Source organism: Streptomyces sp. CB02056, assembly GCF_001905545.1.
Classification (GTDB): domain Bacteria; phylum Actinomycetota; class Actinomycetes; order Streptomycetales; family Streptomycetaceae; genus Kitasatospora.
In genome coordinates this window covers 1-56,503 of record NZ_LIPD01000012.1, presented here as the reverse complement: position 1 = coordinate 56,503, position 56,503 = coordinate 1, and the positions used below count along the sequence as shown (strand labels likewise).

The following is a 56,503-nucleotide window of genomic DNA, read 5'->3' as shown; positions in this document are numbered from 1 at the left end:
ACCTGGTGCTGGCGGCCGGTGAGGCCGCCGAGTTCGACACCCGCACCCCGCACGCCTTCGGCAACGCGGGCCCGCAGCCGGTGGAGTTCCTCAGCCTGTTCGGTCCGCAGGGCGAGCGCATCCACGTCAGGGCGCGCCCGGGAACCTCTGTTCGGTAGGTTCGTTCCTGACAGGGGGTCTTCCTACCGGCTCCCGCCAGGCCGTCGGAGGGGCCGAGGAAATGACTGTGCAGCAGAGCGCGGAGTCCGGCGAGAGCGGTGGAGCCGCGGAGCGCGAGGGGGCCGGGGACGGCCGGGCGGGGGCGGAGGCGGGTACGGGCACCGCGGTGGCGGAGGGGGCGGACGCGGTGAACGCGGGCGCCGACGCTCCCGGGAAGGCCGACGAGGAGGCCGAGCGCCCCCGGAAGAAGCGCCCGTTCTGGCAGGAGCTGCCGATCCTGCTGGTGATCGCGCTGCTGCTCTCGCTCGGCATCAAGACCTTCTTCGTGCAGGCCTTCTCCATCCCCTCCGGCTCGATGGAGCAGACCCTCGCGATCGGCGACCGGGTGCTGGTCGACAAGTTCACCCCGTGGTTCGGCGCCAAGCCCGAGCGCGGCGAGGTGGTGGTGTTCCGCGATCCGGGCGGCTGGCTGGAGGGCACGCCGGCGAGCTCCGGCGACTCCGTCATGGGCAGTGTCCAGAAGGTGCTCAGCACCGTCGGCCTGATGCCCTCGGCGGACGAGAAGGACCTGATCAAGCGGGTGATCGCGGTCGGTGGGGACACCGTCGACTGCGAGGCGGGCGCGCCGCTGAAGGTGAACGGCGTCGCGCTGGACGAGCCGTACCTGTTCCCCGGTGCGACGCCCTGCGACAACGACCCGGTGGGCACCGTCACCGTGCCCAAGGGCAAGCTCTGGGTGATGGGCGACCACCGCAACAACTCGCGGGACTCCCGCTGGCACCACAACGAGACCGGCGACGGCTTCGTGCCGGTGGACAACGTGGTCGGCCGGGCCTTCGTGGTCGCCTGGCCGCTGTCCGACTGGTCCACCCTGCCGGTCCCGGACACCTTCGACAAGGTGCCGGCCGGGGCGGCGGGCGCGGCCGGCGCGCCGTTCGAGGCGCCGCCGGCGCCGGAGGCCGCCGCGCTGGCCGGGATCGTGCCGCTGGCCCTGTGGCAGCGGCGGCGGTCGGCGCGCAGGTCGTCGGCGCGCACGCCGTCGGTGCAGGAGCCCTCGATGCGGAAGGACCGCTGAGGCCGGCTCGCCCCGGTACCCCGACCCGGCCGGTCCTCCGGCCGGGTCGATCGTCTTCGACGGAACTCCTCCCGCTGACCTCTACACGCCTGTAGAGTTCAGGAGGTGAGCTGCACCCCGGCCGTCGGCCGCCCCCGAGCGGGGCGTCCGGCGGCCGGGTCCGGGTCGGGAGACGGAGCCGTGATGGAGAGTCAGTGCAGTCCCGTGGGCGCCGGAGGTCCGGTGGGAACGGAACCGGCGGACCGGGACGTCCAGTGGGTCTACCAGCCGGTCGAGGTGGACCTCGGGGGCGGCGCCTGGGCGCTCGGCCGGATCAGCGGGTGGTGGCAGGACGCGGCCGGGCAGCGCTGGTGCCGGCTGCGGATCGGCCGTAGCGGGCAGCCCGCGCGCTGGCAGCCGTTCGATCCGGCACGGGTGCTGCTGCTGCCGGTCACCGGGCTCTGATCGGGGACGGTCGAACGTTGTTGGCGGAACCGTTCGATGGGCCCTATCGTCCCTGGGAGCGACCGCTGACAGGCCATTGAGCGACCGGGGACGACGTGAGTTCGGAGATCTACTTCAGCAGCAACTACCGCGACATGTGCGAGCAGCACGGCACCGGCGCGGGCTTCCAGTTCGAGTTCTACTGCTATCGCTGCTCGGACACCTGGCGTTCGACGTTCGAACCGTTCCGGACCGGCCAGATGGCCGGCTGGATAGGCAAGGGCGTCAGTGCGGCCTGGAACCTGATCGGCGGCAACGCCAACACCATCAGCAACGCCGCCGACGGGCTGGCCGGGCAGACCTGGGGCACCTCGCGGGACGCCGCGTTCCAGCGGGCCATCACCAACGCCCAGTCCCACTTCAACCGTTGCGCCCGGTGCACCCAATACACCTGCGGGCGCTGCTTCGACCCGGCCCAGGGCCTGTGCCACAACTGCGCCCCGGACACCGCGGCCGAGGCGGTGGCGGCGCAGCACCGCGGTCTCAACGACGCGGTCACCGAGCGCGCGTTCAAGGCCGGGCAGCAGTCCGGGGCCGGGTACGACGTCAGCACGCCGCGGCAGCTGGTCTGCCCGCAGTGCCACACCGAGACCCACGGCACGCCGTTCTGCCCGGGCTGCGGCTTCCGGCTGGCACAGCCCGTCCAGTGCACGGGCTGCCGCCAGGACGTCCCGGACGGCGCCGCGTTCTGTCCGTCCTGCGGGACGAGGCGCTGACACCCCTCGGACGTACCTCGGCGGGGCGCTCCCGGGGCGATGATCCGGGGGCGCCCCGCCGTCGTACGGGGGGACCGCTGTGCGAGGGGGCCGGACTCAGCCGTACGAGAGGTTGCTGCAGGGGTCGTCGTCGGCCGAGCGGGCGGCGCCGCTGATGCTGGTGGGCAGCGGGGCTGGTGCGGTGGCGGCGCCGCCGGGGGCCGGCGCGGCGGGGCCCGCCGGGTTGGCGGCGGCGAAGTCGTGGCCGAGGACGACGCTGACGCCCCGGCCGCCGGGCTGCACGGTCGCACCGGGGAAGAGCTTGGCGACCGACTCGGCGGCGGTGCGCTCGCCGGTGCCGTACTCGACGACGGTGGTGCTGCGCGGCTTGCCGACCGCGTTGCCGACGCCGGTGACGGTGTAGCCGGCGCCCTTGACGGTCTCCGCGGCCCGGCCGCCGAGCCCGGTCTCGCCGGTGCTGTTGAGCACGGAGACCTTCACCTCGGCGGCCTTGGCGTCCGGGGCGGCCGTCGGGGCCGGAGCGGCCGCGGGGGTGGTGACGGGATCCGCGGCGGGGGAGGCGGAGCCGGCTTCGGCCGGGGCGCTCGCGTCCTGGCCGTCGATGGTGCGGTCGGCCTTGAGCGCGGCCCAGAGCTGGTCCACGTCCGGGTGGACCAGGGCGACCCGCGGGCCCTCGTAACGCCACGGCACGGTCAGGAACTTGATGTCGTGCAGGTCCACGTCCTTGAGTTCCATGGCGAAGGAGAGCAGCTTGGCGGCGGAGCCGAGGCCGGGGTCGACGGTCAGCGACTTCGTGGCCGCGTCGGCGAGCGGCAGCAGCGTGGTCGGGTCCATGCCGTGGGACTTCACCTCCTTGATGAGGGAGGAGAGGAAGGCCTGCTGGCGCTTGGTGCGGCCGATGTCGGAGCCGTCGCCGATGCCGTGCCGCACCCGGACGTAGTCCAGCGCGCTCTGGCCCTCGACCTTCTGCTTGCCCTTGGCGAAGAGCAGCTTCCCCTTGCGGCCGAGGTTGGGGTTGAGGTCCCCCTCGTGGATGTCGTTCGGCAGGCAGACCTCGACGCCGCCGACCGCCTTGGTCATCGACGCGAAGCCGTTGAAGTCCACCACGATGGTGTGGTCGACGCGCAGGTTGGTGAGCTTCTCGACGGCGTTCTGGGTGCAGGCCGGGTTGCCCTGGTCGCTGTCGCCGACCGAGAAGGCGCTGTTGAACATCACATTGGTCTGTTCCTTGGTCCACTTGCCGTTGGGGAGCTTGCACGGCGGGATGGTGACCAGGGAGTCGCGGGGGATGGAGATGCCGACGGCGTGCTTGTGGTCGGCGTAGACGTGCAGCAGGATCGCGGTGTCCGAGCGGGCGCCGCCGTCCCCGCCGCCGCCCAGGTCGCTGTTGCCGTTGCCGCGGCTGTCCGAGCCGATCATCAGCACGTTGACCGGGGTGCGGCCCTGGGAGTCCGGGGCCGCGGCCTCCGGGCGGTCCTTGCTGAGGGCGTCGCCGTCGAAGGTGCTGATGTTGCTGTTGAGTCGGTAGTAGAGGGCGGCGCCGCCGAGGACGGCGAGGGCGGTGCAGCCGGCGGTCGCCCAGAGCACCTTCTCCTTGGTGCCGCGCTTGGGCTTCTTCTTCGCCCGGCCCGCCGCACGGCCCTCCGCCGGGCCCTCCGCTATGTCCGAGCTGTCCGGGTTCTGGCCGGTTCCGGTCCGGTCGGCCCTCCGGCCGGTGCTCCGGCGCCCGCCCGCCCGGTGCGGCGAATTCTCGGCTCCGGGGGAACCCTTGCGGCCAGACACGTCGTCATCCTCCACAGTTGCCACGCGCCCCCCGTCGAAGCGGCGGGTTCGCGTGGCCGGGGGCCGGAGCCGATCCGGGCAGGGCCCGTCGCTAAACTTTTACACCGCTGTAGAACTTCAGTGGAGCATACTAGGCGCGGATGGGAAAACCAGCTGGTCAGACCATGAGAAATTGGTCAGATCGGCGGGGTCCGCGCTGCTCCGGAACCGCTTTGAGGAGCACGATGACTAATCGGATCATACGTTCGATGGCTGGCGCCCTGGTGGCCCTGCTGGCCGCCACCGGCCTCACCGCCGTGGCATCGGGCGCGGCGGCGGTGGCCGCACCCCGAACCGTCGCGGCCGCCGCCGCGAACCCGGGGGCGGCCGTGGGGGCCTCCACCGCGGACGCCGGTACGGAGGTCCGCACCGGGGCGAGCGCCGCCTCCGGTGCCTCCGTCACCACGGTCGCCTCCGGTGCCTCCACCGCCGAGGCCGCGCACCTCGCCAAGGAGGAGAAGAAGAAGTCGGGCTTCTTCGCCAAGCTGGGCAAGTTCCTGCTGGTCGTGGTGATCCTGATCATCCTGTTCGTGGTGCTGCTGATCGTCGGGATCGTCTACGCGGCCAAGCGGATCTTCAGCCGCCGCAAGTAGCCGCAAGTAGCCGCGAGTAGCCGCGAGTAGCCGCGAGTAGCCGCGAGGCGTCGGGAGCCTCTCGCCGCCGCCGGGAGCCACCCGCCGTGGTCGGGAGCCACCCGCCGTGGTCGGGAGCCACCCGTCGTAGAGGGGAACCACCCGCCGCCGCGACCCGGGCGTCGCCACCGCCTTCGGGCGGTGGGCCGGAACGACCGCCCGGGCAGGCCACTCGACGGCGATTGGCCATGGCCCGGGCGCCGGGACCGCCCGAGGATGAACGCCATGAGCGACCACCACTCCCACGAGGCCCCCGACGAGCTGCGCCCCGAGAGCCGGGTCGTCCACCCGCCGCTCACCGAGGTCACCGGCAGCCGTCCGCTGGGCGTCCCGCTGCACCAGAGCCACCTGTTCGCCTTCGACACCGGCGACGCGCTCGCCGGAGCCCATGGGGGACCGGACGGCGCCTTCTTCTACAACCGCTTCGGCAACCCCACCGTCCGCTCGCTGGAGCAGGCCGTCGCCGGACTCGAGGGCGGCACCGGAGCCCTCGCCACCGCCTCCGGCATGGGGGCGATCAACACCGCGCTGCTCGCCCTGCTGCGTGCCGGCGACCACGTGATCGCCCAGCGCAGCCTGTACGGCGGCACCGTCGGCGCGCTGACCGACCTCACCGAGCGCTGGGGCGTCGAGGTCGGTTACGTGAACGGCGACGACCCGGCCGGAGTGGCGGCCGCACTGCGCCCCACCACCCGGGTGCTGTTCCTGGAGACCGTCTCCAACCCCACCACCCGGGTCACCGACCTGCCCGGGCTGATCGCCGTCGCCAAGCGGGCCGGGGTGGTGAGCGTGGTGGACAACACCTTCGCGACCCCGCTGCTGTGCCGCCCGATCGAGCACGGCGCGGACATCGTGATCCACTCCGTGACCAAGTACCTCGGCGGACACTCGGACGTCCTCGGCGGGATCGCCGTCTTCGCCGACCCGGCGCTGCACCACCAGGTCTGGCGGCGCTCGCTCGAACTCGGCGCCTCCGCCGACCCGTTCGCCGCCTGGCTGACCCTGCGGGGGATGCAGACCCTCGCCCTGCGGGTCCGCCGCCAGTGCGAGACCGCGCTCGACCTGGCCGGCCGGCTCGCCGCCCACCCCGCGGTCACCGCCGTCCACTACCCGGGCCTGCCCACCCACCCCGACCACGACCTCGCCCGCCGCCTGCTGCCCGACGGCCACGGCGGAGTCCTGGCCTTCGACCTGGCCGGCGGCCGGGAAGCGGCCGCGACCTTCACCGAGTCCGTCCGGCTCGCCTCACTGGCCCCGTCGCTGGGCGACGTGCACACCCTGGTGCTGCACCCCGCCAGCACCTCCCACCGGCAGCTGTCGGACGAGGAGTTGGCGGCGGCGGGCATCGGCCCGGGGACGGTGCGGGTGTCGGTGGGCATCGAGCACCCCGAGGACATCTGGGCGGACGTCCGGCGGGCGCTGGCGAAGGTGTGAGCGGAGGTGCGGGGGCGGGGGGAGGTGCGGGCCGAGGGGCCGTCAGGGCCGGGCGGCTGTCGCGGTGAGGACCGGCGCGCGACGGCCCGTCAGCGCTGCCGGGGGCGGGCCACCAGCAGGGCGATGTCGTCCTCGGCGGCGGCCGGGGGCGGGGCGAGGGAGTGGAGGACGGCGTCGAGCAGCTCGTCGAGGTTCCCGGTGGCGGGCAGGCGCAGGGCCGCGAGCCGCTCCAGGGAGGCGTCGATGTCCTCGTCCCGGCGCTCGACCAGGCCGTCGGTGTAGAGCAGCAGGGTCTGGCCCGGCAGGAGCGGGTGGGCGGTCTGCTCGTAGCCGCCGAGGCCGGTGCCGAGCGGCGGCCCGGTGGGGACGCGCAGCAGCTCGGTCGGACGGCCTGGGGCGATCAGGGCGGGCGGCAGGTGGCCCGCGCTGGAGAGCGTCCAGCGGCCCCGGCCCGGGTCGGCGAGGGCCAGCAGGCAGGTCGCCGGGCGGGCGGAGTCGTCGGCGGAGATGACGTTGTCGAGCTGGCGCAGGATCCGGTGCGGGGGCAGGTCCATCCCGGCGAGGTCGCGCAGCGCGGAGCGGTAGTGGCTCATGTCGACGGCGGCCTCGACGCCGTGCCCCATGACGTCGCCCATCGCCAGCAGGGTGCGCCCGAACGGCAGGCGGACCGTCTCGAACCAGTCGCCGCCGACCACCGAGGAGCTCCCGGACGGAAGGTACCGGGAGGCGAGGGAGAGGTTCTGGTGGGGGTTGCCGGGCTCGCTCAGCAGCGCCCGCTGGAGCTCCAGGGCGATGCCCTGGGACCGGGCGAAGCTGCGGGCGTTGTCGAGGGCGGTGGCGGCGCGGGCGGCGAGATTGCCGAGCAGGGCGGCCTCGTCGGGGGTGAAGGCCGGGCCGGCGGCGGTGCGGCCGAGGGTGAGCAGTCCGATCAGGCGGCCCCGGGCGGCCAGCGGGAGGACCAGCAGTGAGGTGGTCCCGGCCGGGCAGGAGTCCTCGGGCCCGGGCTCGGTGAGCACGGCGACGCCGCCCGCCAGGCTGCGCGCGGCGGCCGAGCCCTCCCGGTGGCGGATCGATTCGCCGGGCCGGGGCAGCTCGGCGAGGGCGTCGGCCAGTGCGGGTACGGCCCGGGCGCCGACGCGGTGCAGCCGCTGGGACGCGCCGTGGCCGACCCGGGCCGGCTCGACCGCGGGCGGCAGCACGTCCACGGTGGCGAGATCGGCGAGCCGGGGGACGGCGAAGGCGGCGAGCTCGGTGCCGGTGGTGCCGACGTCGAGGGTGGTGCCGATCCGTTCGGTGGCGGCGTCCAGCAGGGCGAGCCGGGCCCGGGCCCGCTCCAGCTCGCGCAGCTGCTCGCGGGCCGGGTCGGGGTCGTCCAGCACGACGACGATCACGCCGGTGGTCCGCCCGGAGTGCCGCAGGGCCCGGTAGCGCACCCGCAGGCCGGGCGGTACGGGGGCGCCCGCGCCGTCCGGCCCGCCGGTGGCGTGCTCGCGGGCGAGCCCGTCGGCGAGGACCCGGCGCAGGATGCCGAGGGCCCCGGCGAAGGCGGTGGCCCCGGCGGCGCGGCCGAGCAGGTCGGCGCGGCGCAGCCCGGTGGCGGTGGTGAAGGCCGCGTTCAGGTACTGCCAGCGCAGCCGCTCGTCGAGCAGCGCGACGCCGACCGGGGCGGCGGCGAGGACCTCGCGGAGCCGCTCCGGATCGTCGCCCGGGCCCTCGCCGCCGGCGCTGCCACCGCCGGCGCTGTCACCACTGGTGAAGGCGCCAAGCCGTGCGGCGAGGGCCGCCGCGGTCGCCGCCAGGGACCGGGAGTCCGGTGACGCGGGCCGCGGCCCCTCTGTTCGGTTGCCGTGCCGGAAGTGCATACGCCCATGATCACGCGCCCGGGCGCGGCACGCCCACAAGTGGGTGAAACGTTGACCGGTCGGAGACGGTGCTGTAACGGGGTGCGGCCGGCTCCGCACGGAGCCGGCGGCGAGGCCGCGGGGGAGTGGGGAGGTGGTGGGGAGGCGTGGGTGGGACCGGGGGATACGGCAGGCGAACACCGGATGATCACCGGTCATACTTGGGCGGCGGCGCCCGCCCCGGACGCCGCGGCCCGGGCCGGGCCCACCCGGCCGTACCGGCCCGGACGTACCGACTCGGCCGCACCGGCCCGGACGTACGACCCGGCCGTACCGACCCGCGCCCGAAGATCCAGACCGGAGGAACCCGATGAGCCCCCACCAGCCGACCAGTCGCCCGGCGGCCGGGGCCCCCGGGGTGCCGTGGAACCGGCAGCGGCTGCGCAGCAACAACGAGTGGCTGCTGCTGGAGCTGCTGCGCACCGGCGGCGGCTCCACGCGCGCCCAGCTGGCCCGGGACACCGGTCTGTCCAAGCCGACCGTCTCGGCCGCGCTGGCCGAGCTGGAGCGGGCCGGACTGGTCCGGGAGGCCGGGCGGCTGGCCCCCGAGCGCGGCCGCACCGCTGTGCTGTACGAGGTCGACCCGACGGCCGGGCACGTGCTCGGCGTGGACATCGGCCGGGCCCGGCTGCGGGTGGCGGTGGCGGACCTGGCCGGGACGGTGGTCGCCCGCCGGGACGTGGCCAACCGGGGCCGCTCGGCGAACGCCGTCGCCGACGCCGTGGTCGCCGCCGCGCACGAGGCGATCGCCGAGGCGGGCCTGGCGGCCGGGGACATCGTGCACGCCGTGATCGGCACCCCGGGGGTGTGGGACGAGCAGCGGCGCGGGGTGCGCTACGCCAACAGCCTGCCGGGCTGGGACAGGCCGGGACTGTTCGACCGGATAGGCGAGGGCCTGGGGACGGCCGTCTCGGTGGCCAACGACGCCAACCTGGCGGCGCTCGGCGAGTACACCCTGGGCGCCGGGCGGGGCAGCCGGATGTTCGCCTACCTGCTGGTCGGCACCGGGCTCGGGCTGGGCGTGGTGAAGGACGGCGAACTGCTGCTCGGCGCACACGGCGGGCTGGGCGAGATCGGCCTGGTGCCGCTGTCCGGGCGGCCCGGCGAGCCGCCCGCGACCATCGAGCAGGACGCCGCCGCGGACGCCGTGGTGCGCGCCGCCCGGGACTTCGGGCTGGACGGGGAGTCCGCGGCGCGGCAGCTGACGGCGAAGCAGGTCTTCGAGCGGGCCCGGGCCGGGGAGCCCGCGGCGGTCCGGGCGGTGGAGCGGGAGGCCGAGCGGCTCGCCTACGCGGTGGCCGTGCTCTCGGCCGTCCTGGACCCGGACCTGGTGGTGCTGGGCGGCGGGATCGGCAGCAGCGCGGACCTGCTCCTGGAGCCGCTGGAGCAGGCCCTGCACGGGCTCGCCCCGATGCGGCCGACGCTCGCGCCGAGCCTCCTGGGGGAGGAGGCGGTGCTCCTCGGCGCGGTCTCCACGGCGTTGGAGACCGCCCGCCCCGCGGTGTTCGAGCGCCGGACGGCGGGGCTGCGGTGACGGCGGGGCCGCGCTGACGGCCGGTCTGGTCGGACGGTCGAACAGGGCGGGACGGGTCGGCGGGCGGTGGGCGGCCGGGGTTCGGGCGGGGTGGCGACGGTCGGTGACCGGAAGGTCTCGATCTGCCAACGAGTGGGGATTCGGTGGACGGTCCGTGTGCGATTCCTGCTTCAATCGCACGACTCATCCAAACGGAACGGAGCGTTCTCCTCCCATGCCTTCACGGATACCCGGTCGCCGTCGGGCCGGCCTGGCCGGATTCGCCGGACTCGTGCTCACCGTCGGCCTGGCGCTGACGGGTTGCGACCCGTCGGCGGCCGACGGCGGTGCCACGGCCTCGGCCACGCCGACCGCCGCCGCCACCACCCCCGCGGCGACCACCCCGCCGGCGACGCCCGCCGCGACGGTCCTGCCGGCGGCCCCGGTCAGCACTCCGCCGGCCCAGCCGGCGCCCGCGGCACCGGTGGCCACGCCCCCGCCCGCGGCCCCTCCGGGCCAGCCCAGCGCCCCCGCGCAGCCGCCCGCCACCAAGGCGCCGCAGCCGAAGGTGACCACGGCCCAGCCGCCGAACGACCCGGAGCCCCCCGCGGCGGCGGCCGGTGCCGGCGCCGGATGCGAGATCCGCTCGAACGCGGGCAACTGCTACGAGGCGGGCCAGTTCTGCCGCAACGCGGACCTGGGCAAGAGCACCCACGAGGCCGGCGGCCGGGTGATCTACTGCCGGATGGTCAGCGGGAAGCCGCACTGGCAGGCCTGAGGCCTCCCGATGCTTGAGGGCGGGACGGTTCGCCCTCAGGCGTCGATGACGCCCAGGGTGTCCCAGAACAGGTGCTCGTAGGCCTGGAGCAGCAGCCCGTACTCGTGTGCGGTGGCCAGGGTCGGCTCGTCCAGCCGGTCCGAGCCCAGGGCGTCGGCGGCCTGCTGCTCCAGCTCGGGCGCGGGCTGGGCGAAGAAGTCGAAGAACGCGCAGGACTCGTCGGAGAAGCCGTACTGGCGGCGCAGCGCCTGCGCGATCGTGGCGCAGTAGCCGCCCCAGGCGGCGAAGTTGGCGACGAGCGCGGCGGCCGCGGCGGCGGGCTCGCCGTTCAGGGCGAGCCAGGCGAGGTAGTGCGGGTAGGCCTGGCACCCGGGCAGCGGCGGGCGGGCCTCCAGCGCGCCGTGGTCGAGTCCGACGGCGGCACCGAGCGCGGGCAGGGTACGCAGCGCGGCGCTCTCGCCCTCGGCCAGGGTGGCGAACCAGGCGCTGACCGGCCGGTCCGCGGTGCGGCCGGCGAGCAGCAGCAGGCTGCGGCGGTCGGAGCGGATGATCCGGTGCTGTTGGGCGGCGAGTTCGGCCAGTGCCGAGCGCGGCGCGGTGCCGTCGGCGAGCGCGGTGACCAGCGCGGGGGCGGTGTCGCCGGGTGCCAATTCGGCCCGCAGGTGCTGGATCTGGTCGAGGATCGGGTGGTTCACCGGTGCCTCCGGGGTGCGGTTCGGTCCGGTGCCATTCCTACCGCCTGGCGGTGCCGGTGCGGCGGCGACAGGCCGGGGCCCGAGGCGGGGACCGGCTCCCGGCCGGGGCGGCGCCGGGCCGGGAGCTGGTGGCGTGGGGAGACGGGGGGTGCCCCCCGTGCGTCAGGAGTCGGCGCAGGCCTTCCCGATCTCGCCGGCAGCGTCGGTGATCGGTTTGAAGTCGGGCTGCTTGCCCTTGGAGACCCGGTCGATGGCGTCGTTGACGGCCTTGGAGAGCCGGTCGGCGGCCGCGTCGATCTTGTCCCCGTTGCCCTCGCGGATCTTCTTGGTGTCGTCGGCGACCTTCCGCAAGGCCTCGACGGTGTGGTTGCGGCGGCTCTCGTCGGTGATCTGCCCGACGTTGATCGCCGAATCCGCGAGGTCCTGGACGTCGCCGGTGAGGCTGATCGCCCGCTTTCCACAGTCCAGGGCCTGGTCGGCGTCGCACGCGGTGAACAACGGGGCCGCGAGCAGCAGTGCGAGCGTGGTGGCGGCCAGACGGTACGGCTTCCTTGTCATGTCTCTATCCCTCCCGCCCCTATCAACGCCGGTCCGCCGTGCGGAGGTTCCGGAAGACTGCGTGAACCGTTGGGAAAGTCTTTGCTTCCAGCGGAATGTGATGTTCCGTCAATTTTGTGCGGGAAGGATCCGGGCGTTCACCCCGCGGTGCCGTCCGCGGGGTGAACGCCCGGGCAGGCGCTACCGGTTGGCGGATTCGGTCAGGTCGTGCACCAGGCGGGCGATGGTCGGCACCGCCACCGCGTGCGCGTCGGCCGCCCGCAGCACGGCGCCGCCGATGGCGTCCAACTCGGTCGGCCGTCCGGCCTCCACGTCGCGCTGCATCGAGGACCTCATCGTCCCGGGGATGCGGTCGAAGGAGGCGAGCAGCGTCTGCGCGTCCGCCGGCGCGCCGACCGCCCGGGTGACGGCGGTGATCTCGTCCAGCACGGCGAGGAGTTCGGCCCGGTGCTCGGTGCGTACGGTGCCGATCCCGCTCGCGTGGCGGGTGGTCAGCAGGGCGAACGGGGCGAGGAAGGAGAGCTTGCTCCACAGCATCGCCGTCTCGTCCTCGCGCAGTGCGACGTCCAGACCGGTGTGCCGCAGCTGCTCGGCGAACTCGGCCACGGGGGAATCGGGTTCGGCGTCCGCGCCCAGCTCGATGGCGGCGAACGGGCTGGTGTGCTCGATCCGCCCGGGCGCCGTCCGGGCGGCCTCGACCCGGATCGTGCCGGCCACCACCCGTGCGGCCGGGTAGCGCTCGCGCAGCACGGCCATGTGGTCCAGACCGTTGAGCAGCGGCACCACGATCCCGGTGCCGAGCACCTCCGCGGGCAACCGGTCCAGCGCGGCGGCCAGCGCCGTCTCCTTGACCGTCACGAAGACGGCGTCGACCGGCTCGCGCAGCTCGGTCGCCGCCTCCACCCGGGCGGTGAACTCGCCGAACTCGGCGCTGCGGACCCGCAGTCCGTCCCGCGCGATCGCGGCCGCGGTCGCCTCGCCGGCCAGGCAGACGACCCGGTGGCCGTCGCGGGCGAGCAGCCCGCCGATCAGTCCGCCGACGCCTCCGGGGCCGAGGACGGCGACGGTCAGGGGGGTGGTGGTCATGGTGACTCCTGTGGGTGGGTGGGTGGGTGGCGTGGTGAGGGACGGGGAAGCGGGGGCCGGGTGCGGTTACGGCGAGCGGCGGGATGCGCCCGCCCGGCTGGAGGAGCAGGCCGTCGCCCGGGAGCAGCCGCGGACGAAGGTGCCGCGCACCCCGCCGGGCAGCAGCCCGCCGTACGGGGCCGGCAGCTCGCACACCTCCGCCTCGGTGGGGCCGAAGCGCGGCTCGGGCAGCAGGTCGATGGTCACCGGATCATGATTCCCGGTCGGGCGGGCCCGGCGGGAGGCGGGGGCGTAAAAGGGGAGGGCGTGCCCGGCTCCGGCGGGCTTAGGGTGCGCCGGTGGAGGCTGTGCGGCGAGGGGGAGTCGGCGGATGACGACGGACGGGCGGCTGGTGGCGGCGGTACGGGCGCGGGATGTCGACGGCGTGTGGGAGGCACTCGCCGCAGGCGCGGATCCGAACGCCCGCGATGCGGACGGGCTGCCCCTGCTGTGGGCGGCCGTGAACGGGTTCGACCACGAGGTCGCCGGTGTCCTGGTCGACCACGGTGCCGATCCGGACCGTCCGCTGCCCGACGGGACGACCCCGCTGCTGCGCGCGGTGGACCTCGGTTCGGCGGCGCTGGTCGGGGCGGTGCTGGGGAAGGACCCGGCGCTGCGGTTGCCCGCCGACGCCCGTGAGCACCTGCTCGCCCTGGCCAGGGCCTGGTACGAGACGGGGACGGAGGAGGAGCTGCGGCGACGGACCGGGGCCGTGGGGCCGGCGGAGCGGGTGTGGGTGACCGAGCAGTACGCGGACGTCGAGCAGGTCTCCCTCGGCGGGCTGACCGTGCGCGCCGGGCACGGGGCCGTGCTGACCGGGCTGGAGTGGCGGTTCCGCGTCCTCACCCCGGTCGACGAGTTGGTGGCCAGGGCCGTCCGGCACCGGGAGCCGGGGCACGTCGGGCAGCAGGCCGTCCGGTTCGTGCTCGGGGAACGCCGAAGTCGGGAGACCTGGTCGGCCCTGACGGCCCACCACCGGCACCCCGACCCCGCGCACCGCCGCTTCCTCGCGGCCTTCCTGTGCGACGCCCCGCTCCTGCGGATGGGGCACGCGGTCGAGTACGAGGCGGAGGAGACGGAGCTGCTCGTCGCCTGGGCGTCGGCCGAGCAGGACGGCGGGGTGCTCGCCGAGGTCCTCCGAGCCCTGGGCGGTCGTGAGCATCCGGAGGTGGAAGCCGTCGGGTTGCGGCGCGCCGCCGCGTCCGTCCTGGCCCCGTCCGCCGACCGGACGCCCGAGGTCGCCGACGCCCTGGCGGCCCTGCTGGACGTGGACGACCGGCCGGTGCGCCTGGAGGCGGCCTACGGCCTCGCCCTCCGGGCCTGGGAGGCCCGAAGCCGGCCCGAGGGGACGTAGCACCACCTGCGGGGTTCGGTTTTCCGAACCCCGGATTCGGGTGCCAGCACAATCGATCTCCCGGCCCCGGACGCCCACGATGGAGGGCATGAACGGGATGACGACAGCCGCCGCCACGGCGGCGCACGACGGGGTGACGGACGCGGCCCTGAGCGCGGTCGGGCTGCACCGGCAGTACGGGCGGGGCACGGCGGCCGTACAGGCGCTGCGCGGGGTCTCGGTGGCCTTCGCGCCGGGGACGTTCACGGCGGTGATGGGGCCGTCGGGCTCCGGCAAGACCACCCTGCTGCACTGCCTGGCCGGGATGGACCGTCCGACCGGGGGCACCGTGCGGTGGGGCCGCACCGAGGTGTCCGGGCTGCCCGAGCGGCGGCTGGCGGAGCTGCGCCGCACCCGGGTGGGGTTCGTGTTCCAGGCCTTCAACCTGATGCCCGCGATGACGGTCGGGCAGAACGTCGAGCTGCCCGGCCGGCTCGCCGGGCGGCCGCCGGAGCGGGCCGCGGTGCGGGAGGCGCTGGCCCGGGTCGGGCTGGCCGGGCGGGAGCGGCACCGGCCCGGGCAGCTGTCGGGCGGTCAGCAGCAGCGGGTGGCGATAGCCAGGGCGCTGGTCTCCCGGCCGGAGGTGCTGTTCGCCGACGAGCCGACCGGCGCGCTGGACCGGGCCACCGGGCAGGAGGTCCTCGGCCTGCTGCGCTCGGGCGTCGACACCGACGGACGGACCTGCGTGATGGTCACCCACGACCCGGTCGCCGCCGGGTACGCGGACCGGGTGCTGCTGCTGGCCGACGGCCTGCTGGTGGACGAGCTGACCGCGCCGACGGCCGCGCAGGTCGCCGAGCGGCTGAGCCGGTTGGGCGGGTGAGCACGATGAGCAGTCCCGTACTGAGCCTCTCGGCGGGGCAGATCCGCCGCCGCCCGGCCTCCTTCGCCGGGCTGGGGACGGCGCTGTTCCTGGCGGTGGCGGCGGTGACGCTGTTCGGGTCGCTGGTCGCCGCACAGGTCACGGCGCCGGCCGCGGTGGCGCGCACGGCGGTGTCCGGGCCCGGCCTGGTGCTGATCGCCGGGGCCTTCGGCGAGATCGCCGTCCTGGTCGCGCTGTTCGTCGTGGTCAACGCCCTCGGCTTCACCCTGCGCCAGCAGCACCGCGACCTGGCGCTGCTGCGCACCGTCGCGGCGACACCCCGTCAGGTCCGGCGGGTGGTGCGCGCGCAGGTGGTGGCGACCACCCTGCTGGTGTCCGGGCCGGGCGGCCTGGTGGGCTTCCTCGCCGCCCGGGCCTTCCTCGCCGCACTCCAGCGGCGCGGCATGGCCGCACCCGGGCTGCGCATACCCGGGGCGCCGGTGCCGGCGCTGATCGGGCTCGCGGTGGCGCTGCTGGTGGGCCTGGCGGCCAGTGCCGTGGCGGCCCGCCGGATCACCCGGCCCGCCCCGGCCGCCGCACTGACCGAGGGCGCGGGCGGGCCGCGGCGGACGCCCGTGCCGCGGGTGCTCGCCGGGCTGGCGGTGCTCGCGGGTGGTGGGCTGCTGCTACGACTGGCGGCGAGCCGGCCGGCCGGAGAGCTGGACAAGGCGGGGCAGGCCGCGCTGCTCGGATCGCTGGTGCTGCTGGTCGCGGTCGGACTGCTGGGGCCGGTGGCGGCGCGGGTCCTGGCGGCGGTGCTCGGCGCCCCGGCGCGGGTGCTCGCGCCCCGGGCGGGCTGGCTGGCGGACGCCAACCTGCGCGGCTACGCGGCCCGGCTCTCCTCGGCGGTGGTGCCGGTCGCGCTGCTCGTCGGGCTCTCCGGCACCCTGCTGGTCCTGACCGGCACCGCCGAGCACGTCGTCCGGGCGACGGGCGCCGCGACCAGCGTCACCAAGCAGAGCGACATCTGGCTGCGCGAGGCGGAGCTCGGGATGCTGGTCTGCTTCGCGGCGGTCTCCACGGTCAACACCCTGGTGGCGCTGACCGCCGACCGGCGCCGCGAGTTCGCGCTGCTGCGCCTGGTCGGGGCGACGCGGCGGCAGCTGCTGCGGATGCTCGGCGTGGAGGCGGTCCTGACCACGGCGATCGGTGTGCTGCTGGGTGCGGCGGTGGCGGCCGCGGCCTCGGGGGCGTTCAGCCTGGCGGTGACGGGCTCGGTGGTGCCGGTGGTGCCGGGCGCGGCGTGCGCCTGGGTGGTGCTGGGGGCGGTGGTGCTCACGGTGCCGGGGATCGTGGGCACGGGGCTGTGGGCGGTCGGCGGTTCGGCGGTGGAGATGACGGGCGGGGAGCGGGGGTGAGGCGGAGGAGGCGGAGGCCGGCGTCCACGGCGGGTGGGCGCGGGGTCGGTGCCATGGCTGTCCGAGGGGCCGTGCGGACAGAAGGGCAGGTGGATGCGGTGGTCCGGGCGGGTCCTGGTGGATGCTGGGGGCCGGTCGGCGGCTGAATGCCGGTCGGTGAGTGCTGGTCAGTGATTGTCGGTGGGTGTCGGTGGGCGAGTGGTGAGGTGGACGGTGGCTGAGCGGCGGCGGTACCGGTCGGTGCGCGGTGGTGAACTGGCCTTCGCGGTGCTCGGGTTGCCGCTCGGGGTGCTCGGCGGCGTGTACGCCGTCGCCGTCCTCTACGCGGGGGCCTTGCTCTCGCTCACCGTGCTGGGCCTGCCGTTCGTGGCGGCCGCGCTGCTCGGGGCGAGGAGGCTCGGCGGGTTGCACCGGTGGCTGGTCGGGCGGCTGCTCGGGGAGGAGGTGCCCGCACCGCGGCCACTGGCGCGCCCGGCCGGAGTGATAGCGCGCGGCCGGGTGGTGCTGACCGATCCGGTGGCCTGGCGGGCGCTGCTCTACCTCTTCCTCCGGCTGCCGCTGGGCGTGCTCGGCTTCCTGGCCGTGGTCGGGCTCCCGCTCGGAAGCGTCTGGCTGGTGGGCTTCCCGCTCTGGGTGCGGATGATGGAGCCGGGCCCGAGGTCGATCGGCCTGCTGGACCTGGGCGCGATCCCGATCGGCCTCGCGGTGCTGGTCGCCGTACCCGCCGCGGTGCAGGCGCTCGGAGGGGCGAACCGCACGCTGGCCCGTACCCTGCTCGGGCCGGTGCGCTCGGACCAGCGGGTGCGTCAGCTGGAGAAGGCCCGGTCCATCCTGCTGGCCGAGGGCACCGACCGACTGCGGCACCTGGAACGCGACCTGCACGACGGCACCCAGGCGCAGCTGGTCGCGCTCGCCATCACGCTGTCGCTGGCCGACGACGTGCTGGGGGCGGGCGCGCCGCCGGTGGGCCTTCCGCCGGTGGGCCTTCCGGCCGAGGGTGGCTCGGACGGGCTCGACCTCGGGCGGCTGCGGACCCTGGTGGACCGGGCCCGTGGGCAGGCCGAGGACACCATCACCGGTCTGCGCCGGCTGACCAGGGGCATCCACCCGGTGGCGCTGGAGGGCGGGTTGGCCGAGGCGCTGCCGGGGCTGACCGCCACCTCGCCGGTGCCGGTCGACGTCCGGCTGGACCTTCGGGAGCGTCCGGAGGAGGCGATCGAGCGGGCCGTCTACTTCTGTGCGGCCGAACTGCTGACCAACGTGGCCAAGCACAGTGGCGCGCGGTCGGTGGAGCTGAGCGTGAGCGCCGCCGAGGGGAGGGTCCGGCTGACCGTGCGCGACGACGGGCACGGCGGCGCCGTGATCGGTGCGGGTAGCGGGCTCACCGGCCTGGCCGAGCGGCTCGCGGTGCTGGACGGGACGCTGCGGGTGGACAGCCCGCCCGGCGGGCCGACGGCGGTCAGCGCCGAACTGCCCGGCCGGCTCTGACGGGCGGCCACGGCCCGGGCGGTCGGGGTCGCCGTCCCGGGAGGTGCTACCTCAGGAAGAGCCGCTCTCCGCGAGGTAGGCGAGCACGGCCTTGACCCGCCGGTTGTCGGCGTCGGTCGCGGGCAGGTCGAACTTGCCGAACACGGCGGCCACGTGCTTCTCCACCGCCCGCTCCGAGACCACCAGCAGCGTGGCGATCGAACGGTTGGAGTGCCCCTGCGCCATCAGCTCCAGCACCTCCCGCTCGCGCGGGGTGAGCGCGTCCACCCGGCTGCGCCGTCCGCCGTGCAGCAGACCGTTGACGATCTCCGGGTCGAGGGCCGTGCCGCCTGCGGCGACCCGGTGCAGCGCGTCGACGAACTCGGAGGTGCGGGCCACCCGCTCCTTGAGGAGGTAGCCGATGCCGGAGGCGCCGTCGGCCAGCAGCCGGGCCGCCCAGGCGGTCTCGACGTGCTGGGAGAAGACCAGGATGCCCACCTCGGGCAGGGTGGCCCGGATCTCCACGGCTGCTCGGATGCCCTCGTCGGTGTGGGTGGGCGGCATCCGGATGTCCACCACGGCCACGTCGGGCCGGTGCCCGGTGACGGCGGCGATCAGCTCGGGTGCCGTCCCGGCGGTGGCGACCACCGCGCACCCCCGGGCGGTGAGGAGTTCGACCATGCCGTCCCGGAGGATCACCGAGTCCTCGGCGAGGACGACGCGGAGCTGCTTGTCGATCATGCCGTCATTATCCGGGCCCGCCGCCGGGCCGGGGCACGGGTGGTGGAGGGCCCGGTCCACCCTCAGGAAATCTTCAGTCCAGACTGGACAGTCCAGACTGATGAAATTACCGTGGAACCGTGACCGAGAAACGAACCGCCAGTACCGACCCCGCCGACCCCGCCGGGCCCGCCGGGCCCGCCGACCCCGCCGGGCCCGCCGGGTCCGCCGAAACCGTGGTTCCCGACAGCGCGGCGCTGGCCGCCCGTGAACTGCGCGCCGTCTTCAGCCGGCTGCGCCGCACCCTCCGGGAGGCGAGCGGCACCAGCGACCTGACGCCCTCCCAGACCGCCGTGCTCAGCCGGCTGATCAACGACGGTCCGGCCTCCGCCAGTGCGCTGGCCGCCGCCGAGCGGGTCCGTCCGCAGTCGATGGCCGCCACCCTCGCCGCGCTGGAACAGCACGGACTGGTCGGGCGCCGTCCCGACCCCGAGGACGGCCGCCGTCAGGTGGTCAGCCTCACCGAGGTCGGCCTGGCCCGGGTCGCGGACAGCCGCCAGGCCCGTGAGGAGTGGCTGACCCGGGCCATGGCGGAGCACTACACCGAGGCCGAGCGTGCCACCGTGCTGGAGGCGCTGGCCCTGATAGACCGGCTGAACCGGTGACGACCGGCCCGGCCGCCCTGCTCGCCCGACTCCGGCCGCGTCGTCGGCAGCCCGCCCCGGACGACGGGTTCAACCGCCGGCTGATCGCGCCGATGGTGCTCGGCTCGGTGCTCAACCCGATCAACTCGTCGATGATCGCGGTGGCCCTGGTGCCCGTCGGCGCCGCCTTCGGCGCGCCGCCCGCCGAGACCGCCTGGCTGGTCACCGGGCTCTACCTGGCCACCGCCATCGGCCAGCCGGTGATCGGGCGGCTGGTGGACACCCACGGCCCGCGCCGGCTCTACCTCGCCGGGACGGCCCTGGTCGGCCTCGCCGGACTGCTCGGTGCGCTCGCCCCGTCGCTCGGAATGCTGATCACCGCCCGGGTGCTGCTCGGACTGGGGACCTCCGCGGCCTACCCCGCCGCGATGCACCTGACCCGCAGCGAGGCCGAGCGGACCGGGCGGTCCAGCCCCACCGGGGTGCTGACGGTACTGGCCGTCGCCAACCAGACCGTCGCGGTGGTCGGCCCCACCCTCGGCGGTCTGCTGATCGGCGCGGGCGGCTGGCGGACGGTCTTCGCCGTCAACGTCCCGCTGTCACTGGCCTGCCTGGCACTCGGTGCGGCCCGGCTGCCCGTCACCGCCCGCCGCCCGGACCCTGCCGACGGCGGGGAGCGCCCCGGGCGTGCGGAACGCCTCGACCACCTCGGGATCGCGCTGTTCGCGGTCCTCCTGCTCGCCCTGATGCTGTTCCTGATGAAGCCCGGCCCTGCTCGCTGGTACCTGCCGGTGCTCGCCCTCCTGGCAGCCGTCGCCTTCGCCCTCCGCGAGCGGCGGGCCCGTGCCCCCTTCATCGACCTGCGGGCGCTCGGCGGCAACCGCCCGCTGATCGCCACCTACCTGCGCCAGGTGCTCGGCTACACCGCCATCTACGCCTTCCTCTACGGCTACACCCAGTGGCTGGAGGAGGGGCGCGGCCTGTCCGCCGCCACCGCCGGACTCGTGCTGCTGCCGCTCTCGCTGACCGCGCTCGCGGCCGCCGGGGCCAGCGGCCGCAGTCCGGGCGTCCGCGGCAAACTGCTGGTCGGCTCCGCCTGCCAGATCGCGGCCTGCGCCGCCCTGCTGCTGGTCCACGCGAACAGCCCCGGCGCCCTGCTGATCGGAGTCGGCGTGCTGGCGGGCGTCTCGCAGGGGCTGATCGGGCTCGGCACCCAGACCGCCCTCTACCACCAGGCGGACCCCGCCGCCATCGCCTCGGCGGCCGGGCTGCTGCGCACCTTCATGTATCTCGGCGCCATGGCGGCCTCCGCCGCGAACGCCGCCTTCTTCCCGCACGGCGCCACCACGGCCGGGCTGCACCACCTCGCGCTGTTCATGCTCGGCGGCGCGGCCCTGCTCTTCCTCCTCACCGTGCCCGACCGTTCGCTGGGGCGGCTGGGAACACCTCCGCGGCAGCGGAAGTGACGGCCGATCCGTTCGCCTGGACGTACTGACCGCGACGGTGGGTGACGGGGCTCAGTGAGGGCCTTTCCGGCTCGGTGCGGACTGCGACACCCGCACCGGCACCCGGAAGGCCCTCACGCCACACCGTGACCACCGCCGACCTTCACCGGACGCTGCCGCCTTGCCGACCTCCCACACCCGGACCGCGCCACCGGGCACCCGGTGCGGCGCTACGAACGCGCCGCACCGGGTGAGACGGTCGGGTTGCACCAGCTCGCGCTGGTCATGGTCGGCGGTGCGGCCCGGTCTTTCTTCTCGCTGTTCCCGACTGATCGTCCGTGCGGCTTGGAACGCTGGCGCAGTATTAGAGGTGACGATCGATCAACTCTCGTCGGGCAGGTTTCCGCGCCAGGCGTGGATGCCCGGGGAGAGTTCGACCACCTCGGCCGGGTAGGCGCTGCGGACGAGGCGGAGCAGGGTGCGTTGCTCGGCCAGCCAGTTCGGTGCGGGGGAGAGTACGACCCGGAGGGTGACGCCGGATTCCTCCGCGTCGGAGACGGTCACCCAGAGGCCGCCGGGGCGGCCGGGTTCGATGCGTAGCTCCGGTCCGTGTTCCTCGTCCAGCCAGCGGACCGCGGAGCCGCGGCCGAGTCGGTCCAGGGCGGTTTCCCACTGCCTGAGGTGGCGGTCGGTCACCAGGGTGACGAACTGTCCGCGTACCGAGTCCGCGGTGACGGTGATCTCGCAGTCCAGCCAGTCGTGTCCGAGCAGCGAGCCCGGCGCGTGCCGTCCGAGGACGCGTACGCGGACGTTCCGGCCGCCGGTCCGTCCGTCGCAGCCGGGGGCGTCGTCGGTGCCGGGGCGGTCGGCGAGTCTTATCAACTCGTTCTGCTGCGAAGGGACTTCACTCACGGCGGACTCCTGTTGGCAGCGGGATCCAGGGGGTGACATCCTCGCGCAGGTGTTCGCCCCGGTGCCAGTCCGGGAGCGGGGCGTTCCGGCCGGGGCTGGCCCGTGGTGGGCCCCCCGGAATCGGCTGGTGCCCGTGGCCGCAGCCCCCGCGGGCGTCGTCGGCACGCGGACGGCCCGCCGGACCGGGAGGGTCGGGCGGGCCGTTCGGGTGCTGCGAAGGGGTACTCCGGAGGTCGGTGCGGCGGCGGTCGTCGGGTCAGCGGTGGTCCGGGTGGCCGGTGAGCACGGTGGTGAAGATCGGTTCGCCGTGCTGGTGGCCGGTCACGGTGGTGGTGAGGGCGTCCGGGTCCCCGCCGGGGGTGTGCTGGGCGGTGATCGTGGTGGGCGCGTCGTGCTCGGCGTACCGGTGGAAGGTGGTGGCCGCGGCGGTCGGTGTGACGGTGGCCGGGCTGCTCAGCGCGTTGGCCGCCTGTCGGGCCGCCTCCAGCAGCACCATGCCCGGGATGTGGTCGTTGGCGTGGTCGAAGAGGATCGGGTGCCAGAAGTCGGGGGTGAGGTGCCAGGTGCCGGGGGCGTCCGCCGGGGCCAGGAGGACGTCGCACGGGCGGAGCCGGCCGACCCGGGCCGGCGGGAGCGGCTCGGCGGTCACGGTCGGCGCCGCCGGGAGCTCGGCGGAGTGGCGGCCCCGGCGCAGCCGCTGGTAGGTGGAGTCCGGAACGGTGGTGAAGCGGGCGTAGCCGGTGGCGGCCAGCTGGGCGCCCCGTCGGACGACGGTCTCCAGCGTGAAGTCGACGGTGGTGCCGGAGCGGCGCGGCTGGGCGAGGAGCTGGACCTCCAGGGTGAGGTCGGTCGGCGCCGCACCGATCAGCAACTGCCGCGACCGGGTGGTGTAGTCGAGGTTCCACATCATGAACTTGTGGTCGAGCGGTACGCCGAACCGGGTGTGGGCGAGGTAGAGCCCGGCTTGGCGGATCGTTTCAGCAGCTTGGATCGGGTCGTGCCGGGTGCCGTCCGGGGTGCTGAAGAAGGTGTGCGCCCGCGGCCACTGCGCGGTGACGGCGAAGGTGGTGTCCGTGAGCTGTTCGCTGCCGGTGAGGAAGACCTCGGCGTGGCAGGCCCGGTGGACGTACTCCTTGGCGACGGTGCTGGTCAGGCGAGGCGCCGGGGCTGCTGCGGCCGGGCCGGGGATCGTTCCGGAGTCCGTGCCGGTGGTGAGGACGGATGCGGGCGTACGGAAGGCAAGCAGAGTCATGGGGAGCGCTCCGAAAGGCCGTGACGGGCGGGGTGGGCTGCTCAGGGCTCGTAAGATACGTACCTACCGGTTTGGTTTTCAAGGAGCCAGAACAAAGGTTCGTCGGCGGCCGAGCGTGGTCGGACGGGCACGGTGGGTGGGTGTCGATCACTGCCCGGAGATCGGCTCCGACGGGTGAACCTCGTTGACCTGTGGGGATGTCGACGCATGGGCTTGACAGGTTCATGGCCATTATGTGGTCGTTCGTTGCCACCCCGGCCACAAGTGAGAGCTGGCGTTCCGGTTAAGGGGGCTGGCGGTGAGATGTCGGCCATCTGTTCGTCTCATACCGTCTACGCGGTTTTAGTCCGCTCGAGAACGGCCCTATGTGACCTGGGACGCAGGGATCCCCGCCGACCTCGGCGGGTAAGATACGGGGTGTTTGGTTTTGTTTGCCGAGCGTTTCGGGTGGGGTGGTTGCGGTGGTGCGACAGGAACGGGCGGTCCGGACGCGTCGGCTGATCCTGGAGGCGGCGGCGTCGGTCTTCGACGAGTACGGGTACGAGGGGGCGACGATCGGTGCGGTCGTGGCTCGCGCCGGAGTGACCCGGGGCGCGGTGTACTTCCACTTCGCCTCCAAGCGGGAGCTCGCCCAGGGGGTCGTCGAGGAGCAGTTCGGCCGGGACGAGATTCCCGAACGGCACTGCAAGCTCCAGGAGTTCGTGGACCTCGGGATGGTGGTCGCCCATCTCATGCCGCGCGACCCGGTGTTGAGCGCCGGCGCGCGGCTCTCCCTCGGCCAGGACGTGTTCGGCGACTTCAGCGGCGGCGCGGCGCCCGGCTGGATCCAGCGGGCCGAGACCGTGCTGGAGACGGCCGCCCGGCGCGGCGAACTGCTGCCCCAGGTGGTGCCCGCCGAGACGGCGTGGCTGGTCACCGGGGCCTGGACGGGCGTGCAGATACAGTCCCAGAAGATGTCCGGCCGGTCGGACCTGGAGCGCCGGGTCGCCTCGCTGTACCAGCATGTGATGCCCAGCATCGCGGTGCCCGGGGTGCTGGCCACGCTCGACCTCGCGGCGGACCGGGGCGGCCGGGTGGTCGCGGAGCTGGCGGCGGCCCGGGCGGCCGAGGCGGAGGCCGGGGCGGCTGCGGGCGGGGCGGCCGGGACGGGTGCGGGCGGGGCCGGTCCGGCCTGAGCCGGGGTGATCCGGGCGGGCTCCGGGCGGTTCCGAGTGGTTCGCGGGGGTCTCGGGCGAAGCCGTTCGAGGCCGGACCGGCGGTCCGGTGTCCTACTCCCACGGGCTTGCTCCGCCCAGAAACAAACAGCGCGTTCGGTTTTGTATTGACAAACCGTCTGTCCTGTTTTTGGATAGGTGTCGGGTGCTCGACCGACCTTCCAGCGGACCTGCGCGGACGGTGAGCAGCGGAGCGCCCGCCCGACCGGCGGCCGTCGGGGCCGCCGATCCGTCTGGATGTGGGGTGGTCGTCGTGGAGATCCGCGTGCTGGGGGTCTTGGGGGTCCGACTGTGCGGGGTTTCGGTGGTGCCCTCGGCGCCGAAGCCTCGACAGGTGCTCGCCCTGCTGGCGTTACGGGCCGACCAGGTCGTCCCGGCGAGCGTCCTCGCCGAGGAACTGTGGTCCGGCCGTCCGCCGCGCAGCGCCCGCACCACCGTGCAGACCTATGTGCTCCAACTGCGCGACCTCATCGACCGGGCGCTCGCCCAGGGTGACGGCGGCCCGGGAGCCTCCTGCGCGAAGGACGTCCTGGTCACCTCGGCCGGCGGCTACATGCTGAACAGCGGTGGCGGGCTGGTCGACCTCCAGGAGTTCGACCGCCTCGCCGGGCACGGCTACCGCGCCATGGACGGCGGCGACTTCCCGCTCGCCGCCCGCCAGTTGGGCGAGGCGCTCGCGCTGTGGCGCGGCCCGGCCTTCGCGGACGTCCCGGTCGGCGGCCAACTCGCCGTCGAGGTCAGGCGGTTGGAGGAGACCCGGCTCTGCGCGCTGGACCAGCGGATCGAGGCCGACCTGCGCCTCGGCCGGCACCGCGTACTGCTCGCTGAACTCACCGTCCTGGTCGACCGCTACCGCACCCACGAGAGCCTGCACGGCCAGTACATGATCGCGCTGCACCGCTCCGGCCGCCGGGGCGAGGCGCTGGAGGCCTACCAGCGCCTGCGGAACACCCTGGTACGGGAGTTGGGCATGGAGCCGTCCGCGGCACTGCGGCGACTCCAGCGCTCCATCCTGCTCGCCAGCCCGGAACGCCCGGACCAGGAGCAGCCGGGTGTGTTCGCCGAGGGAGCAGTCGCCCGAACCGCCCGCCTCACCCGGGTCGGCTGAGCCCGGCCCGCGACGTCGCCGCCCGACCGCTCCCGACCACACCGGGCGGCGACGGGCAGCGACGGGCAGTGACGGGCGGCGCGGGGTGGCGGTGGAACCGGTGGCCGGCCGGCGGGCGGCGTCGGTCAGTCGGTGAGCACGCGGGTGTTCTGGCAGGCGTGCAGCAGCCACCGCCCGTCGTCCTGCCTGGTCATGACGTACAGCGGTGCACCCTCCGAGCCGCCGTCCGCGTCGCCGCTCGCCGAGTGGTAGACCTGGCGGACCTTGACGGCGGCCACGTCGGGGCGGAGGAACTGGATGTGCACCGGCTCGTACGTGACCCGGCCGTCCCAGGTCGCGGCGGGCAGGACGGCTCGGGTGAACTCGGCGATCGCGTCCAGGCCGAGGAGGACCTTGCCGTGCGCGGTGGTCCAGAGTGCCTCGGGGTGGAAGAGGGCGAGGAAGGCGTCCGGGTCCTTGGCATGTTGGGCGCGCTCGACGGCGGCCACGACCTGCTCGATGGCCGCGATCTCCGCGAGCTCGGTGTCGGAGGGAGCGGTGTCGGAGGGAGCCGCGTCGGAGGGACCGGCGTCGGAGGGGGCGCTGCCGGAAAGGGCGGTGTCGGCGGGCGCGGGCGTTGCGGATTCGGTGTTCATGAGGATCACCCTGGGACCTCAAGTTCCCTTGAGGTCAAGCCCGTCGGGGCACCTCGGGACGCAGCGCCAGGTAGGTGTCGAGGCGGGCCGAGGCGGTGAGCATCGCGAGCCCCCGGGTGGTGAGGCGCTGTTGCCAGCCGTCGAGGGCGGCGGCCAGTTCGCCGGTGCCGCCCGCCGTGCGGATCTGCCGCAGCACGGTGGCGATGCGGTCCAGCAGGTAGCCGCCCCGGCGGAGCAGGTGGGCGAGTTCGGCGTCGCGGACGTCGGCCGGGAGGTAGCGGCGGTGGCCGGTGGCGCGGTCCCGGGCGGGGGTCAGGATGCCGGCGGCCTCCCAGGCCCGCAGGGTCGCGGGGGTGACACCGAGCCGGTGCGCGACCTCGCCGACGGAGCGGGGGCCGGGCAGCGCGGGAAGGGCGGGGCCGGGCGTGGCGCCGTCGCTCAGGTGGCCGACGGCCGTGCGGACGGCGGCGAGGGTCTCCCGGTCGCGCAGCAACTGGGCGTGGCCCCGGTCGAGTTCGGTGAGGGCGTCGCCGAGCCGGTCGGCGTGGACGGCGGTCATGACCGAGCCGGCGGTCGCGTGCCCGTACGCCGGGACGAGGGCGAGGTAGGCGCGCAGGGCGGCCGCGTGCGGCTCGGTGTAGATCCGGTACCCGGTGGGTGTGCGGTCGGCGGGCGGGAGGTAGCTGTCGCGTTCGTAGTTGCGGATGGCCTGGGTCGAGATGCCGTGCTCGCGAGCGAGGTCGGCGGGTCGCATGGTCGTCTCCGTTCGGGGTCGGGCGGGCGTTCGGAGTCGGCCGATGGTTCAGGGCCGTTTGAGGCTTTCGGCCACAGTTGGGCAATGCCTGGGCGGTGGTGGAGGGAAAAGTTTCAACCGTTCCTTCAAGGATACGCTTGAGGCTCATGAACCAGGACATCAACGATTTCGTCCCCCCGGCGTGTGAGCTTCTGGGCCTCGGTGAGCCGACGCACCAGGAGCCGGCGTTCGGGCGGGTCCGCAACGAGCTGTTCGCCCGGCTGGTCGACCGGGGTTTCCGGTCGATCGCCCTGGAGACCGACCGGGTGGCCGCGTTCGCCGTGGACGCCTACGTCCGGGAGGGTGTCGGCACCCTCGACTCGGCGCTGGAGGAGGGCTTCACCCACGGCTTCGGGGAGCTCGAGCCCAATCGCCGACTCGTCGCCTGGATGCGGGAGTTCAACCGGGACCGGGCGTCCGGTGCGCAGCTGTCCTTCCATGGCTTCGACATCCCGACCGAGAACACCAGTGCCCCCAGCCCGCGCCGCTACCTCGAATTCGCCCGCGACTACCTGGGGCTCGACCTCGACCTCGCCGGGGTGGCGGGCGAGGACGAGCGCTGGAGCCGCACGGAGGCGGTGACGGATCCGGCCCGGTCGCCGGGTGACAGTACCGAGGCCGCGCGGCTGCGCTGCCTCGCCGACGACCTGCTCCTCCAACTCCACATGCGGGCACCGGCATTGATCGCCAAGACCTCGTCCGCCGAGTGGTACGCGGCCCGCACCCGGCTGACCGCCGGGATCGGACTGCTGCGCTACCACGCGCAGTCGGCGGTCCGGGGCCTCGACCAGAGCGCCCGGATCAGCGCCCTGTCCGGCGTGCGGGACGCGCTGATGGCGCAGAACCTCCTCGACATCCGCGCGATCGAGGCCGAGCGCGGACCGACCCTGGTCTTCTCCCACAACCTGCACCTGCGGCGGAACCCGAGCGCCTGGTCGTCGGGCGAGCTGGACTGCCGCTGGATCGGCGCGGGCCACATCGTGGGCACGCTGCTGGGCGAGCGGTACGCCTTCGTCGCCGGGAGCCTGGGGCGCAGCGAGGCGATCGGGCTGGCCGAGCCGGCGCCGGGGACGTACGAGGCCCACCTGCAGGGGCGGGGCGCGGCCTGGGAGTTGACGGACACGGCGCTGCCGGCCGGGGTCCGTACGCGCACCGACACCGTCCTGCGGCAGGGCTACTTCCCGCTCGACCGGGAGGTGCTCGACGGCGCGGCCGCGCTGCTGCACATCGCCGACGGCGCGGCGGTACCGGCCGGAGCCTGAACGGGGGCCGGAGCCTGAGCGGCGGCCGGCCCCGGGTAGGCCCGCCGCAGGTGGGCCACCAGGGCGGCGGTCGGCGGTGCGGCGGGCTGCCCGGTCGGCCAGGTGAGCGCGATCCGGACCCGGGGGACGGGTCCGGTGAGCGGGCGCACCCGCAGACCGGGCAGCGGGCCCGGGTCCGGCAGGACGGCGATGCCCAGCCCGTGTGCGGCGAGTTCGGCCAGCTGCGGTGGCGCGGCCGCCTCGACGCCGACCGCCGGATCGACACCGGCCTCGGCCAGGGCGCACTCCAGCGCGGTGCGCAGACCGGTGCCGCGCGGGGTGCTGACCAGGGCGTGCCCGGCCAGCTCGGCGACCGGGAGCGCGCTCCGGTCCGCACCGGGGACACCGGGGCCGGCGCCCGAGCCGGAGCCCGGACTATCGGCGGAACCCGGGCCCGTACCCGCCGCGAGCGGGTGCTCCGACGCGCAGGCCGCGACCAGCGGGACCTCCAGCACGGTGTGCAGCGCGAGCCCGGTCAGCGCCGACCAGCCGTCGTCGCCCTCCCGCCCGCTCGCCGGGGCGGGCAGGCCGACGACGGCGAGGTCCAGCCGGCCGTCGCGCAGGGCGTCGAGCATCCGCGCGGTGGTGTCCTCGGTGAGCGAGAAGTCGATGCCGGGGTGCTCCTGGCGGAACGCCGCGAGCGTGGTGGCGAGTCCGGGGAAGGTCCCCAGCTCGGCCGGCGGGGTCAGGGCCGCCCCGGCGACCATGCCCAGGCGCACGTGCCCGCGCCGCAGCCCGCCGAACTCCTGGGCCGTGCGGCGGGCCGCGGCCGCGGCGGCGAGCGCCGCCCGGGCGTGCGGCAGTACCGCCTCGCCGACCGGGGTGAGCCGCACGGTGCGCCCCGAGCGGTCGAACAGCGGGTGGCCCAGCTCCCGTTCCAGTTGCCGGATCTGGGAGCTCACCCCGGGCTGGCTCAGGTGCAGCAGCTGCGCGGCCCGGGTGAAGCTGCCGTGCTGGGCGACGGTGACGAAGTACTGGAGCTGCCGCAGTTCCATAACTCCTGATCATAGGTGCCAGAACTTCCCGGTCTTGGACGGGCGTACGGTTCCGGCCGCAGGCTGGACGCATGGAAACCGTGCCGCAGGACCAGGACGCCGGGCAGATCCGGTGGATCCGTGCGCAGATCGCGGCCGAGCGCCGCGAACTCGCCGCCGTGTTCGCCGCCTTCACCTGGGAGCAGTGGAACTCGCCCTCGCTGTGCGGGGGTTGGCGGGTCCGCGAGGTGGCCGCGCACCTGAGCACCGGCTTCCGGCACTCGACGGCGCGCACGCTCCTCGAACTCGCCCGCTCCGGCGGCAACGTCCACCGGATGGCCGACCGGATCGCCCGCCGTGACGCCGCCGCCCTGAGCGAGCGCGAACTCGTCGCCGCCATGGCCGATCACGCCGACCACCCCTGGCGCCCGCCGGTCGGCGGCCGGATCGCGGCGCTCGCCCACGACGCCGTCCACGGTCTCGACATCACCGTGGCGCTCGGGCTGCCGGCCCGGCTGCCGGTGGCGCGTACGACCGCCCTGCTGGCCGGTGTCTCACCCCGCACGCTGCGGTTCTTCGGGGCGCGGGTGGACGGGGTCCGGCTGGAGGCGACGGACGCGGAGTGGTCCTACGGGCACGGTCGGCTCACCGTGGAGGGGCGGGCGGAGCACCTGCTGCTGGTGGCGTACGGGCGCCGGGTGCCGGAGGGGCTGCTGGCCGGGTCCGGCGCGGGACGGTTCACGGCGGGCGGTGCGTAGCGGGCGCGTGAGCGGTGCTCCACCGGCGGGAGGTGTTTCTCGGCCACCGGCGAGGTCGGCCGTCATGCGGGCCTCCGGGGCCGGTGGCTACGATCGGAAGGAGTACTTCCGGATGGTGGTGAGACGGAAGCCAGGTCGCCGATGGCCCCGAGGTCCGTGCAGTGGCCGCCGTACGTGCGGGTCGCGCCGTGGTTGCTGACCGTCGGCGGGCTGGTGTGGAACGCGCTGGACCCGACCGACTACTGGGGCGATCCGATGCTGGCGGCGGCCGCCGTGCTGGCGGGGGCGCTGCTGATGCTGGGGGACACCGTCGCGGTGGGGGCGGCCAACGCGCTGGGCATCCTGGTGCTGTCGGCCCGGGACGGGTCGCTCGGGACCCGGGCCGGCTTCCTGGAGCTGGGGAACACGGTGTTCGCGGCGCTGCTCGGGATCGCGGTGAACCGGGTGGTGGCCCGGCATGGGCGGCGGTTGGAGCGGGTGCGGTCGGTGGCCGAGGCGGCGCAGCGGGCGGTGCTGCCGGAGCCGCCCGCGCGGGTGGGGCGGCTGTCGGTCGCGGCCTGCTACCGGGCCGCCCAGGACGAGGCGCTGATCGGCGGGGACGCGTACGCGCTGCAGGTCACCCCGTACGGCGTGCGCGGGCTGATCGCCGATGTGCGGGGCAAGGGGCTGCACGCGGTCGGGGCCGTGTCGGTGCTGCTGGGCGCCTTCCGGGAGGGCTCGCACCGGCTGCCGGACCTGGTCGCGCTCGCGGACGCGCTGGAGGACTCGCTGCTGCGGGAGAGCGAGCGGATGAGCGAGGAGCTGCGCTTGGAGGGGTTCATCACCGCGCTGCTGGTGGAGTTCCCGCCGGGGGAGGAGAGCGTGCGCACGCTCGACTGCGGGCACCCCGGCCCGTACCTGCTGGGCCCCTACCCGCCGGGCGGGGCCGCGCCCCGGGTGCGCCGGCTGGACGCGGCGGACCCGGGGCTGCCGCTGGGGATGGGCGGGCTGGGCGTGGCGCGTCCGCTGCCGGAGGGGCGGCCGTTCCCGGCCGGGTGCACGCTGCTGCTGGTGACCGACGGGGTCACCGAGGCCCGGGACGCGGCGGGGGAGTTCTACGACCCGGTGCTCGGCCTGGCCCCGCTGGGGCCGTTCACCGGGCCGGGGGAGGTGCTGGACGCGCTGGTGGCGGACGTCGAGCGGTGGACGGGCGGGCCCCGGGACGACGACATGGCGGTGCTGGCGATCACCCGCCGTGCGGAGCCGGGGGCGGACAGTCGGCGCTGAGGGTCGAGGGCGGCGGCCGGTGGACCGGTTCGCGCCGGGGGCGGCTCGTATCCGCCCTGTGATCCCCTTCTACGGCTCGCTTCGGTCACGCCGGTATCACGATGAGGTGACGGTAGGGCTGCACTCCATGGAATCCGGCCAAGTTGAGCGCCTCCGTCCGGTGGCCGGAAAGGTCCCGTCCGAATAGCGGACGTCGAAATGGACCGGCGGGCCCCGGGGTGATCAAGGTGCCCGTCGGGCCGCGCCGCCTTGGCCGAGGGGCGCCGTCGGCGGCGCGGCCGCGCGGGACGCGTCCATAAGGAGCGCGCAAGGGTCCGGCGGGCGAGTGGCGGGATTCGGCCGACCTGCGGTCCGTCCGGAAACGGACCCGGTGCTTGCCCGGTGTCGAAGGGGTGACCGAGAGTCGCACCAATGAACGAGAAGCCCAGCTCCCGCCAGGCCCGTCTGCTCGGCCACCGCGATTTCCGGCTCCTGCTGACCGGAGCCGCGGCGGCCCAGACGGGCACTCAGGTCACCCTGGTGGCCCTTCCCTTGGTGGCGGTGATGGTGCTCGACGCCACGCCGTTCGAAGTCGGCCTGCTGACCGCCGCCGAGACCGCCGCCTTCCTGCTCATCGGCCTCCCTGCGGGCGCCTGGCTGGACCGGATGCGCAAGCTGCCGGTGCTGATCAGGGCCGACGTGGTGCGCTGCCTGGCCGTGGGGTCGATCCCGCCGGCCGCCGCGCTCGGCGTGCTGACCATGCCGCAGCTCTACCTCGTGGCACTGGTCACCGGGGTGGCAACGGTGTTCTTCGACGTCGCCCACCAGTCCTTCCTGCCCGCCGTCCTGCCGCGCGAGCAACTGGTCGGCGGCAACGGAGCGTTGGAGACGGTCCGCTCCTCGGCGCAGATCGCCGGGCCGGGCCTCGGCGGCGGGCTGGTCCAGCTGCTCGGGGCGCCGCTCGCCATCGTGGCCGACGCCTGCGGCTACCTCGTCTCCGCGCTGCTGCTCGGCCGGATCAAGGTCGAGGAGCAGCGCCCGGAACCCGAACCGGGGCGCTCGCTGCGGGCCGAGGCCGGGGAGGGCGTCCGGTTCGTGCTCGGCCACCCGCTGCTGCGGGCGATCGCGACCGCCACCGCCACGTCCAACCTGTTCTCCGCCGTGCTGACCGCCGTGCAGACGGTGTTCTGGGTACGGGTGCTCGACCTGTCGCCGGGCGCCATCGGCGTGCTGCTGTCGGTCTCCGCCCTCGGCGGACTGGCCGGCGCGCTGTGCGCCGGGCAGCTCGCCCGGTGGATCGGGCAGGCCCGGCTGATCTGGCTCTCCACGCTGGTGACGGCACCGTTCGCGATGCTGTGGCCGCTGTCCGGCGGCGGCGCTGGCGTGGTGCTGTTCGGCCTGGCCTCCGGGGTGGTGCTGTTCGGCGCGGTCGCCTACAACGTCGCCCAGGTCAGCTTCCGGCAGAGCCTCTGCCCGCCGGAGCTGCTCGGCCGGATGAACGCCACCATGCGCTTCCTGGTGTGGGGCACCCTGCCGATCGGCGCCCTGGTCGGCGGCGTGGTCGCCGACGCGGCCGGGCCGCGCGCCGCGCTCTGGGTCTGCGCCGTCGGCTTCCTGCTGGTGCCGCTGCCGCTGCTGCTCTCCCCGCTGCGGCGGATGCGCGAGCTGCCGGACCCGGACCGTACGGCGGGGCCGGGCGCGGGCGAGGGCGCGGACGTCAGCGAGGAGGAGAGCGCCGTGAGCCCGGGGGTGTCCTGACCCGCCTGCCTGTCTGTCTGCCCGTCTGCCTGCCCGCCTGCCCGTAGCAACCGGACCTGAGCAACGCCCCGATCGATCACCTCGACCGATCCCGACCGATCCCCGACCCGAGCCGCGACCGGAAACCGGAGACCGTTCCCGTGCACGCCAGCATCACCGCCGCCTACCTCGCCCGGTACCGCTCCGCCGCCGCCGAATCCCCGGTGGAGCTGCTCCCGCTGACCGGCGCCCAGCGACGGTTCCTGATCACCCGCCGGCTCACGCCGCAGAGCCGCAGCGACATCGTCCCGCTGATGTTCGCCTACCCGCGCGGCACCCTCGACCTGGAGCGGCTGGCCCGCGCCGCCACCGCGGTGGCCGCCCACCACCCGGCGCTGTGCGGAGGCTTCGCCACCGTGCGCGGCACACCCGTGCTGCGCGCCGGCGGCCCCTCCGCCGAGGCCGCCCGGATCCCCGTCGCCCCCGGCGGCACCGCCCGCGCCGCGCTGCGCGAGGCCCTGCTGGACTGGCCCGCCGACGGGCCCGCGCTGCGCCTGCTGGTGGCCGCGGACCCGGACGGGGAGCCGTCCGCGGACCCGTCCGGGGCCGAGGAACTGCTCGTCGTCGCACTGGACCACGCCGCCTGCGACGAGCAGTCGCTCGGGGTGCTCACCGCCGAGCTCAGCGCCGCGTACGAGCAGGACGAGACTCCCGCAGCCGGGCCCACCCCCCAGGCGCTGGCCGACTACCGGCAGGCCGTCGAGCTGCAGTTGGACGCCGAGGACGCCGCCGGCGGCCCCGCCACCCAGGCCTACTGGGGCCGCCGGCTGGGCGGCCTGACCGGGGCGGGCGGCAGCGCGGCCACGTCCACCGGCATGCTCACCGAGCGGCTGCCCGCCGCCGAGGGCGCCGCCCGCGGCGCCGTCTTCCCGGCCCTGCTGGACGCGGTCGGCTCGGCCCTGCACCGGCTGCACCGGACGGAGGGGCCCTCCCGGCCGGAGACCGGGGGAGGGGCGCTCGCGCTCGGCTACCCGTGGGGCGGACGGCCGGCGGGCACTCCCGCCGCACTCGGCTGCTTCCTCAACACCCTGGTGCACCCGGCGACTCCGGGACCGGTCGCGGACCTGGACGCGCTCGCGGACGCCTGGTGGGACGACCTGGACCAGGCCGGCACCCCCTTCGACGAGGTGGTCCGCGCCGCCCGCACCGCCGGGGCCCCATGGTCGGGCGCCCTGGACGGCCTGCTCACCCTGGACGACCTGCACCGCCGCCCGCCGCTGGTGCTCGGCGGCACCCCCGGCCGGGAGACCCCCCTGGACGGGCGCCCGCTCGCCGCGCCGATGGCCGTCTCCGCCTCGCACGGCGACGACCTGCTGGTCCGGCTGGCCTGGGACCGCGACCGCTTCCCCGAGGCCGACGCCCACGCGGCCTTCGACGACCTGCTCGCCGTGCTGCGGCACCACCTGCCCGCCCGGCCGAGCCCGGCACCGCAGGCCTGAACCCGCCTGCCCCGCAGGCCCGACACCGCACGTCCGAGACCGTACTTCCGAGACCGTACTTCCGACGCCGCCCGCCCGAGACCGTACGCCCGGAACCACCCGCCCGGGACCGTACGTCCGAGACCGGGACCGTACGCCCGAGACCGCGGGCGCCGAACTCCCACCCAGGATCCCGAACGGCGGATCCGCCATGCCCGTCCGCGCGCGTCCGACACGCCCCCGGACGGGACCCCCGGGCCCCGGGCCGCACCTCACCCCGGTGCGGCCCGGCCACCGGCCGGTACGGGAACACCCCACGCCCGCTTCCGGCCACCGCAGTGCCGACACAGCCCACCACACAAGGGAATCGACGATGTTCGCACTCTCTCCGTCACAGGAGATCGTCTGGCTGCACGAGCAGATGCTGCCGGGCAGCCGCGCCTACAACTTCACCGCCGTCCTCGACCTGTGGGGCGCTCTCGACCGGGACGCGCTGCACACCGGCCTGGCCGCCGTGCTGGCCCACCACCCGGGCCTGCGACTGGAGTTGGTGCCCAGCTCGGAGGGCCTGCCCGGCCAGCGGGTCGCCGAGGACTGCGAACCGGAGCTGCGCCACAGCGACTTCGCCGCCGAGCAGGACCCGGAGGCCGCCTTCCAGCGCCTGCTCGCCGCCGAGGCCGAGGAGCCGCTGGACACCGGCCGGGCGCCGGTGCTGCGCTGGCACCTGGTCCGGCTCGGCGAGGACCACCACCGGCTGATCCACGTCGAGCACCACCTCGTCCACGACGGCCACTCCTTCGCGATCCTGCTGCGCGACCTGTTCACCGTCTACCGCGCCACCGTCCTCGGCGAGCCGTACCAACTGCCCGTCGCCCCCTCGTACGAGGACCACGCCCGCGCCGCCGCCGACCTCCCCAGGGACCGCGGCCTCGACTTCTGGACCAGGGAGCTGGCCGACGCGCCGCGCGAGGTCACCCTGCCCGGGCTGGCCCGGCCGCGCGCCGAACGGCGCCACCACGGCGGCCAGTTGCGCCAGTCGATCGGCGCCGACCTGGCCGGGCGGCTGCGCGAGCGCAGCAAGGCGGACGGCCACACCCCGTTCAGCACCCTGCTCGCCCTGCTCGCCGAACTGCTGCGCCGGCACAGCGGCCACCGCGAGCTGGTGATCGGCACCGCCGTCGGCAACCGCCCGGAGGGCTTCGAGGGCACCGTCGGCATGTTCGTCAACACCGTCCCGCTGCGCCTGCGGCTCGACCCGACGGTCCCCGGCACCGAGGCCGTCGACGAGGTGACCGACGTCCTGCTGCGCGCGCTGCCGTACCAGGACCTGCCGGTCCAGGAGCTGACCCGCCGGCTCGGACTGCACACCAGCGGCGCCGACAACCCGCTGTTCAACGTGATGTTCAGCGCGCACGACGCGGCGCTGCCCGACGTCCAGGCTCCCGGTCTCGAGGTCTCGCTGTACGAGGGCTTCAACACCGGCACCACCCGCTTCGACCTCGACCTGGTGCTGCTGCCCGACGACCGCCGGGTGGTCGGCGAGAAGCACGGCGCCGCCGGGATGACCCTGGTCTGGGACTACGACGCCGACCTGTTCCGCGAGTCCGACGCGGTGCTGCTGTCCGAGCGGCTGCTGGAGCTGCTGCGCTGCTACCTGGACCGCCCGCAGACGCCGATCGCCGACCTGGCCCCCGCACCCGAGGCCGCGCAGGCCGCCCCGGTCGCCGCGGTCACCCCCGCCGTGCTCGACCCGGCCGCCGCCCACGACCCGGCCTCGCTCGCCCTGCTGGCCGGCACCGATCGGATCAGCTACGGCGAACTCGACCGCCGGGTCACCGAGTTGGTCGAGCGAATGAGCGCCGCCGGCGTCACCCCCGGCCAGCCGGTCGCCGCCGTGCTGCCGCGCGGCGCGGACAGCGTGGTCGCGCTGCTCGCCTGCCTGCGCCACGGCGCCGTGTACGCGCCGCTGTCCACCGAGGACCCGGCCGCCCGGCTCGGGCTGCTGCTGGAGCGGCTGAGCCCGGCGCTCGTCCTCACCACCCGGCAGAGCGCGTCGGCACTGCCGGAGGAGGGCGTCACCCCGGCGCTGCTGGACGGCCCCGAATTCCCGAAGGCCGAGCCCGCCGCCGTGCTGGACGGTGCCGCGTACGTGATCCACACCTCCGGCTCCACCGGCGTCCCCAAGCCCGTCCTGGTCGGCCGCGAGGCCCTCGCCGGGTACGTCGCCGCGATCGTCGACCGCTACCACCTCACCTCCGCCGACCGGGCGCTGCTGTTCGCCCGGCCGTCCTTCGACGTGGCCCTGGAGGAGGTGCTGCCCGCCCTCGCGGCCGGCGCCGCCCTCGTCGTGCCGCAGCGCGAAGTGCCCACCGGGCCCGAGCTGGTCGCCGTGCTGGCCGCCCGCGGCGTGACCGTCGCCAACCTGCCGACCAGCTACCTGCTCGCCGTCCGCGAGGACCTGCGCGCGGCGCTGGACGACGGCCGCTGGGCGCCCCGGCTGCTGGTGCTCGGCGGCGAGCGGCTGCCCGCCCGGGCGCTGACCGGCCTGACCGGGGCCACCACCGTGCTGAACGCCTACGGCGTCACCGAGGCCACCGTCACCTCCACCGTGTACGAGATCACCGCCGCCGACGTCGCCGAGGACGGCGAGATCCCGCTCGGCGCCGAACTCGACGGCGTGAGCGTCCACGTCCTGGACGACACCCTGCGCCCGCTCGCCCCCGGCTGTGTCGGCGAACTCGTCGTCAGCGGCGGCCTGTTGGCCGAGGGCTACCTCGGCCTGCCGGAGCCCACCGCGGCCCGCTTCACGACCGTCCCCGCGCTCGGCGGCGCCCGGGTGTACCGCACCGGCGACCGCGGCTACCGCGACCTGGACGGGCGGCTGTGCTTCCTCGGCCGCGCCGACAACCAGGTCAAGCTGCGCGGCCACCGGATCGAGCTGGAGGAGATCGAGGCCGCCGCCTCCGCCGAACTCGGCGGCCGCTCCTGCGCGGTGCTGCTGCACACCGACCCGCGGACCGGCCCCCGCCTGGTCGGCTTCCTGGAGGGCGCCGACCGCCCCGACCAGGCCGCCCTGCACGAGGCGCTCGCCCGCCGGCTGCCCGGCGGACTCGTCCCGGCGAGCTGGACGGCCGTCGCCGCGATGCCGACCCTGCCCGGCGGCAAGCCCGACCGCGCCGCCCTCGCCCGCCTGGTGGAGCAGGCCCCGGAGCCGCAGGAGGGCGCGCCGGGCGAGTTCGCCGACCCCGGACAGCAACTGATCGCCGCCGCCTGGCGCGAGGTGCTCGGCCACGACCGCTTCACCGCGGACTCGCACTTCTTCGAGGTCGGCGGCCACTCGCTGCTCGCCGCCCAGCTCGCCGCGTACCTGGAGCCCCACCTCGGCAGCCGCCCGCCGCTGCGCACCCTGTTCCGCCACGCCGTGCTGGCCGACCAGGCCCGCGCCCTCGCCGCGGACGCCAAGTGAACGCGCCTTCCAAGGCATCGAACTGACGGCTCGTCACTTTCTGTGGAGATGATGATGGAACACCTTGGCACGGAACTCCGGAGCACGGACAGCCTGAGTGCGGGCAACCCGGGTACGGGCAGTCTGAGCATCGGCTACGGCCGCCCGCACCAGGACGGCGCGGTGCTCGACCTGTTCACCGCCTGGGCGCACCGCACCCCCGACGCCCCCGCCCTGATCGACGGCGAGCAGGTCTACAGCTACGCCGAACTCGACCGCCTCGCCGACACCGTGGCCGAGGCGCTGCGCGGCAGGGTCGGCCCCGGCGACCTGCTCGGCGTCTGCCTCGCCCACTCGGTCTCGCTGGTCGCCGTCACCCTGGCCGCCGCCAAGCTGGGCGCCGTCCACCTGCCGCTCGGCCCGCGCCCCGGCGAGCGCCGGCTGCGCGCCGTCGCCGAGCAGCTGCGCCCGGCCTGCCTGGTCGGCGAGCCGGACCTGCTGCCGCCCGGCGGCGAGCGGCTGCCGCTGGACCTGCCCACCGCCGGCGTGGTGGCCGCCCTGACCTCCGGCGGGCAGGTGCGCGTCCCGGTCGGCACCCACTACGCGGTGCTCACCTCCGGTTCCACCGGCACCCCGAAGGCCGTCGCCGTCACCGAGCCCGCGCTCGGCGCGCTGCTGCAGTGGTACCGCGGGGCGACCGGCCTCGGCCCCGGGGAGCGGCACAGCCTGCTGATCGGCGTCGCCTTCGACCCGCACGTGCAGGAGCTGTGGGCCGGCCTCACCTCCGGCGCGGCCCTGGTCGTCGCCCCCGAGGCGGTCCGCTGGGACACCGGCGCGCTCACCGACTGGTGGCGCGAGGCCGGCATCACCGTGTCCATCCTGCCCACCCCGCTGGCCGAGCCCGTCCTCGGCCGGCCCTGGCCCGCCGGGCTGGCGCTGCGCCACCTGGTGATCGGCGGCGACCGGCTGCGCCGCGCCCCCGGGCCCGACGTCACCGCGACCGTCCACAACGCCTACGGCCCCGCCGAGGCCACCGTCACCACCACCATGCACACCATGGCCCCCGGCGGGGACCACGGCGCCGGCGCCCCGCCGATCGGCCTGCCGATCGACGGCGTCGTCGTCCTGGTCACCGACGAGGACGGCCGCCCGGTACCGCGCGGCACGGCCGGCGAGCTGCGGATCGGCGGCCGCGGCCTGGCCGCCGGGTACCTCGACCCCGAGCTGACCGCCCGCCGCTTCGTCGACGCGCCCGCCGGCGTGGTCGGCACCGACCGGGTCTACCGCACCGGCGACCGGGTGGTGATGCGGCCGGACGGCGTACTGGAGTTCCACGGCCGCCTCGACGACCAGGTCAAGGTCAGCGGCGTGCGGATCGAACCCGCCGAGGTCGAGGCCGCCTTCGAGCGCGACCCGCAGGTGCGTCGGGCGGTGGTCGCCGCCGAACAGGCGCCGACCGGCGGGGTCCGACTGCTGGCCTTCGTCCACGCCGAGGACGGCGCCGACCCGGCGGCGCTGCTCGACTCCGTCCGGCCCTGGCTGCCCGAGCAGGCCGTGCCCTCCGCCGTCCACCTGGTGGAGCGCTTCCCGCTGGACGCCAACGGCAAGGTGGACCGCCAGGCCCTGCTGGCCGACGTGGCGGTGCCGGACGCGGACCTGGCGGACGCGGTGGAGGAAGGGCACGGCCCGGTCGAGCGGACCGTGCTGAAGCTCTGCCGCGAGCTGATCGGCCGCGCCGACCTCGGTCCCGAGGACAACTTCCTGGCCGCGGGCGGCAACTCGCTCGCCGCCGCGAGACTGCTGGAGGCCCTGGAGAACGAGTACGGCGTCCGGCTGCGCGCCCCCCTGGTGCTGCGCCAGCCGGACCTGCGGGCCGTCGCCCGGCTGGTCGAGGAACGGGTGGCCGATCTGGCCGCGACCGCCTGACCCCGTCCGAACCTCCTCAGCGGGGCGCCCCGGCTCACCCGGCCGGGGCGCCCGGAAGGGAACCACCGTGACCACCATGTCCTCGCCCGCCGCGGCCCGGTCTGCTGTGACCGACCCGCCGGCCCTGACCGCCCTGACCGACCTGCCCGCCCTGGTCGCCCGGCAGGCCGAACGCCGGCCCGACGCGCTCGCCGTGACCGACGGCTCCACCGTCCTCACCTACTGCGAACTCGTCGACGCCGCAGGCCGGTTGGCCGCCGTCCTGGCCGCCCGGGGGATCGGCCCCGGCAGCGCCGTCGGCCTGCTGTGCGCCCGCTCGACCCGGTACGTCGTCGCCCAGCTCGCCGTCTGGCGGGCCGGCGCCCTGGCCGTCCCGATCGACCCGGCCTACCCGCGCCCGCGGATCGCCGAACTCACCGCCGACGCGGACCTCCGGCTCGTCCTCGGTGACAAGGGGCTGCTCGCCGAGGCCGGGCTCCCCGAGGAGCTCACCCTGGTGCTGACCGAGCGCGGCACCGAGGCCACCGACGGCACGGCGCCCGACGCCGCCGACCCGGCCGCGCCCGCCCTGCTCTACTACACCTCAGGCTCCACCGGCCGCCCCAAGGGCGTCCTCGTCCCGCACCGCGCCGTCGCCGACCTGGTCACCGCCGAGGACGCGGTCGTCCTCGGCCCGCGCGACCGGGTGCTCTTCCACTCCACCGTCTCCTTCGACGGCGCCACCTTCGAACTGTGGGCCCCGCTCGCCCGCGGCGCCGCCGTGGCCGTCTCCCCGAGCGAGCGGCCCAGCGCCGAGGACCTGGTCCGCGACGTCGAGAGCTTCGGCGTCACCACCGTCTTCCTCACCACCGCGCTCTTCCACCACCTGGCCGCCCGGCGCTCCCGGATCTTCGGCGTGCTGCGCACCCTGGTCGTCGGCGGCGAGGCGATCTCCGCCGAGCACGCGGGCGCCGTGCTGCGGGCCTTCCCCTGGCTCGAACTGGTCAACGGGTACGGGCCGACCGAGGCCACCACCTTCACCACCGTCCACCGGGTCACCCCGGCCGACTGCGCCGGCTCCGTCCCGATCGGCCGGACCTTCGGCGGCGCCCGCGCCTATGTCCTGGACGAGGGCCTCGCGCCGGTGGCGCCGGGCGCCGTCGGCGAACTGTGGATCGCCGGCGACCGGCTGGCCCTCGGCTACCTCGACCGGCCGGAGCTGACCGCCGAGCGCTTCCGCGAACTGCCGGGCATCGGACGCGCCTACCGCAGCGGCGACCGGGTCGCCCAACTGCCGGACGGCTCCCTGGAGTACCACGGGCGCACCGACGACCAGGTCAAGGTGCGGGGCTACCGGATCGAACCCGGCGAGGTCGAGCACGCGCTGCTCCAGCTGCCCGAGGTCGCCGAGGCGGCGGTCGTGGTCCGCCGGGCCGGGCAGCCCGACGCCGCGCTCACCGCCTGCCTGGTGCTCGCCGAGGGCGCCCGCCCGGCCGTCGAGGCGCTGCGCGCCCGGCTGGCCGAGCAGCTGCCCGCCCATCTGGTGCCCACCGCCTGGACCGTGCTCGCCGCGCTGCCGCTGACCGGCAGCGGGAAGGTGGACCGGCGGGCGCTGGCCGCCGACGAGCGGGCCGGGGCGCACCCGGCCACGGACGAGACGGCCGTCGGCGGGGCGGCCGACGCGCACCCGCCTGTGAACGAGACGGCCGACGCGCACCCGGCCGGCGGCGGGCCGACCGGGGCGCACCCGGCCACCGGCGCCGGCCTCGGCCCGATCCAGCAGGTCGTCGCCGAGGCGTGGAGCCGGGCCCTGGAACGCCCGATCACCGACCCGGCCGCCGACTTCCTCGCCGAGGGCGGCCACTCGCTGCTCGCCATGTGGGTGGTGGACGACCTGCGCGAGGACCTCGGGGTCGAGCTGTCGCTCGCCGACTTCCTCGCCCACCCGACCGTCGCCGCCCAGGCCGACCTGCTGGAACGCGCCCTGCGGGCCGCCGACGACACCCCCGGAGCCGACCGATGAGCACCGTCGACCAGACCGACCTGCTGCGCCGCGCCCGCGACCGCCGCACCGCCACCGCCCCCGCCCGACCCGTCGCGCCCGGCGGTCCGGCCGCACCCGTCGAGCCGGCCCCGCTCTCGCACGCCCAGCAGCGGATGTGGCTGATGGACCACCTCGGCCAGGGCGGCGCCCTCTACAACGTGCCGATCGCCACCCGGCTGCGCGGCCCGCTCGACCAGGCCGCCCTCGCCGCCGCGATCACCGGCCTGACCGAGCGGCACGCCGTCCTGCGCACCCGCTACCCGCGCCGGGGCGACCAGCCCTACCAGCAGACCGACCCGGTCGCCCCGGTGCCGCTGCCGGTGCTGGACGCCACCGGCCCCGAGCAGCTCCTCGCCGAGGCCGCCCGCCCGTTCGACCTCGCCGCCGGCCCGGTGCTGCGCGCCCTGCTGCTGCGGCACGGTCCCGAGGACCACACACTGCTGCTGACGATCCATCACATCGCGGTGGACGGCGGCTCGCTGCCCTTCATCGCGTCGGACATCGCCGCGCTGTACCGCGCCGGATGTGAGGGGGTTCCGGCCCAACTCCCGTCGATGGCCCCCTCGTACGCCGACTACGCCCGCCAGGAGCGAGCCCGGGGGGCCGAGTTGACGGCCGCCGCCGACACCCTCGCGGCCGGTCTGTCCGGAGCCCGGCCGCTGTCGCTGCTGCGGCCCGTCCCGCCCGGCGCCCGCGAGCGCCGCGCCGCCCTGCACGCCGCCCCGGTGGACCCCGCCGTGGTGGAAGGGCTGCGCGTCCTCGGCGCGCGGCACGGCGCCACGCTGTACACCGTCGTCCTGGCCGCCGCGTTCGCCGTGCTGCGCACCGCCTCCGGGCAGGACGACCTCGTCCTCGGCTGCGCCAGCGGCCACCGCGCGCGGCCCGAGTTCCGCCGGACCGTCGGCCTCGCCGTCAACACCCTCGCCGTGCGGACGAATCCGTCCGGAGACCCGTCGTTCGCCGAACTGCTCGGTCTCGTCCGCACCGCCCTGCTCGACGCCCAGCAGCACCACGAGGTGCCGTTCGACCTCGTGGTCGAGCGGCTCGGCGCGGCCTCGCGCGGGGCGGACGGCACCCCGCTGCTCTCGGTCAGCTGCGACCTGCTCCGGATCGCCGACCCGCTGGTGCTGCCCGGCCTCGACACCGAGAGCGTCGAACTCGACCTGGGACTGGCCAAGTTCGGCCTCACCCTGCTGCTGGAGGACGGCCCGCGGCCGCGCGTCCTGGTCCAGCACGACCGGGACGCGCTGGACGCGACCATCGCCGCCCGGCTCACCGACGCCTTCGCCGCGCTGCTCACCGCCGTGGCCGCCAACCCGGACCTGGCGCTGTCCGCACTGCCCGGCGAGCGGCTGGCCGCCGCCGAACACCCGGTGGTGGCTGCCCTCACGGCCGATCCCGCTGTGGTCGAGGCGGCCGTCGTCGAGCACCCCGACGGCCCGCCGCTCGCCTACGCGGTGGTGCGCGGGCCCGTCGCGCCGACCGGCAGCGCCCTGCGGGCCGCCCTGCGCGGGCACCTGCCGGCCGCCGAACTGCCGCGCGCGGTCACCCTGCTGGACCGGCTGCCCCGCCTCCCGGACGGCACCCCGGACCGCGACCGGCTGCCCGGCGCGGGCCCGCAGCCCGGCACCGCCGCGCTTTCCGGTGTCGCTCCGCTGTCCGGTACCGCTCCGCTGGAGGGCGGCCCGCTGGACGTCGTCCGGCAGGCGTTCGGCGAACTGCTCAGCGCGACCCCGCCCGCCGACGGCGACTTCTTCGCCCTCGGCGGCCACTCCCTCATCGCCGTCCAGCTCGCCGAACGCCTGCGCACCCGCACCGGGCTGCCGCTCACCGGCCTCGACATCCTGGAACAGCGCACCCCGCGCGCCCTCGCCGCCCTGCTCGCCACCCGCGCGGACGAGCGCAGCGCCGCCCTCGCCCAGGCCGGCGCCCGCCCGCGGACCACCGGTGCCCGCACCGGCACCGTCCTGCTCACCGGCGCCACCGGAGGGGTCGGCGCGGCCGTGCTCCAGGAGCTGATGGCCCAGGGCCGGCCGGTCCGGGTGCTGGTCCGGCCCGAGTCCGCGCACCTGCCCGCGCTGAACGGCGCCGAGGTCGCGGAGGGCGACCTCGGCGACCTCGACAGCCTGCGCCGGGCCGTCGAAGGCGTCGACGCCGTCATCCACTCCGCCTGCACCTTCACCGACCACGCCACCGACCTCGCCGCGATGCGCGCACTGGTCGACGGCTGGCGGGGCGGCCCGTTCGTCTTCGTCAGCAGCATCGACGCGTACGGCCGCCCGCCGGGCACCGAGGTCCCCGAGGGCGCTCCCAGCGGCGCGCCGGTCACCCCGTACGGGCAGGCCAAGCTGGACAGCGAGCGGATCCTCTTCGAGGCCGCCGCCACCGGCCGCGGCCAGGCCGTCGCCGTCCGCGCCCCGATCGTCTGGGGCCCGCACCACCGCCTGCGCGACCAGCTCCGCTGGGGCTCCACCGGCGCCCTCTACCAGGCCGCCCTGGCCGGACACCCGATCGGCCTGCCCGCCGACGACGAGTGGTACGGCGCGTCCTGGGTGCACGCCGCCGCCCTGGCCCGCGCCCTCACCGCCTGCCTCACCCCCGACCACCCCGCCGCCGGCCGGGTCGTCAACGCGGTGAGCGGACACGTCTCCTGGCCCGACTTCACCGCCGAACTGGTCCGCCTGCTCGGCTCCGACAGCCCCATCACCACCGCCCCCGACGCCGACGAGGACCTCCGCCGCCCCTGGCACTACCGCGCGGACACCCTGGCCGCTCCCCTCGCCCCCGAACCCGGCGAGGACTGGCGCAGCGTCCTGGCGGCCATGGTCCGCTGAGCCCCCGCCGCGGGCGGAGGAGTCCGGCAATCCGGCCTCCTCCGCCCGCGCTACCGGACCTGCCGCAGCCGGGCCGTGGCGACGTTGCGAGTGCGCCGGGTGCGGCCGCGCTCGGCGAGCAGGCCCAGGACCGGCCGGGCGTTCGACTCCTCGGCGAGGTGCTCCTGGAGCCGGTTCTCCGCCGCGAGCACCTGCTCCTCCGTCCATGGCTCGTCCAGGGTCACCGCCCGCAGCAGCGCCCAGTCCCGCAGGTGGCGGGCGGCGAAGGCGTCGGCGGCCACGACGCCCGACAGCTCCCGGTGCCAGGCCGGGAAGCCCGGGTCCGTGAGCAGTTCCGCCGCCCGCCGGTCCAGGTACTCGCAGACGGCGCCGCTCGCCATCGAGCGCTCGGGGTCGGTGAGCACCCGGGCGGCGAGGCCGGCCGCCTCCTCGGGTGCCACCGTCGCGAAGGCCCGGCGGTACCGGGCGAACCGTACGTGCTCGTCCGGATCGAAGCCCGCGGCACCGGCTGCCACCGTCCCGGTCACCGAGGTCTCCTCTTCCGTCCTGCCGTGGCCGGGGTGGTCCACGGCCGTCACCTGCCCGATTCTCGCACGGCCGCCGGGCGCCCTCTCGGCGATCTCGTTGACCTCAAGCCCGCTTGAGCTCCTAGCCTTCCTCCGACCAGTCGTCAGATGACAGGAGAAGGCAGATGATTCTTGTGACCGGAGCCACCGGAAACATCGGACGCGCCCTGCTGGAGGACCTGCGGGCGCAGGGGGCGGGCCCCCTCCGAGGCCTCACCCGTGACGCCGCCCGGGCCCGGTTCCCCGAGGGGGTGGAGGCGTGCGAAGGCGACTTCGCCGACCCGGCCGCCCTGGCGTCCGCCCTCGACGGGGTGCGCTCGCTGTTCCTGGTGTCGCGGATCGGCCCCGACGCCGAGATCCTCGCCGCCGCCCGCCGGTCGGGTGTCGAGCACGTGGTGCTGGTGTCGTCCATCACCGTCCAGACGCATCCGCACCTGGGCCCCGCCCGCGAGAACGCCGCCGTCGAGCGGCTGCTCATGGACAGCGGCATGGCGTGGACGGTGCTCCGGCCGACGCAGTTCGCCTCGAACGCCCTGTGGTGGGCGCCGGCGATCCGCGAGCGCCGGACGGTCCGCGTGCCGTACGCGGACACCGGGCTGCCCACCGTCCACCCCGCGGACATCGCGGCGGTGGCGCGCGTGGCGCTCACCGAACCCGGCCACCGGGGACGGACCTACGCGCTGACCGGCCCGCGGCGTGTGACGGCCCGGCAGCAGCTGGAGGCCGTCGCGGCGGCCCTGGGGCGGGAGGTGCCCGTCGCGGAGACCGGCCGCGCGGAGGCCCACCGGGAACTGTCCGCGCTCCTGGGGGCCGAGGCCGCGGACGCGGTGCTGGACGTGACGGGCGGCGACGTCAACGACGAGCTGCTCGAGGTGCGCGACACCGTCGAAACGGTCACCGGATCCCCCGCCAGGCCCTTCCACCGCTGGGTCTCCGAGAACATCGCCGCCTTCCGCTGAGCCGCCCCCCGGCAGCGCCCCGCCCGGCTCCGGGTGCTCAACCGATGGCCACCACCCGGGCCCACTCCGGCGGAGTGTCCGGCCGGATGCTCAAGGGCTGCTGGAGGAGGGGTCGAGACGGGTGGTTCGTGGCGGCTTGGGTGTGTTCTGGTGGAGGGCGGAGGGGGCGCGGCGGGGGTGTAGACGCTCGCGCATGGAACTGAGTGCGGAGGCTATGGTTCGCCGGCCCGGAGTGGCCTTGACTGGTGAGCACAAGGACGGACGCGCAGGGTTCACGAACACCGGCGGGTCCGCCGATCCGAACAGGCTCCTACTCCGAGTGAGGGTGTGTGTGATGGCTGGTGTGGTGGATCTCGCGGTCGAGTCCGGTGTCGTGCTGGTGGTCGGTGGGACGGGGAAGACGGGTCGGCGGGTGGCGGACCGGCTGACGGCCCTGGGGTACGGGGTGCGGGTGGGGTCGCGTTCGGGTGCGGTGCCGTTCGACTGGCACGACGAGGGGACGTGGGAGGGGGCGTTGGAGGGTGTGAGTGCGGCGTATCTGACGTACTACCCGGATCTGGCGTTCCCGGGTGCGGTGGAGGCGGTGGGGGCGTTCTCGCGGTTGGCGGCGGAGCGCGGGGTGGGGCGGCTGGTGCTGCTGTCGGGGCGCGGTGAGGAGGCCGCGGAGGCGGGGGAGAAGGCGGTGATGGAGTCGGGGGCCGCGTGGACGGTGGTGCGGTGCGCGTGGTTCAACCAGAACTTCAGTGAGTCGTTCTTCCTGGAGCCGGTGCTGGCGGGGGAGTTGGCGTTGCCGGTGGGTGGTGCGGTGGAGCCGTTCGTGGACGTGGAGGACATCGCGGACGTGGCGGTGGCGGCGTTGACGGAGGCGGGGCACGCGGGGGAGGTGTACGAGCTGACGGGGCCGCGGCTGTTGTCGTTCTCGGACGTGGCGGTGGAGCTGTCGGCGGCGACGGGGCGTGAGGTGCGGTTCGAGGCGGTGTCGGAGGAGTCGTACCGGGGGGTGCTGGAGGCGGCGGGGCTGCCGGCGGACTTCGCGGAGCTGTTCTCGGTGATCCTGGACGGCCGCAACGCGTCGCTGGGCGACGGGGTGCGGCGGGCGTTGGGCCGTGAGCCGCGGGACTTCGCCGACTACGCCCGCGAGGCCGCCGCCTCGGGCGTGTGGAACGCGTGACCAGCCAGAAGGGCAACACCTGCCGTCCGTACGGCAGTCCACTTGATCGTCGGTGCCGGGCGGCGCCGACCGCCTGACCGAACACCCGGCCCCGGCCGGGAGCGGTGAGGAGGCCGGCGGCCCGGACACCGGGAGGGTCCCCGCGTCGGGCGGGGACCGGGGAGACCGAAGGAAAACCGATGCGCTCGAATCAGACCGCGACCCCTGCTTCCTACACCGCCGCACAGTCCTTCACCGGCCTCGCGCCGGGCGGTACGGCCCCGGCCGTACCCGCCACCCGGAGCAAGGCCGCCGGGCCGCTCCTGGTGGGCGCCACCGTCGCGATGGGCCTGATGGCGGGCCTGTTCTTCGCCTTCGACGTCTCGGTGATGCCGGGCCTCGCGGCGGGCGACGACCACACCTACGTGGCGGCGATGCAGCAGATCAACAAGGCGATCGACGGGAACGGGCTGTTCGGCCTGGTCTTCGTCGGCGCGTTCCTCGCCACCGGCATCGCCGCCTGGCTCCAGCACAAGGCCGGTCGGCGCCAGGCCGCGCTCTGGGCGGCGGCCGCGACGGCGCTGTACGTGGTGGCGCTGATCGTCACCATGGGCGTCAACATCCCGCTCAACAACGAGCTGGCGGCGGCCGGCGACCCGGCGCAGATCCACGACCTGGCCGCCGTACGGGCCAAGTTCGCGGACACCTGGGTCCCGGTCAACATGCTCCGCACCGCGCTCTGCGCCGGCGGACTGTTCGCGCTGACCCGCTCCCTGGTGCTGCACGGCCGCGCGGGGCGCTGAACGCCGAACCCCCGTACCGCGCCCCCGGCGGAACCCCGCCGGGGGCCTCGGCATGTCCGATACCCGCGGTGCCCGGCGGTGCCCGGCGGTGCTCGCCACCCGGTGCTCCCACTGGCCGGTTCCGTTCGCTCGCGATCGACGGAGGGTCGCGGCGGACGGCCCCTCGGGAGCAGACTGGCGGCCGGTGCACGGGAGTTCCGACCGCAGGGGGCAGACATGACCGTACGACCCGGCAGGCGAACGGCAGTCGGCAGGATCCGGACCGCGATCGGCGCGCTCGTCGTCGCCCTGGCGGCGGGAGCGGCGGTCGCCCTGCCCGCCACCGGGGCGGAGGCGGCCGGCGCCAACGGCGGCAAGGTGGTCTACCTGACCTTCGACGACGGCCCCAGCCCCGCCTACACGCCCAAGGTCCTGGCGACGCTCGCCCGGTACGGGGTGCGCGCGACCTTCTTCGAGATCGGGCAGAACGTCGCCGCCCACCCCTCGGTGACCGCGCAGGTCGCCAAGCAGGGCCACAGCGTGCAGAACCACTCCTGGTCGCACCCGGACCTGCGCAAGCTCTCCGCCGCCGCGCTCGACGCGCAGGTGGCCGACACCGACCGGGCGATCCGCGCGCGGACCGGCCGCACCCCGAGCTGCCTGCGCCCGCCGTACGGCGCGGTGAACAGCACGGTGCGCTCGAAGGCCGCGGCGCTCGGCAAGCAGGTCGTGCTCTGGTCGGTGGACCCGGCGGACTGGTCCCGCCCCGGCACGGCCGCGATCCGGTCACGGGTGCTGGACAACGTCCGTCCCGGATCGGTGGTCCTGATGCACGACGGCGGCGGCGACCGCAGTCAGACGGTGGCCGCGCTGCCGACGATCATCTCCACGCTCAAGGCGCGCGGGTACGGCTTCGCCACCCTCTGCGGCTGAGTCGGGCCGGCGGCAGAGGGTGGCGGGGGACGGGCGGCGCGCTGGGGCCGCCCGTCGAGCGGGCTCGGCCCGGCTGCTGAGCGGGTCCGGGCCGGCCGTCGAAGGGGCTCGGCCCGGTCGGCTCCGCCCGTAGCGGGTGCAGGCCGGTCAGCTCTGCCCGTTGAGGATCAGCGCCCACGCGAGGCAGGCCAGCGCGCCGGTCGACAGCAGGGTGCGCAGCACGTTGAAGCGCACCCAGCGCGCCTCGAAGCGGCTGCGCACCGCGGCCGGGTCGGCGATCCGCTGGGGCGACCCGGCGGCCTCGAGCTCGTCGTTCAGCGGGATGTTGACCGAGCGGGTCACCCCGATCATCGCGATGTACAGCACGAGGGCGGCGATGGTCGCGGGCAGGACGTCGTGCCCGTCCGAGGGCAGGTGCAGGGCGACCGCGGCCGCGGTGGCGAGCAGGGCGCCGACGAAGCCGAGGACGAACCAGCCGTTCAGGATCGCCTTGTTGATGCGCTGCATGACCTCGATGAAGGTCCGGTCCTCGGCCCGCGCGAGCGCGGGCATGACCGAGCAGGAGAATCCGTAGAACAGTCCCGCGGTCAGTCCACAGGTGACAGTGGCCGCCACCAGGACGAGTGTGCGTGCCGTTTCCATCGTCGTGAGCCCCTCACTTCTCGCTGTCGGTACCGCTGTACCGCCGTACCGCCGTATCGCGTTCGCCGTGTCTCGGTCCATACCCCGTGGGCAGATCATCCGGCATCGGGGCGGTGCGGGCCACCTCGATCACTCAAGAGTCTCTCAAATGACGAAGCGTCAAATGATGTGCCGACGTCTACACTTGGCGGCATGGACACTCTGACGGGACTCCTCGACGGCCCCAAGGCCCGTGGCGCGTTCCTGCTGCGCTCCATCCTCACCCCGCCGTGGTCGCTGCGGATCGAGGACCGGGCCCCGCTCTCGGTCGTGACGATGGTCCGCGGCGACGCGTGGATCCTGCCCGAGCGCGGCACCCCGCTGCTGCTGCACCCCGGGGACGTGGCGATCGTGCGCGGCCCGGAGCCGTACACGGTGGCGGACGATCCGGACACCCCGGTGGACGTGATCGTCGGCCCGGGGCAGGTCTGCACCAAGGGCGGGGTGGACGTCTCCGAGGTGATGTCGCTCGGCGTCCGGACCTGGGGCCAGGGGCGGGAGGGCGACCGGGCCTCCTCGGTGGTGCTGTCCGGCACCTACCAGGCCGAGCACGAGATCGGCCAGCGGCTGCTGGGCTGCCTGCCCGCGCTGCTGGTCCGCCCGGCCGGCACCGGCGCGGACGACACCCTGGTGCACCTGCTGGCCGCCGAGATAGGGCGCAACGAGCCCGGCCAGGAGCTCGTCCTGGACCGCATCCTGGACCTGCTGGTGGTCTCCGTGCTGCGCTCCTGGCTGGCCGCCCCCGACTCCGGTGCCCCCGCCTGGTACCGCGCCCAGCACGACCAGGTGGTCGGCCCGGTGCTGCGGCTGATGCACGACGACCCGGCCACCGCGTGGACGGTCGCCGAACTGGCCCAGCGGGTCGGGGTCTCCCGGGCCGGCCTGGCCCGCCGCTTCACCGCCCTGGTCGGCGAGCCCCCGATGGCGTACCTGGCGGGCTGGCGCCTGGCGGTCGCCGCCGACCTGCTGCGCGAGCCCGAGTGCACCGTCGCCTTCGCCGCCCGCAAGGTCGGCTACAGCAACGCCTTCGCGCTCTCGGCGGCCTTCAAGCGGGTGCGCGGCGTCAGTCCGCAGGAGCACCGCCGGCTGGCCGCCACGGGCAGCCAGCCGCAGGCGGCGGGCTTCTCGGGGCCGGCGGAGACGGTGATCCTGGCGGGCTGAGCGGGCTGAGCGGGCTGAGCGGGCTGAGCTGGTCGTTTCCATTTGCCTAAACCATTTAGGCAATCCCATACTGTCCGTAGGCCACCGACGCGACCGTACGGGAGAACGCACATGGCACGGGCAGGGCTGACCGTCGAGCGCCTGGTCGTCGCGGGCGCCGAACTCGCGGACGAGGTCGGCTTCGACCAGGTGACCGTCGCCGCGGTCGCCCGCCGCTTCGGCGTCCGGACGGCCAGCCTCTACTCCCACCTCAAGAGCTCCCAGGACCTCAAGACCCGGATCGCCCTGTACGCCCTGGAGGAACTCGCCGACCTCGTCGCCGACGCCCTCGCCGGCCGGGCGGGCCGCGACGCGCTCGCCGCCTTCGCGGACGCCTACCGCGACTACGCGGCCCGCCACCCCGGCCGCTACGACGCCACCCGCCTGCGCCTGGACGCCGAGACGGCCGCCGCCAGCGCGGGCGTCCGGCACGCCCAGATGTCCAGGGCGCTCCTGCGCGGCTACGACCTGGGCGAACCGGAGCAGACCCACGCGGTGCGGATGCTCGGCAGCGTCTTCCACGGCTACATCAGCCTGGAGGCGGCCGGCGGCTTCAGCCACACCGCCGTCGACGCGCGGCAGTCCTGGGACTGGATCATCGACTCCCTCGACGCGCTGCTGCGCTCGGGCGGAGTCCGTGCGACCGGCTGACCGACTGACCGGCCTCCCGTACGACCAGTCCGGCCATCCGCCCATGAGCCCGGTCTGACGACCAGGCGACCCGACGAACCGACGAACCGAAGAAGCATCATGACCACGATCACCACCCCCGTCACCGAGGACCTCCTCCACGGCCACCTCGACGTCGAACACACCCGCCGCGGCCTGCTGCCGCACCGCCTGCCCGCTGCCGCCCGCCGACGGATCCCGGACGAGCAGCTCGCGATGGCCGAGTCCCAGCCCTCCGGCGTCCGGCTGGCCTTCCGCACCCGCGCCACCACGATCACGCTGCACGCCGTCCCCACCAAGCGCGCCTACCCGGGCGTCCCGAACGTCCCGGACGGCGTCTACGACCTCCTGGTGGACGGCCGGCTCACCGCGCAGGCCGGCGTCCCCGGCGGCAACCTGCGCACCGTCGACCTCGCCACCGGCCGCTTCGAACTGACCGAAGGACCGTCCGGCAGCGCCCGGTTCACCGGTCTGCCGGAGCGGGACAAGACCGTCGAGATCTGGCTCCCGCACACCGAGACCACCGAACTGATCGCCCTCGACACCGACGCCCCGGTCGAGCCGGTCCCGGCCGGCACCCGCAAGCGCTGGCTGCACCACGGCAGTTCGATCAGCCACGGCTCCAACGCCGCCCACCCCACCGGCACGTGGCCCGCCCTGGTCGCCAACCGCGCGGGCCTGGACCTGACCAACCTCGGCTTCGGCGGCGGCGCCCTGCTCGACCCCTTCACCGCGCGGACCATCCGCGACACCCCCGCGGACCTGATCAGCCTCAAGCTCGGCATCAACCTGGTGAACAGCGACCTGATGCGGCTGCGCGCCTTCACCCCGGCCGTCCACGGCTTCCTGGACACAGTCCGGGACGGCCACCCGAGCACGCCACTGCTGCTCGTCTCCCCGCTGCTCTGCCCGCTCCACGAAACCGTGCCGGGCCCGCTCGCCCCCGACTTCAGCAGCGGTACCCTGCGCTTCCGAGCCACCGGCGACCCCGCCGACGTCGCCGCCGGCCGGCTCACCCTCACCGTCATCCGCGCCGAACTGGCCCGCATCGTCGCCGACCGCCGGGCCGACGGCGACCACCACCTCCACCACCTGGACGGCCTGGCCCTCTACGGCGAGCAGGACCACGAGGCCCACCCGCTCCCCGACGGCCTCCACCCCTCCCCGGAGGCCCACCGGCTGATCGCGGAGCGCTTCGCCGACCTCGCCCTCGCCCCCGGAGGCGCCCTGGCGCCCTGGCGCCGTGACGAGCCGTGACCCGTCGGGACCCGCCGCGGCCGCCTCCCGCCGGGAGCGGCCTCCCGGCTCCGGGGCCGGTCGCACGAGCAGTCAGTTCCCTGTGCTGTACTACGTGCTCCTCCGTACACCACGTACACCACGCGCCACTTCCGGAGCCACCTCTCGATGAGCACCACCTGCCCGACCTGCGCCGCGGCGGACGAGACCGTCACCGTGCGCCTCGCCCTCCTGGACTCCGACCGGCCGCTCGACCCGCCGACGCGGGAGCTGCTGACGATGCCGTCCGAGCCCCGGGGCACGAGCGGGGCCGCGGTCGCCCTCTTCGTCCTGGCCGGCCTGACGGGCCTGCTGGGACTGACCACGCTGGGCTCCGGCGACAAGGCCGCCGACGTCGACGACGCCGCGTACCAGCTCGGCTACCACTACGGCGCGTTCCTCTTCGCCGCGGTCCTGCTGGGCATCGGACTCGCCGTCCACTTCGCCCACCGGAGCCGGCGGAGCGACGCGGCGGACCAGTGGCCGCGGACCTACGAGCAGTGGCAGCAGCTCCACCAGGTGTGGCGGGCGACCTGGCTGTGCCGGCGCTGCCGCGTCGTGTTCCTCCCCGCCGCGTCGCTGCGCCCCGACTCCGCCGCCTCCTCCGCGATACCCGCGGAGCAGTTCCCGCAGTGGTCGGTGGCCACGGCGCGACAGGACGACCGCCCCGGCGCCCCGACCACGGCGGCCTGACCAGCTGCCCGACCACGCCGGTCCGGCCGTCCACCCGGCAGCCGGCCCCCCGGAGGCCGCATCACGTGCCGCCGCCGGGGAGGCCCGGCCGGGTCGGGTCCGTCGCCTCAGGCCTGGCGCCTCAGGCCCGGCGCCTCAGGAACGCGCTGATCTCGTACGGCCCCTGCCGTGCGAGTCCGACCAGCGGCTCCAGGTAGCCCAGCCACGGCGCGTCGAACCCATCCGGGGCCGCCACCGACAGACGGCTCCGAGCCGCAGCGACCCGTCCTGCGGCGGCCGGCAGCGCCTCGTCCTCCAGGCACCCGTACGCCTGCTCCACGAGTGCGGCCATCCGCCGCCGCCCCTTGCGGGCATGCGCCTGCTCGGCGCCGTCGCGGGCCACGAGCAACTGCTCGACCGGGATGGTGACCGCGGCTTCGAACGCGCCGAGCAGCGGCTCCTCGCACAGCTGCCCCACCACGCCCTCGGACAGCGGCGGGTTGCCGGCGACCAGCCGGTCCAGCACGGTGATGCCCAGCACCGCGTACGCGCTGGCCGTACGCCACAGCAGCACCTCCACCGCCTGCGAGAACTCGAAGGCCGCGCCGTTCAGTTCCCGCGCGACCTCGTAGTCGAGCCGCGGCGCCACCCCGTCGTCCCCGTCGTCGCGACGGCCCTCGGCGGCGTCGGCCGCGTACCTCAACCGCATCTCCACGGCGAGCGCCGAGCGCCACTCCGCGTGCAGGCCGCTGACCGTGCCGTGCATCGCCGCCAGCGCGCCGTGCTCGGCCTCCGTCAACCCGTCCAGGGCCTTCCTGCTCGGGAAATCCACCTCAGCGCCCTTCCGTCCGCCGACAACGTCGACGCCACGCTAGAGCCCCGCCGCGCCCGCCGCAGGCGAACCGGCCGCGCGCCACACCGATCAGGGCGAAACCCCGTAGCCCCGCTCCTCGTTCGGCACCAGCCGTACCGGCGTCGAACGAGGAGCGGGGCGGGCGTGGTCCACAGGCGGCGGGCGTCTCACGCGGCGGCCGCCCGGGACGCCGGGAGGGCGAGCGCGGTGACGACCGTGCCGCGGTGCACGCCCCAGGAGCCGGTGCGGACGGCCGGGAGGTGCGGGTGCCGGGCCGTGAAGGTGCCGTCGGCGTGCACGGTGACGGCGATGGCCGCGAGCGGAGCCCAGGTGCCGGTCAGCGGATGGACGGCCTTGTAGGCGGCCTCCTTGGCGCTGAACAGGACGGTGTCCCACGGGGCTTGGCCCTCGGGCAGCGCCGCCAGGCCGCCGCGTTCGGACGCGCTGCTGACCAGCTGCAGCACGCCCCGGGGAAGCGGCCGGGCGGGCTCGGCATCGATCCCGAGCGAGGTGAGCCGCCCGGTGCCGGCGACCGCGCAGGCCGTGTACCCGTCCGTGTGGGTGATGCTGCCCGTGACACCCACCGGCCACCGGGGCGCCCCGCCGGGCCCCGGCAGCAGCGGCACCGGCGGGTGCCCGAGAGCGCCCAGCGCCTGGCGGGCGAGTGCCCGGGCGGTGGCGAACTGCCGTCGGCGGCGCGGCGAACGGTCCTGGATGTACGCCGCCTCCAACGGCAGCAGTCGCTCCTCGGACGGGTCACCGAAGGACTCGGCACAGTGGACGTGGGGCGGGAGCAGCGCGGCCAGGACGCCGGCGGGGGCGGTGGTGGTCACGGTCGTCAGCGGCCGGCCGTGACCAGCAGGTGGACGTGGTGCGCGACGTGCTGCGGGGCCTCCAGCGGCACCATGTGGCCGGTGCCGGGAATCCGGTGCAGCTCGGCGTGCGGCAGCGCCGAGGCGAGCGCCTGGCTGAAGCTGGGCTTCACGATCTTGTCCTCGGTCCCGGTGATGACCGCCGTCGGCGCGGTGATCCCGGCCAGGCCCGCGCGCTGGTCCATCTCCTGGGTCGACGCGAAACAGGCGGCCCGGACGGCCGGCACCGTGGCGGCGAACAACCGGCGGTTGGCCTCCCGCGCCGCCAGGGTGGCACTCGGCCCGTGCGTCCCACCGAGCAGCCGACGGCCCAGCCACGGCGTCCCCAGGGCCCGGCTGAACAGCTTCGACCCCATCATCTTGACCTCGTTCGCCGGCGTGTTCTGCCCGTGCGAAGCCGTCGACACCAGCACAAGTCCCGCCAACCGCTTGACACTTGCCCTGCCCTTCGCGGCGGACGGCCCGGTCGCGGACAGCCCCGCCGCCCAGGCCAGCGCCGCGTACCCGCCACCGGAGTGCCCCACCACCACGACCGGCCGCTCCGGCGTGGTGAGCGTCCCGACCACGGTGTCCAGGTCCCGCGCCAGCCGCTCGATGCCGATCGGCTCCCGCCCGGCCGTCGACGAGGCGTGACCGCGCTGGTCGTACGTGGCCACCGTGTGCCCGGCCGCCGCCAGCTGGCTCGCGGTGGCGTGCCACACGGTCCGGGACGCGGCCCAGCCGTGGACGAGCACCACCAACGGCCGGCTCGGGTCGGGCTCGCCAGGCTGGTGGACGGTGATGGCGAGCCGCGCGTGGTCGTCGGTGGTCGCGGTGTGGTCGGTGGTGGTGACGGCGTGCCGGGTGGGCAGCGTGCGGATCTCGGTGATGGTCACGGCGGGCCTCCTCTTCCTCTTCCGGTGACGGTTCTTACTTCTGGTTGTCGAGGTGGTGGCGGAGGTTGCTCAGGGCGCGCTGGGTGGCGGTGGTGTGCTTGGCGGTGAGGTTGGTCAGCTTGTGGAGGAACTTGGCGAGGCCGTGCGGGGTGGTGGCGAAGGTGACGGTGAGCAGGGTCTGGGCGCCGTCGTTGTGGGGCGTGAGCTGGTACGTCGTCGTGCCGTGGAAGTGGCCGGTGTGGCTCTGGGTCAGCCGGGCGTCGGGCGTCGCGTGGGTGGTCGTGGAGGTGAACCGGAGCTTGGGACCGGGCTTCCCGACGCCACCCGTGTGGACGGTGGTCGTGGTGGTGCCGCCCTCCTGCTGGGGGCCGGTGGGACCGGGCTGGTGGGTGTTGTGGGGGTGCCACCAGGTGGTCCTGCCGTTGAGTTCGTCGACGATGGCCTCCCAGACGGCGTGGGTGGGGTGGTCCAGGATGGCCCGGTCGGTGTGGTGGATGGCGTGCATGGGGAATTCGGCCTTTCGGTCGGCGAACGGGGGCGTGCGACGGGGGATTTCCTATTTCTCCGGACGCGGATTCCGGGTTTTTTGTGTGTTAGGGGAA

At 75.1% G+C, this 56,503-nt stretch carries 51 protein-coding genes (1 of these 51 cut by a window edge); 33 read left to right on the top strand and 18 right to left on the bottom strand.

The features are described from left to right. The 4 genes from AMK13_RS29450 to AMK13_RS29435 all read left to right on the top strand — a co-directional run. Positions 1-158 carry the final stretch of a helix-turn-helix domain-containing protein gene (locus AMK13_RS29450; RefSeq protein ID WP_049654612.1) on the top strand. 439 nt of this gene lie to the left of the window's left edge, so 158 of the gene's 597 nt are visible here — the last part of the coding sequence; the start codon falls outside the window, past its left edge; its stop codon occupies positions 156-158. 62 nt (positions 159-220) lie between these two features. Then, the gene (lepB, locus tag AMK13_RS29445; RefSeq protein ID WP_079272591.1) at positions 221-1,234 is read left to right on the top strand and encodes a signal peptidase I; all 1,014 of its coding nucleotides are present in this window, start codon (positions 221-223) and stop codon (positions 1,232-1,234) included. A gap of 222 nt (positions 1,235-1,456) precedes the next feature. Beyond that, on the top strand, positions 1,457-1,678 hold the full coding sequence (locus tag AMK13_RS29440) for a hypothetical protein (RefSeq protein ID WP_074004817.1): 222 nt from the start codon (positions 1,457-1,459) through the stop codon (positions 1,676-1,678). 95 nt (positions 1,679-1,773) lie between these two features. After that, positions 1,774-2,433 (top strand): double zinc ribbon domain-containing protein, encoded by a 660-nt coding sequence (locus AMK13_RS29435; protein ID WP_049654596.1) that lies wholly within the window; start codon positions 1,774-1,776, stop codon positions 2,431-2,433. Between the two features lie 96 nt (positions 2,434-2,529). Here the strand turns inward: AMK13_RS29435 and AMK13_RS29430 are convergent, their stop codons facing one another. Continuing rightward, positions 2,530-4,215: an LCP family protein gene (locus AMK13_RS29430; RefSeq protein WP_380786551.1), complete on the bottom strand. Its 1,686-nt coding sequence runs from the start codon at positions 4,213-4,215 to the stop codon at positions 2,530-2,532. A 248-nt stretch (positions 4,216-4,463) separates the two neighbouring features. Here AMK13_RS29430 and AMK13_RS42320 point away from each other — a divergent pair, with 248 nt between their 5' ends. Next, the gene (locus AMK13_RS42320; protein WP_107418885.1) at positions 4,464-4,847 is read left to right on the top strand and encodes a hypothetical protein; all 384 of its coding nucleotides are present in this window, start codon (positions 4,464-4,466) and stop codon (positions 4,845-4,847) included. Positions 4,848-5,111: 264 nt separating this feature from the next. Further along, positions 5,112-6,320: a trans-sulfuration enzyme family protein gene (locus tag AMK13_RS29420; protein ID WP_074004815.1), complete on the top strand. Its 1,209-nt coding sequence runs from the start codon at positions 5,112-5,114 to the stop codon at positions 6,318-6,320. 89 nt (positions 6,321-6,409) lie between these two features. Here AMK13_RS29420 and AMK13_RS29415 read toward each other — a convergent pair whose 3' ends face one another. Then, a complete protein-coding gene (locus AMK13_RS29415; RefSeq protein WP_079272590.1) occupies positions 6,410-8,182 on the bottom strand; it encodes a SpoIIE family protein phosphatase in 1,773 nt (590 codons plus the stop codon). Between the two features lie 349 nt (positions 8,183-8,531). Between AMK13_RS29415 and AMK13_RS29410 the strand changes: the two genes are divergently transcribed. Together AMK13_RS29410 and AMK13_RS29405 are read left to right on the top strand one after the other, a co-directional pair. After that, the gene (locus AMK13_RS29410) at positions 8,532-9,755 is read left to right on the top strand and encodes an ROK family transcriptional regulator (RefSeq protein ID WP_074004814.1); all 1,224 of its coding nucleotides are present in this window, start codon (positions 8,532-8,534) and stop codon (positions 9,753-9,755) included. Positions 9,756-9,969: 214 nt separating this feature from the next. Further along, a complete protein-coding gene (locus AMK13_RS29405; protein ID WP_143204657.1) occupies positions 9,970-10,512 on the top strand; it encodes a hypothetical protein in 543 nt (180 codons plus the stop codon). A 35-nt stretch (positions 10,513-10,547) separates the two neighbouring features. Here the strand turns inward: AMK13_RS29405 and AMK13_RS29400 are convergent, their stop codons facing one another. The 4 genes from AMK13_RS29400 to AMK13_RS29385 form a co-directional block, all read right to left on the bottom strand. Continuing rightward, complete coding sequence (locus tag AMK13_RS29400; protein ID WP_198959462.1) at positions 10,548-11,207, bottom strand: transcriptional regulator; 660 nt, start codon at positions 11,205-11,207, stop codon at positions 10,548-10,550. A gap of 162 nt (positions 11,208-11,369) precedes the next feature. Next, positions 11,370-11,765, bottom strand: a complete 396-nt coding sequence (locus AMK13_RS43745; protein WP_049658815.1) for a hypothetical protein — start codon at positions 11,763-11,765, stop codon at positions 11,370-11,372. A 180-nt stretch (positions 11,766-11,945) separates the two neighbouring features. Continuing rightward, a complete protein-coding gene (locus AMK13_RS29390) occupies positions 11,946-12,851 on the bottom strand; it encodes a ketopantoate reductase family protein (protein ID WP_074004812.1) in 906 nt (301 codons plus the stop codon). Positions 12,852-12,917: 66 nt separating this feature from the next. Then, positions 12,918-13,097 carry a hypothetical protein gene (locus AMK13_RS29385; RefSeq protein WP_074004811.1) on the bottom strand — a complete coding sequence of 60 codons (180 nt, stop codon included), beginning with the start codon at positions 13,095-13,097 and terminating at the stop codon, positions 12,918-12,920. A gap of 124 nt (positions 13,098-13,221) precedes the next feature. On the opposite strand from AMK13_RS29385, the gene AMK13_RS43060 reads away from it, so the two are divergent. From AMK13_RS43060 to AMK13_RS29365, 4 genes are all read left to right on the top strand, one after another. Continuing rightward, positions 13,222-14,244, top strand: coding sequence for an ankyrin repeat domain-containing protein (locus tag AMK13_RS43060; protein WP_074004810.1), 1,023 nt, complete (start codon positions 13,222-13,224; stop codon positions 14,242-14,244). Positions 14,245-14,341: 97 nt separating this feature from the next. Then, entirely contained in the window at positions 14,342-15,106 is a 765-nt protein-coding gene (locus AMK13_RS29375) for an ABC transporter ATP-binding protein (protein ID WP_074004966.1), read from the top strand. Between the two features lie 5 nt (positions 15,107-15,111). Further along, complete coding sequence (locus AMK13_RS29370) at positions 15,112-16,503, top strand: FtsX-like permease family protein (RefSeq protein WP_074004967.1); 1,392 nt, start codon at positions 15,112-15,114, stop codon at positions 16,501-16,503. A gap of 213 nt (positions 16,504-16,716) precedes the next feature. After that, complete coding sequence (locus AMK13_RS29365) at positions 16,717-17,991, top strand: sensor histidine kinase (RefSeq protein ID WP_074004809.1); 1,275 nt, start codon at positions 16,717-16,719, stop codon at positions 17,989-17,991. A 51-nt stretch (positions 17,992-18,042) separates the two neighbouring features. Here AMK13_RS29365 and AMK13_RS29360 read toward each other — a convergent pair whose 3' ends face one another. Next, positions 18,043-18,711, bottom strand: a complete 669-nt coding sequence (locus AMK13_RS29360) for a response regulator transcription factor (RefSeq protein WP_074004808.1) — start codon at positions 18,709-18,711, stop codon at positions 18,043-18,045. Between the two features lie 215 nt (positions 18,712-18,926). Between AMK13_RS29360 and AMK13_RS29355 the strand changes: the two genes are divergently transcribed. Together AMK13_RS29355 and AMK13_RS29350 are read left to right on the top strand one after the other, a co-directional pair. Continuing rightward, entirely contained in the window at positions 18,927-19,355 is a 429-nt protein-coding gene (locus tag AMK13_RS29355) for a MarR family winged helix-turn-helix transcriptional regulator (RefSeq protein ID WP_049654197.1), read from the top strand. Between the two features lie 17 nt (positions 19,356-19,372). Further along, positions 19,373-20,800 (top strand): MFS transporter, encoded by a 1,428-nt coding sequence (locus AMK13_RS29350; protein ID WP_074004965.1) that lies wholly within the window; start codon positions 19,373-19,375, stop codon positions 20,798-20,800. Between the two features lie 360 nt (positions 20,801-21,160). Here AMK13_RS29350 and AMK13_RS29345 read toward each other — a convergent pair whose 3' ends face one another. Together AMK13_RS29345 and AMK13_RS29340 are read right to left on the bottom strand one after the other, a co-directional pair. Continuing rightward, complete coding sequence (locus tag AMK13_RS29345; RefSeq protein ID WP_198959461.1) at positions 21,161-21,691, bottom strand: DUF5959 family protein; 531 nt, start codon at positions 21,689-21,691, stop codon at positions 21,161-21,163. A 256-nt stretch (positions 21,692-21,947) separates the two neighbouring features. Continuing rightward, entirely contained in the window at positions 21,948-22,943 is a 996-nt protein-coding gene (locus AMK13_RS29340; protein ID WP_079272588.1) for a ScbA/BarX family gamma-butyrolactone biosynthesis protein, read from the bottom strand. 461 nt (positions 22,944-23,404) lie between these two features. Between AMK13_RS29340 and AMK13_RS46090 the strand changes: the two genes are divergently transcribed. Both AMK13_RS46090 and AMK13_RS29330 read left to right on the top strand, forming a co-directional pair. Then, positions 23,405-24,118 (top strand): ScbR family autoregulator-binding transcription factor, encoded by a 714-nt coding sequence (locus AMK13_RS46090; RefSeq protein WP_074004807.1) that lies wholly within the window; start codon positions 23,405-23,407, stop codon positions 24,116-24,118. A gap of 292 nt (positions 24,119-24,410) precedes the next feature. Then, complete coding sequence (locus AMK13_RS29330; protein WP_074004962.1) at positions 24,411-25,265, top strand: AfsR/SARP family transcriptional regulator; 855 nt, start codon at positions 24,411-24,413, stop codon at positions 25,263-25,265. A gap of 125 nt (positions 25,266-25,390) precedes the next feature. On the opposite strand, the gene AMK13_RS29325 is transcribed toward AMK13_RS29330, so the two are convergent. Beyond that, positions 25,391-25,900, bottom strand: coding sequence for an SgcJ/EcaC family oxidoreductase (locus AMK13_RS29325; RefSeq protein WP_079272587.1), 510 nt, complete (start codon positions 25,898-25,900; stop codon positions 25,391-25,393). Positions 25,901-25,934: 34 nt separating this feature from the next. Then, entirely contained in the window at positions 25,935-26,654 is a 720-nt protein-coding gene (locus AMK13_RS29320) for a TioE family transcriptional regulator (RefSeq protein WP_074004806.1), read from the bottom strand. Positions 26,655-26,800: 146 nt separating this feature from the next. Here AMK13_RS29320 and AMK13_RS29315 point away from each other — a divergent pair, with 146 nt between their 5' ends. Further along, entirely contained in the window at positions 26,801-27,955 is a 1,155-nt protein-coding gene (locus tag AMK13_RS29315) for an erythromycin esterase family protein (RefSeq protein ID WP_074004805.1), read from the top strand. On the opposite strand, the gene AMK13_RS29310 is transcribed toward AMK13_RS29315, so the two are convergent. After that, positions 27,868-28,989 carry a LysR family transcriptional regulator gene (locus AMK13_RS29310; RefSeq protein WP_074004804.1) on the bottom strand — a complete coding sequence of 374 codons (1,122 nt, stop codon included), beginning with the start codon at positions 28,987-28,989 and terminating at the stop codon, positions 27,868-27,870. The two genes, AMK13_RS29315 and AMK13_RS29310, sit on opposite strands and share 88 nt — an antisense overlap. A gap of 71 nt (positions 28,990-29,060) precedes the next feature. Between AMK13_RS29310 and AMK13_RS29305 the strand changes: the two genes are divergently transcribed. The 8 genes from AMK13_RS29305 (at position 29,061) to AMK13_RS29270 (ending at position 44,414) form a co-directional block, all read left to right on the top strand. Continuing rightward, the gene (locus AMK13_RS29305) at positions 29,061-29,726 is read left to right on the top strand and encodes a maleylpyruvate isomerase family mycothiol-dependent enzyme (RefSeq protein ID WP_074004803.1); all 666 of its coding nucleotides are present in this window, start codon (positions 29,061-29,063) and stop codon (positions 29,724-29,726) included. A 141-nt stretch (positions 29,727-29,867) separates the two neighbouring features. Next, a complete protein-coding gene (locus AMK13_RS29300; protein ID WP_049659093.1) occupies positions 29,868-30,992 on the top strand; it encodes a PP2C family protein-serine/threonine phosphatase in 1,125 nt (374 codons plus the stop codon). Positions 30,993-31,403: 411 nt separating this feature from the next. Beyond that, positions 31,404-32,729, top strand: a complete 1,326-nt coding sequence (locus AMK13_RS29295) for an MFS transporter (protein WP_074004802.1) — start codon at positions 31,404-31,406, stop codon at positions 32,727-32,729. A 140-nt stretch (positions 32,730-32,869) separates the two neighbouring features. After that, entirely contained in the window at positions 32,870-34,207 is a 1,338-nt protein-coding gene (locus tag AMK13_RS29290) for a hypothetical protein (protein WP_074004801.1), read from the top strand. 352 nt (positions 34,208-34,559) lie between these two features. Beyond that, positions 34,560-37,652, top strand: a complete 3,093-nt coding sequence (locus AMK13_RS29285) for a non-ribosomal peptide synthetase (RefSeq protein WP_074004800.1) — start codon at positions 34,560-34,562, stop codon at positions 37,650-37,652. A 54-nt stretch (positions 37,653-37,706) separates the two neighbouring features. After that, positions 37,707-39,557: an amino acid adenylation domain-containing protein gene (locus tag AMK13_RS29280; protein ID WP_079272586.1), complete on the top strand. Its 1,851-nt coding sequence runs from the start codon at positions 37,707-37,709 to the stop codon at positions 39,555-39,557. A 76-nt stretch (positions 39,558-39,633) separates the two neighbouring features. Then, positions 39,634-41,559, top strand: coding sequence for a non-ribosomal peptide synthetase (locus AMK13_RS29275; RefSeq protein WP_079272621.1), 1,926 nt, complete (start codon positions 39,634-39,636; stop codon positions 41,557-41,559). Next, positions 41,556-44,414, top strand: coding sequence for a condensation domain-containing protein (locus AMK13_RS29270; protein WP_074004799.1), 2,859 nt, complete (start codon positions 41,556-41,558; stop codon positions 44,412-44,414). Before AMK13_RS29275 ends, AMK13_RS29270 begins: the two co-directional genes overlap by 4 nt. Before the next feature lie 50 nt (positions 44,415-44,464). Here AMK13_RS29270 and AMK13_RS29265 read toward each other — a convergent pair whose 3' ends face one another. Continuing rightward, positions 44,465-44,992 (bottom strand): hypothetical protein, encoded by a 528-nt coding sequence (locus tag AMK13_RS29265; protein ID WP_143204656.1) that lies wholly within the window; start codon positions 44,990-44,992, stop codon positions 44,465-44,467. A gap of 113 nt (positions 44,993-45,105) precedes the next feature. Between AMK13_RS29265 and AMK13_RS29260 the strand changes: the two genes are divergently transcribed. From AMK13_RS29260 to AMK13_RS29245, 4 genes are all read left to right on the top strand, one after another. After that, on the top strand, positions 45,106-45,939 hold the full coding sequence (locus tag AMK13_RS29260; protein WP_074004798.1) for an NAD(P)H-binding protein: 834 nt from the start codon (positions 45,106-45,108) through the stop codon (positions 45,937-45,939). A 334-nt stretch (positions 45,940-46,273) separates the two neighbouring features. Continuing rightward, positions 46,274-47,110: an NmrA family transcriptional regulator gene (locus tag AMK13_RS29255; protein ID WP_198959460.1), complete on the top strand. Its 837-nt coding sequence runs from the start codon at positions 46,274-46,276 to the stop codon at positions 47,108-47,110. A 179-nt stretch (positions 47,111-47,289) separates the two neighbouring features. Then, complete coding sequence (locus tag AMK13_RS29250; RefSeq protein WP_049653286.1) at positions 47,290-47,892, top strand: anthrone oxygenase family protein; 603 nt, start codon at positions 47,290-47,292, stop codon at positions 47,890-47,892. A 216-nt stretch (positions 47,893-48,108) separates the two neighbouring features. After that, positions 48,109-48,804 (top strand): polysaccharide deacetylase family protein, encoded by a 696-nt coding sequence (locus AMK13_RS29245; RefSeq protein WP_049653289.1) that lies wholly within the window; start codon positions 48,109-48,111, stop codon positions 48,802-48,804. 147 nt (positions 48,805-48,951) lie between these two features. On the opposite strand, the gene AMK13_RS29240 is transcribed toward AMK13_RS29245, so the two are convergent. After that, entirely contained in the window at positions 48,952-49,419 is a 468-nt protein-coding gene (locus tag AMK13_RS29240) for an anthrone oxygenase family protein (RefSeq protein WP_310593231.1), read from the bottom strand. 219 nt (positions 49,420-49,638) lie between these two features. Between AMK13_RS29240 and AMK13_RS29235 the strand changes: the two genes are divergently transcribed. From AMK13_RS29235 to AMK13_RS29220, 4 genes are all read left to right on the top strand, one after another. Then, positions 49,639-50,646 carry an AraC family transcriptional regulator gene (locus AMK13_RS29235; protein WP_049653291.1) on the top strand — a complete coding sequence of 336 codons (1,008 nt, stop codon included), beginning with the start codon at positions 49,639-49,641 and terminating at the stop codon, positions 50,644-50,646. Positions 50,647-50,757: 111 nt separating this feature from the next. Further along, positions 50,758-51,336 carry a TetR/AcrR family transcriptional regulator gene (locus AMK13_RS29230; protein WP_074004797.1) on the top strand — a complete coding sequence of 193 codons (579 nt, stop codon included), beginning with the start codon at positions 50,758-50,760 and terminating at the stop codon, positions 51,334-51,336. 99 nt (positions 51,337-51,435) lie between these two features. After that, complete coding sequence (locus AMK13_RS29225; RefSeq protein WP_074004796.1) at positions 51,436-52,611, top strand: GDSL-type esterase/lipase family protein; 1,176 nt, start codon at positions 51,436-51,438, stop codon at positions 52,609-52,611. 147 nt (positions 52,612-52,758) lie between these two features. Then, complete coding sequence (locus AMK13_RS29220) at positions 52,759-53,322, top strand: hypothetical protein (protein WP_074004795.1); 564 nt, start codon at positions 52,759-52,761, stop codon at positions 53,320-53,322. 121 nt (positions 53,323-53,443) lie between these two features. Here the strand turns inward: AMK13_RS29220 and AMK13_RS29215 are convergent, their stop codons facing one another. From AMK13_RS29215 to AMK13_RS29200, 4 genes are all read right to left on the bottom strand, one after another. Continuing rightward, positions 53,444-54,133, bottom strand: coding sequence for a hypothetical protein (locus AMK13_RS29215; RefSeq protein ID WP_143204655.1), 690 nt, complete (start codon positions 54,131-54,133; stop codon positions 53,444-53,446). Positions 54,134-54,321: 188 nt separating this feature from the next. Then, a complete protein-coding gene (locus AMK13_RS29210; protein WP_074004793.1) occupies positions 54,322-54,987 on the bottom strand; it encodes a 4'-phosphopantetheinyl transferase family protein in 666 nt (221 codons plus the stop codon). A gap of 5 nt (positions 54,988-54,992) precedes the next feature. After that, complete coding sequence (locus AMK13_RS29205) at positions 54,993-55,901, bottom strand: alpha/beta fold hydrolase (RefSeq protein ID WP_241853081.1); 909 nt, start codon at positions 55,899-55,901, stop codon at positions 54,993-54,995. A 34-nt stretch (positions 55,902-55,935) separates the two neighbouring features. Continuing rightward, a complete protein-coding gene (locus tag AMK13_RS29200) occupies positions 55,936-56,406 on the bottom strand; it encodes an SRPBCC family protein (RefSeq protein WP_074004792.1) in 471 nt (156 codons plus the stop codon). Positions 56,407-56,503 lie beyond the last annotated feature (97 nt).

Excerpts from the sequence above, each read along its gene's own strand:
- AMK13_RS29340 (WP_079272588.1), bottom strand. The coding sequence starts at position 22,943 with ATGACTCTGCTTGCCTTCCGTACGCCCGCATCCGTCCTCACCACCGGC.
- AMK13_RS29245 (WP_049653289.1), top strand. The coding sequence starts at position 48,109 with ATGACCGTACGACCCGGCAGGCGAACGGCAGTCGGCAGGATCCGGACC.
- AMK13_RS29260 (WP_074004798.1), top strand. The coding sequence starts at position 45,106 with ATGATTCTTGTGACCGGAGCCACCGGAAACATCGGACGCGCCCTGCTG.
- lepB (WP_079272591.1), top strand. The coding sequence starts at position 221 with ATGACTGTGCAGCAGAGCGCGGAGTCCGGCGAGAGCGGTGGAGCCGCG.
- AMK13_RS29375 (WP_074004966.1), top strand. The coding sequence starts at position 14,342 with ATGACGACAGCCGCCGCCACGGCGGCGCACGACGGGGTGACGGACGCG.
- AMK13_RS29325 (WP_079272587.1), bottom strand. The coding sequence starts at position 25,900 with ATGAACACCGAATCCGCAACGCCCGCGCCCGCCGACACCGCCCTTTCC.
- AMK13_RS29280 (WP_079272586.1), top strand. The coding sequence starts at position 37,707 with ATGGAACACCTTGGCACGGAACTCCGGAGCACGGACAGCCTGAGTGCG.
- AMK13_RS43745 (WP_049658815.1), bottom strand. The coding sequence starts at position 11,765 with ATGACAAGGAAGCCGTACCGTCTGGCCGCCACCACGCTCGCACTGCTG.
- AMK13_RS29255 (WP_198959460.1), top strand. The coding sequence starts at position 46,274 with ATGGCTGGTGTGGTGGATCTCGCGGTCGAGTCCGGTGTCGTGCTGGTG.
- AMK13_RS29305 (WP_074004803.1), top strand. The coding sequence starts at position 29,061 with ATGGAAACCGTGCCGCAGGACCAGGACGCCGGGCAGATCCGGTGGATC.
- AMK13_RS29370 (WP_074004967.1), top strand. The coding sequence starts at position 15,112 with ATGAGCAGTCCCGTACTGAGCCTCTCGGCGGGGCAGATCCGCCGCCGC.
- AMK13_RS29295 (WP_074004802.1), top strand. The coding sequence starts at position 31,404 with ATGAACGAGAAGCCCAGCTCCCGCCAGGCCCGTCTGCTCGGCCACCGC.
- AMK13_RS29415 (WP_079272590.1), bottom strand. The coding sequence starts at position 8,182 with ATGCACTTCCGGCACGGCAACCGAACAGAGGGGCCGCGGCCCGCGTCA.
- AMK13_RS29405 (WP_143204657.1), top strand. The coding sequence starts at position 9,970 with ATGCCTTCACGGATACCCGGTCGCCGTCGGGCCGGCCTGGCCGGATTC.
- AMK13_RS29270 (WP_074004799.1), top strand. The coding sequence starts at position 41,556 with ATGAGCACCGTCGACCAGACCGACCTGCTGCGCCGCGCCCGCGACCGC.
- AMK13_RS29235 (WP_049653291.1), top strand. The coding sequence starts at position 49,639 with ATGGACACTCTGACGGGACTCCTCGACGGCCCCAAGGCCCGTGGCGCG.
- AMK13_RS29200 (WP_074004792.1), bottom strand. The coding sequence starts at position 56,406 with ATGCACGCCATCCACCACACCGACCGGGCCATCCTGGACCACCCCACC.
- AMK13_RS29300 (WP_049659093.1), top strand. The coding sequence starts at position 29,868 with ATGGCCCCGAGGTCCGTGCAGTGGCCGCCGTACGTGCGGGTCGCGCCG.
- AMK13_RS43060 (WP_074004810.1), top strand. The coding sequence starts at position 13,222 with ATGACGACGGACGGGCGGCTGGTGGCGGCGGTACGGGCGCGGGATGTC.
- AMK13_RS29285 (WP_074004800.1), top strand. The coding sequence starts at position 34,560 with ATGTTCGCACTCTCTCCGTCACAGGAGATCGTCTGGCTGCACGAGCAG.
- AMK13_RS29390 (WP_074004812.1), bottom strand. The coding sequence starts at position 12,851 with ATGACCACCACCCCCCTGACCGTCGCCGTCCTCGGCCCCGGAGGCGTC.
- AMK13_RS29410 (WP_074004814.1), top strand. The coding sequence starts at position 8,532 with ATGAGCCCCCACCAGCCGACCAGTCGCCCGGCGGCCGGGGCCCCCGGG.
- AMK13_RS29220 (WP_074004795.1), top strand. The coding sequence starts at position 52,759 with ATGAGCACCACCTGCCCGACCTGCGCCGCGGCGGACGAGACCGTCACC.
- AMK13_RS29310 (WP_074004804.1), bottom strand. The coding sequence starts at position 28,989 with ATGGAACTGCGGCAGCTCCAGTACTTCGTCACCGTCGCCCAGCACGGC.
- AMK13_RS29320 (WP_074004806.1), bottom strand. The coding sequence starts at position 26,654 with ATGCGACCCGCCGACCTCGCTCGCGAGCACGGCATCTCGACCCAGGCC.
- AMK13_RS29225 (WP_074004796.1), top strand. The coding sequence starts at position 51,436 with ATGACCACGATCACCACCCCCGTCACCGAGGACCTCCTCCACGGCCAC.
- AMK13_RS29315 (WP_074004805.1), top strand. The coding sequence starts at position 26,801 with ATGAACCAGGACATCAACGATTTCGTCCCCCCGGCGTGTGAGCTTCTG.
- AMK13_RS29360 (WP_074004808.1), bottom strand. The coding sequence starts at position 18,711 with ATGATCGACAAGCAGCTCCGCGTCGTCCTCGCCGAGGACTCGGTGATC.
- AMK13_RS29275 (WP_079272621.1), top strand. The coding sequence starts at position 39,634 with ATGTCCTCGCCCGCCGCGGCCCGGTCTGCTGTGACCGACCCGCCGGCC.
- AMK13_RS29250 (WP_049653286.1), top strand. The coding sequence starts at position 47,290 with ATGCGCTCGAATCAGACCGCGACCCCTGCTTCCTACACCGCCGCACAG.
- AMK13_RS29420 (WP_074004815.1), top strand. The coding sequence starts at position 5,112 with ATGAGCGACCACCACTCCCACGAGGCCCCCGACGAGCTGCGCCCCGAG.
- AMK13_RS42320 (WP_107418885.1), top strand. The coding sequence starts at position 4,464 with ATGGCTGGCGCCCTGGTGGCCCTGCTGGCCGCCACCGGCCTCACCGCC.
- AMK13_RS29230 (WP_074004797.1), top strand. The coding sequence starts at position 50,758 with ATGGCACGGGCAGGGCTGACCGTCGAGCGCCTGGTCGTCGCGGGCGCC.